Here is a 55928-nt window from a genome sequence, read left to right on the forward strand (position 1 = left end):
AAACTTGTTCGTCGTCTTGCTCATACTGGCTCCACCTTCTCAGGAGTTGGAGCCTCCGACAAACCCGGGGCGGTTCACTTCCAGCTCTTAGCTGAGCGGAGAGAGCGCAACGCCAGCGAGGCGGCATCTCAGCGCGACGAGATCGTTCGTGGCCACGCTGCAGGCTGGAACGGGCTCTCACAGTCAATCCTGATCGCCGGCGGCTTTCTGGTTTTGATGTTCTTCTTCCTCTTGGTCGCAATCGAGCGGCATCAGCGTCGCTCACGCTCGCCGGTAGCTTAAGCAACAGTTACAAGGTTAGCTCAGCTTCCTAGTGATCCTTGAGCGAGCGAGATGTCAGGCCTGCGGCATCATCAAAGTTAATGCCGCAGGCCTGCCCGTTGGCGGCGCTGTTTGCCCGCATCGAGCGGCGCGGGGGGCCGGGAGCCTAAGTTCGACTACCCCTGCCTCGGCCTTTAGACATCTTGGTGCGCTGCCTACCTCCTGAGCCCGCAGGCGGTTTGAGGCGAACGGCCCTCACTTCCCCGCGCCAGCAACCCACGGCAGCACCTTGTCCAGCGGCAGTTGCTCGGCGGTGCCGCGATGCCCCGTCACCGTCCGGGCGGCGAACAGCGAGTTGATCACCGCTTCCTCGGTCGCCTCCGCCGCCGCCTGGAACAAGGGCGACATCGCCTCGTTGCGCAGCTCGGCCGCCGTGGCACCGACCGCCCCCGTCTTCCCTTCCTCGCGGCGCACCGCCGCATGGGTGGAAAAGGCGATCGCATAATCGCCCGATCCGTTGGAGAAGGATGATCCGGTCCGTCCGATCCCGATGAACGCGCGCTTGGCGATCCGGCGCAGGTTGCGGTCGGAAAGCGGCGCGTCGGTCGCGATCACGATCACCACCGATCCATCCGCCGTGCCGCGCTCCACCCGCCCGGCGAACTCGTGCCGCCCCAGCCGCTGGCCCACCGGTACGCCGGCGATGTTGAGCACCCCGCCGTAATTGCTCTGCACCAGCACGCCCAGCGTCCAGCCGCCCATTGCGGCCGGCAAGCGGCGTGACGCCGTGCCGATCCCGCCCTTATATTCGAACGCGACCGTTCCCGTGCCCGCGCCCACCGCGCCCTCCGCCACTGGCCCCTCGCGCGCGGCCTCGATCGCGCGGCGCGCATCGGCGATGGTCACGCGCCGGCGGCGGATGTCGTTCAGGAAGCCGTCGTTGGTCTCCCCCACCACCGCGTTCACCGATCGCACCTTTTCGTTGCCCGGCTGCGCCAGCGTCCATTCGACCGCCGCCGCCATCGCCTCGGGCACGTTCAGCGTGTTGGTCAGCAGGATCGGCGTCTCGATCTCGCCCAGCTCCACGACCTGAGTCGACCCGGCGAACTTGCCAAAGGCGTTATAGGCGACGAACCCCGCCGGCACGCGCGATCGGAAGACGTTGCCGCCATGCGGCACGACGGCGGTGACGCCGGTATGCACGTCGCGCCCCTCCTCGATCGTGACATGCCCCACCCGCACGCCGGCGACATCGGTGATCGCGTTGCGCGGCCCTGCCGGCAGCACGCCGATCGTCACCCCCGCCTCGCGCGCGCGCGGCGCCTCAGCCTTGCCGCCCTGTCCCGCGATCGCCGCGGCGGAGGTGATCGCCAGCAATCCGGCCGCCGCGATTGTCTTGCCCAACGTCAAATCCTCTTCCCCCTCTGTCGCCGCACCGCGGGGCTCGGCATCATCCGCCCCCCGCTCCGCGCCTTGTCGTTCCTGTTCCATCACGCCCACCTATGAAAAGCATCGCCCGCCGGCGCCAATGCCAAAAGTGACAGGCCCTCCAATCTGGCGTCCTGCCCCCCGACGCGGCTAGGCTCCTCCGCGACAAGAACGATGGGAGAGAGAGACCATGGCCTATACACCCTTTGACCTTACCGGGCGCGTCGCGCTGATCACCGGCGGCAATGGCGGGATCGGCATCGGCATGGCGGATGCGCTGGCGCAGGCCGGGGCCGATGTGGTCATCTGGGGCAACAATCCGGCGAAGAACGAGGCGGCCGAGGCGCGCCTCGCGCAGCATGGAACGCGAATCATCGTCGACCGCGTCGATGTGGCGGATGAGGCGGCGGTCGACGCCGGCGTAGCGCGCGCGCTGGAGGCGCTCGGCCGGCTCGATTTCGTCGCCGCCAATGCCGGAGTCGGCGAAGGCGCCGACAGCTTCGATACGATGAGCACCGATCTGTGGCGCCGCGTGCTGGCGGTCAATCTCGACGGCGTGTTCTGGACGCTGCGCGCCGCCGCCCGCCACATGGTCGCCCGCGCAAAGGATGGCGATCCCGGCGGCTCGCTGCTCGCCACCTCCTCCACCTCCGCGGTGCACGGCGCGCCGCGCAACCAGGCCTATGCCGCGACGAAGGGCGCGCTGCTCCCGATGATGCGCGGCCTCGCGGTCGAATATGCCCGCCACGGCATCCGGGCCAACGCCATCCTCCCCGGCTGGATCGCCACCGACATGACCGCGCGGGCGCAGGGCAATGACCGCTTCAATGAAAAGGTCATCTCCCGCGTGCCGATGCGCCGCTGGGGCGAGCCGGAGGATTTCGGCGGCCTCGCCGTCTATCTCGCCTCCGACGCCTCACGCTTCCACACCGGCGACACGTTCACCATCGACGGCGGCTACACGATCTTTTGATCGCCGTTGGCGCGAAACCGGGCCTGTTCGCGCGATCTGGCCACGACAGGCCGCGAACAGGCCAATTGTCGCCAGCGCGGTTGCGGGCGAGGCCGCCGGCAGGCCGCGCGTGCGACGCCGGCGGCCGGCCGCTCGCGACAGGGTGGCGGCCGGTGGCGCGATCTCCTACATGGCCGCGCATGACCGAAATCACCGTCGCCGCGCTTCAGCTCGCCTTTTCCGCCGACATGGACGCCAACATCGCCAACGTTTCCCGCCTGGTACGAGAAGCGGCGTCGCGCGGTGCCCAGGTCATCCTCCCACCCGAATTGTTCGAGGGCGAATATTTCTGCCGGGTCGAGGATGAAGGGCTGTTCGCCAACGCCCGCCCCACGGCCGAGCACCCCGCCGTTCTTGCCATGCAGTCGCTGGCATCGGAGCTAAAGGTCACGATTCCCACCAGTTTCTTCGAAGCCGATGGCCCGCACCATTACAACAGCCTCGCGATGATCGGACCCGACGGCAAGGTGCAGGGCGTCTATCGCAAGAGCCACATTCCCGACGGCCCGGGCTATGAGGAGAAATTCTACTTCCGCCCCGGCAACACCGGATTCAAGGTCTGGGACGGCCCGGCCGAAAGCAAGGGCGCGAAGCTCGGCGTCGGCATCTGCTGGGACCAATGGTATCCAGAAACCGCCCGCGCCATGATGCTGATGGGCGCGGAAGTTTTGTTCTATCCCACGGCGATAGGCAGCGAACCTCATGACACGTCGCTGGATACCGCCCGCCTCTGGCGCCGTGCGATGGTCGGCCATGCCGTCTCCAACGTGGTCCCCGTGGTCGCCGCCAACCGCATCGGCGTCGAACACGATCAGACCTTCTACGGCACCAGCTTCATCTGCGACGAACGCGGCGACATTCTGGCGGAGCTTGGCCGCGAGGAAGAGGGCGTGATTACCGCCACGATCGACATTGATCGCGTGAAGCGCCACCGCGCCGCCTTCGGCTTCTTCCGCGATCGCCGGCCGGAACTGTACGGCCGGCTGACCGCGGACGTCTGATCGCAGCCGGTCAGCGCCGGCTCAGGCTGGCGGCCAGTTCCACATGGGTTGACCAGCGGAACTGGCCGACCGGCTGGATCCAGTCGATCTGCCAGCCGCCCTCCACCATCGTCTTCACATCGCGTGCGAAGCTGCTGGGATTGCACGAAACATAGGCAAGCTTCGGCGTTTTCGATCCGGCCAGTGCCTGCGCCTGCTCCTTGGCGCCGGCGCGGGGCGGATCGATCACGACGGCGCTGAACCGGTCAAGCTCCGCCGGGGTCAGCGGGCGCCGGTACAGGTCGCGATGCTCGGTGAACACCGTGCGATGCGATCGCGCCGCCGCCGCCTTCAACGCCATGATCGCCTCGCGTCCCGCCTCCGCGGCATAGACCCTACCGGGCAGTGCCAGCGCGAAGGTACCAAGGCCAGCGAACAGGTCGGCCACGACGCCCTCGCCGGTCACCACCTCACGTACCGCGGCAACCAGCGCGGCCTCGCCCTCGCGCGTTGCCTGCAGGAAAGACGCTGGCGGCAGCGGCACCGGAACGCCGCCAAGTGTAATGGTGACCGCTTCCGGCTCCCAGCGCACCTCTGGGCCGTAGCCCTCGTCGAAGGCCACGCGCGCCAGTCGATTACCCTCTGCAAAGGCGGTGATCGCCTCTGCCGCTGCCAGCCCCTCCGGCATCACGCCATTGATCAGCAGGTCGACGCCCTGATCGGCCAGCGTCAGATGCACGTCCAGCCGACGGCGCGGTCGCAGAACATGGATCAGCCGCCGCAGCGGCGCGACCAGCGCGAACAGTTCTGGCGCCAGCACATGGCATTCGGCAAGGTCAACGATCGCATGGCTCTTCTCCATCGAAAAGCCGATCCGGCCCGAGCTTTCCGCATGAAGCGTGGCACGCCGCCTGGTCCGCGGCGGCGACAGCGCCGGCGCCCGGATCGCCGCCTCCAGCCCCTGAGTGGCCAACGCGCTGCTGATCCGATCGAGGATGAACTGGCTCCAGCTGGCATCATCCAGATGCTGCAACTGGCAACCGCCACATTCGGGGAAGTGCCGGCACGGCGGCACCTGGTGATGTGGCCCCGCCTCAATGTCACCATCGGGCAGCACGCGATCGCCGGGCGCCGCAAAGGGCACATGGCGCCCATTCCCCGTCACCCCTTCGCCGCGGGCGGCAACCCGCACGATCTCATCAACATCACTCACAGCTATTACTCACAAATCATTGTTTTCACGGCAGGTCATGCCGTGAGTGTCAGGTGGCCCACCAGGTCGTCGGCGATGAAGGCTGCTCCCGCCCGTCGTGCCGCCTCGGCGTGAAGCCACACCCCTTGGACTGCCGCCTCCATCGGCTCAAGCCCTGCCGCCAATCGCGCGCCGATCACGCCGGCAAGCACGTCGCCGGTACCCGCCGTCGACAGCCAGCTACTGCTGCCCGAATGAACGATGACACGGCCGTCCGGGGCGGCGATCACTGCGTCGGGGCCCTTGTGCACGACAACCGCCCCGGTCCCTTCCGCCGCGGCGACGGTTCGGTCGATCTTGCTGCCCGAGCCCCTGCCGAACATCGCATCGAACTCGCCGGCATGCGGCGTGAGGATCGCGGCGCCGGCACATCGACGATCATCCATCAGACGCAAAGCGTCGCCATCGATCACCAGCGGTCGCCCGCTGGCGAGCGACCCAACCAGGCGCTCTTCGGCACGCTCGTCCCGCCCCAGCCCCGGCCCGATCACAACGGCGCCGATCCGATGATCCTCCAGCGTCTCCGCCGTGAACCGCCGCCTGACGATCGCATGCGGCAGCCGGTCGGTGGCGCTGCCGAGCAGCAGGACATAGCCGGCGCCAGCCCGCGCCGCCGCACTGGCCGCCAGCGCCCCCGCGCCCGGCATCGCGCCCGCAACCACGGCAACCATCCCGCGCGAATATTTATGCGCCGACGCCGCGGGCGGCTCGATCACGGGCGCTGCTGCCGCGCGCACCCGGCTCGGCGCCTCGAGCCCAATGTCGACGAAGCGCACCGTGCCGCACTGCGCCGCGGCAGGCTGGAGCAGATGGGCCGGCTTCACCGCCCCCATCGCCAGCGTCAGGTTCGCGGGGGGCAGATCGGAGAGGCAGACGCCATCGTCCGTCGACACCCCGCTCGGCACATCGACGGCAATCGTGAGCCGCGCCGCCGTCATCAATCTGCGCAGCGGGCCCGACACCCCCTCGTCCAGCGCACGCGACAATCCGATGCCGAAGATCGCATCGACCAGGATCGGCGCCGGGAGCGCCTCCGCCAGGGCCTCCACCTCCTCGCCCCAGCGTTCGCGCGCGGCACGCGCTTGCGGGGTCGTCGCCGGCGCAAAGGTAGCCACGCGGACCGGCAGCCCGGCGCGGCGCAACGCGGCGGCCGCGACATAGCCGTCGCCACCATTGTTGCCCGGCCCGCACAGAACCAGCACTTCCGCGCCTGCCGCCAGCCGGCGCACCTGCTCCGCCACGGCTGCGCCCGCTCGCGCCATCATTTCGTCGGCGCTGACCCCCGCCGCTATAGCGCGCGCCTCAGCCTTGCGGGTGTCCGCCGCCGTCAGCATCGCCTGCCCATCGATCGGGATCATTGCGCCTCTCCGCTGATCCTGGCGGGCAGCCGGTAACGGTCACCCGCCACGGACACTTCGATCACGTTCTTGCCCACCAAGGCGACCTGCGCCGGCTCCGCACCGTCGGCCGCCCGAACGCCGCGGCCATCCTCCGTCACCAGAAGCCGGCGAAACCCACCGTCCGGGTGTCGCAGCGTGAGGACGACGCCGGCATCACGCTCGGCGCGATCCACCGTGCACGAGGGGGTAAACGCCCCCGCGTTCGCCAGCGCGCAGGGCAGCCGCGCCGGTCCGGCCGCCGCGGCCTGTTCGCCGCCTCTCGCAACCGCGGTCGGCTCGCCGCCAACCGGTGCGTCCTGTCGCGCCTCGCCGCACGCGGCGAGCATGACCAGTAGCGCGCTAGATATCCGCGTAGACATGGCTTTCGGCGGCGGCTCCCGGGTGCGTGACAGCTCCCTTGTACGCCGGCCCTACGTTCTGCGCATAGCGCCACAACGCGCCCGACCCGTAATCAGTGGGACGCGGCTGCCAGGCCGCGCGGCGCGCCTCCAGCACGTTGGCCTCGACCAGCAGGTCGATGGTGCCCGCCTCAGCATCGATGCGGATCGTGTCGCCGTCCTCGACCAGCGCGATCGGGCCGCCCTCCGCGGCCTCGGGGCCGACATGCCCGATGCAGAAGCCACGCGTTGCGCCCGAGAAACGCCCATCGGTGATCAACGCCACCTTCTCGCCCATGCCCTGACCATAGAGCGCCGCGGTGGTGGACAGCATCTCGCGCATGCCGGGGCCGCCCTTCGGCCCTTCGTAGCGGATGATGATCACCTCACCTTCGCGGATCTCGCGATTCTCGACCGCCTGGAACGCATCCTCCTCGCAGTCGAAGCAGCGCGCTGGCCCTTCGAATTGCAGGCGGTGCATCCCTGCCACCTTCACGATCGCGCCATCCGGCGCCAGCGAGCCGCGCAGGCCAACAACACCGCCCGTGGGCGTGATCGGCGATTTGGCGTCATAGATGACCTTCTGGTCCGGGTTCCACGTCACCTGCTCGATATTCTCGCCCAGCGTCTTGCCGGTGACGGTCAGGCAGTCGCCGTGCAGCAGGCCTTCGGCGAGCAGCGACTTCATCAGCATATAGGCGCCGCCGGCCTCGTACATATCCTTCGCCACATACTGGCCGCCGGGCTTCAGATCGGCGCAATAAGGCGTCGACTTGAAGATCTCGGCCACGTCGAACAGGTCGAACTCGATGCCGGCCTCATGCGCCATCGCCGGCAGGTGAAGCGCGCCGTTGGTCGACCCGCCGGTCGCCGCAACGATGCGGGCAGCATTCTCGAACGCCTCGCGCGTGCAGATGTCGCGCGGGCGGATGTTTCGCGCCAGCAACTCCATCACCTGTGCACCGGCAGCAACCGCGATCTGCTCACGCGTCGTATAAGGTGCTGGCACCATGTTGCTGTTCGGCAGGGACAAACCGATCGCTTCGGCAACGCATGCCATGGTGTTGGCGGTATATTGGCCGCCGCAGGCACCATGCCCCGGGCACGCCACCTTCTCCAGCGCGTGCACTTCCTCGATCGGGCAGGCACCCGCCGCATGGCGCCCGACGACCTCGAACACGTCGACCACGGTCACGTCGCGGCCCTCGAACCGCCCTGGGAGGATCGAGCCGCCATAAACGAAGATCGACGGGATGTTCAGGCGCAGCATCGCCATCATCATTCCCGGCAGCGACTTGTCGCATCCCGCAAAGCCGACCATCGCGTCGTAGCAATGGCCCCGGACGGACAGTTCGACCGAATCGGCGATCACCTCGCGGCTGACGAGACTCGCCTTCATCCCCTGGTGGCCCATGGCGATGCCATCGGTCACGGTGATCGTGTTGAAACGACGCGGCATGCCGCCGCCCTGCTCCACCCCGCGACGCGCCGCGTCGGCCTGGGCGTCGAGCGTGGTGTTGCACGGCGCGCTGTCATTCCCGGCGCTGGCAAGCGCCACGAACGGCCGGGCAATCTCTTCCTCGGTCAGGCCCATCGCATAATAATAGCTGCGGTGAGGCGCCCGCTCGGGGCCGACGGACACATGCCGGCTGGGCAGCCGGGCCTTGTCGAAACGTTGGGTCATGGACCGCTCGCTATGCCGCAAGGCGCCGCCGAGCAAGCATTGAACGTTACTGCGGGCCGGAAAGACCGAAAATATCCGGCCGCTGCCTCAGAGTGCGTTGAGCGCCTTTTCCACCCCGTCCAGCGTGAACGGCTTCTGCAGGATCGGGCGGGCGCGAAATTCCTCCGCGATCATGTCGTCCGCACCGCCGGTGGCGAACACGAACGGCACGTTGCGTTCAGCCAGCGCGGCCGCGATCGGCCAGCTTTTCTCACCCCCGCGCAGGTTCACGTCGAGGATGGCGCAATCGAAGCCGCCCGCCTCCACAAGCGGCAACGCCGCCTCCACGCAGTCTGCCGTTCCGGCACACTGACGATCCAGTGCATCGAGAAAGTCCTCGAGCATCATGGCGATAAGCGGCTCATCCTCGACGAGCAGAACGCGGCTAGTCATGATCAGCCCTTAGAACGCGCAAGCTGTTCCCGCAATGTCCCCACACGTCGATCGTGTGACATTGCGTGTCAGCCCTGCTGGCCGAGCGCCTCGCGCGCTGCTTCGGCGAGCTGCTGGACCGAAAACGGCTTGGGAATGAAGGCGACATTCTCGATGTCGATCGACCGGCGCAGCTGCTCCTCGGCATAGCCGGACATGAACAGGATCGGCAGGTCAGGGTAACGCAGCCGGATACGCCGCGCCATCGTCGGGCCATCCATCGCCGGCATCACCACATCGCTGACCAGCAGATCGGGGCGCGGGTGCTGCTCGATCAACTCCAGCGCGATCTCGCCGTTTTCCGCTGCGATGACGGTATAGCCCTGCCGCGTCAGCGCACGCTCCGCCACCGCGCGCACCATGTCCTCGTCTTCCACCAGCAGCACGGTACCGGTGCCCCAGAGTTCGGCGGGCTTTGCCTTTGGCGCGGCCTTCCGCGGCGCCACCGGCTCACCGCTGGCGTGTACCGGCAGATAGATGGTGAAGGTCGCGCCCTGCCCCGGCTTGGAATCGGCGAAGATATAGCCGCCGGATTGTTTGACGATGCCATAGACCGTCGACAGGCCGAGCCCCGTTCCCTTGCCGACCTCCTTGGTGGTGAAGAACGGCTCGAAGATCTTGGGCAGTGCGTCCGGCGCTATGCCCGAGCCGGTGTCGGAGATCTCCAGCGCGGTATATTCCCCGACCGGCATGACGTCGGGACCGCGGCGCCGGATCTCGGCCGTTGTCGCCGACCGCGTCTGGATCATCAGCTTGCCGCCGCCATGCGGATATTTCGCTGCCATGGCGTCACGCGCATTCACCGCCAGATTGACGACCACTTGCTCCAGCTGTCCGGGATCGGCGCGCACCGGCCCCAGGTTACGCCCGTGCCGCACCTCCAGCGTGACCATCTCGCCCAACAGCCGCTTCAGCAGGTTCGACACTTCGGACACGACATCGGGCAGTTGCAGGATCTGCGGCCGCAGCGTCTGCTGGCGCGAAAAGGCGAGCAGCTGGCGCGTCAACGCCGCCGCCCGATTGGAGTTGTTCCGCACCTGCTGGATGTCGTCATAGTCGCTGTCGCCCGGCGAATGGCGCATCAGCATCAGGTCGCAGTGACCGATGATGGCGGTCAGGATGTTGTTGAAATCGTGCGCCACGCCACCGGCCAGCTGGCCGACCGCCTGCATCTTCGTCGCCTGTGCGACTTCGCGTTTCAGCCGCGATTCCTCGTTGTTTTCCTTGAGGCTCAGCACCACCGCCGCATCGCCCAGCCTCCGCGCGCCGGCGATCGACAGCACCACCGGTTCCTCCGGCAAATCGCGCAGACGGACCGCAATGTCGGTGACATGGGCGGCCCCGCCGCCGGCAAAGCGGCGCACTGCATCCGCCACCGCGGCCTTGTCCTCACGCACCACCAGGTCGCCCGGATACAGCGGCGGGGCGTCGCGATCGACGGCAGCAGCGCGGATGAAGGCGTCGTTCATCTCGATGAACCGGCCGTCCCGATCGACGAGCGCGATGCCCAGCGGCATGAGCTGCACGAGCGTACGGATATGCGCCGCCGCTCCGCTGCCCAGGCTGACCGGCGCCTCGTCCTCATCGAGCAGCGCGACCAGGATCGGCGCGCCGTCGATGTCGGAGAACGGCACCTGCACCAGCCGCAGCGGATTGCCGTCGCGGCCCTCGCGCTCGAACCGGATCAGGCCCCGCTCATCCGTGATCAGGAAGCGCGCGAAATCCGCACCCTCCACGGCGGCATCGGCATGCCCCATCGCACGCATCCGCAGCACGGGATCGGCGGCAATGACCCGGCCGTCCGGCGTGAGCAGCGCGGCCATGATGCCCGATTCCGCCAGCCGCCGGCCGAGCGAGCCCGTCAGCGCCTCCGCGAGCGCACGCCCGCTGTCAGACCCCATCAGCGATGCCGCGCGCCAGATCAGCAGATCCTGCCGCTGGCCCGCGCGCAGCACGTCGAAATAGATCGCCCGTCCCGCGACTTCGGCATGCTCGACCCGCGCGCGCCCGTCGCGCCAGGCGGCGCGACCAGCAGCCGCCAGCGCACCCACGCCCGCTTCGCCGACCGGCAGGCCGGGGGGCGCGGACAGGCCGCCGAACAGCTCCTCAAAACGATCGTTGGCGCAGACAAGGCGCCCGGCACGATCCGTCACCGCGATCGCATCATCGCTTTCCTGCGCCAGCGTGCGGACCAGCTGCCAATCAACCGCCGGGCCCGGTGCGGGCGGTTCGGGCGCCAGCGCGCGCCACGCCACCAGGGCACCGCCCAGCACGATGGCCGCGGCGAGGAAGCCGGTCGCAACCGCCGTGTCCCCGATCACCCACAGGATTAACGCCGCGGACAACACGCCAGCGCCCGCCGCGGTCGCCAGCGCAGCGCGCGGCGTCAGGCGGGGCATGGTATCGGGAAACAGCGTCGCCATCCCGGCAACCCTTCAATCCCCACCGCGGCCGCGTCAAGCAGCGCGCGGCGGGCATGGCGTCACCAGATCCGGATGCGCTGCTCGTTCGTCAGGTACAGCTTCTGGCCCGGGCGGACGCCGAACGTATCATACCAGGCATCGAGATTGCGGACGATGTTCGCGCGCTGCATCCCGGGCGCGTGCGGATCGGACAGCAGGATCTGGCGCAGGATCGGCTCGCGATACTTGGTCCGCCACACCTGGCCCCAGCCCAGATAGAAACGCTGATCGCCCGTCGTGCCGTCGATCACCGGCGCCTTCTTGCCGCCCAGCGACAGGCGGTAGGCGTCATGCGCGACGACCAGCCCGGCGAGGTCGGCAATGTTCTCGCCCAGGGTCAGGGCGCCCTGCACGTGCTGGCCGGGCAGCGGCTCATAGGCGTCATATTGCGCCACGAGGCGGTCGGTGAAGGTCTTGAACTGCGCGACGTCCTTCTCGGTCCACCAATCGGTCAGCTTGCCGTTCACATCATATTTGCGGCCCTGATCGTCGAAATGGTGGCTGATTTCATGGCCGATCACGGCGCCGATCCCGCCGTAATTGATTGCCGGGTCAGCCTTCGGATCGAAGAACGGCGGCTGCAGGATCGCCGCCGGGAAGACGATCTCGTTCATCGTCGGATTGGCATAGGCGTTGATCGTCATCGGGGTCATGAACCACTCGCCCCGATCGATGGGCTTGCCCAGCTTGTCGATGTTGCGCTGGAACTCGAACTCATTGGCGCGCGCGACATTGCCGACCAGATCGTCGCGGCGGATCTCCAGCGCGGTATAGTCGCGCCAGCTGTCGGGATAGCCGATCTTCGGCGTGAAGGCGGCGAGCTTCGCCAGCGCCTTCTGCTTCGTCTCGGGCGCCATCCATTCCAGCTTCTTCAGGCGCTCCCCCATCGACGCGATGACGTTGCGCACCAGCTCGTCGGCCGCGGCCTTCGATTCCGGCGGGAAGTATCGGGCGACATAAGCCTTGCCGAGATCCTCCCCCAGATGCTCGCTCGCTAGATCGACGCCGCGCTTCCACCGCGCCTGCTGTTCGGGCGCGCCGGTCAGCTCGGTGCCGTAAAAGGCGAAGCGGGTGTCGTCGAACTCCTTCGGCAGGAAACGCGCATAGCTGGACAATGTGCGCAGCAGCAGATGGTCCTTCAGCACCGGCAGCGGCGTTTCCGCCCACACCTTCGCCTCACCGGTAAAGGCGGACGGCTGCGACACCAGCATCGGCGCATCCGTGGGAATGCCCGCGCCTTCGAAATACTGCGCCCAGTCATAGCCCGGCGCACGGGCGTTCAGCTCCTCGAACGTCAGCTTGTTATAGACCTTGTCGGCGTCCCGGCTGTCGACGCGGGTCCAGTGCGCCGCGGCGATCGCCTTTTCCATGTCGACCACGGCCGCTGCGCGCGCCTCCGCGTTCGGCTCACCCGCCAGCGTCAGCATCTTCGTCAGATACGATTGGTAGGCGGTCCGGTTGGCCGCCAGCTTGGCATCATCGTTCAGGTAATAATCACGGTCCGGCAGGCCCAGGCCCGACTGGCTGAACACCACGGCATAGGTCTCGGGATCCTTGTCGTCCTGGTTGACGTACATGCCGAACAGGGTGCCGACGCCGCGGCGCTGCATCCGCCCGGCTTCTTCAGCCAGCGCCGCCTTGCTCGGCGCGTTCTTGATCGCGGTCAGCCACGGCTGGACGGGCGTGACGCCCTTGGCATTCACCGTCGCCTCGTCGAGGAAGCTCGCGTAGAAATCGCCCGACTTGCTGCCCGGCTGGCGACGCTGCTCCTCCAAGATCGTGCGGGTCTGTTCGCGCGACAGGTCCTGCAGCACGTGGAACATGCCATAGGTCGATCGGTCCGCCGGGATTTGCGTATTCTTCTCCCAGGTACCGCTGGCATATTGGTAGAAGTCGTCGCCCGGCGGCACGCTGGTGTCGCGTCCGGCCATGTCGAAGCCGAAGGTCCCGATCTTCGGCCCGTTCGCCTTCGCGGCTGCCGGCTGACCCTGCACCGGCTGTCCCTGCACCGTCTTGCTGGGGGCGGCGGCCGTTTTGGGCGTGTCCGCCGCGGTCTGGGCAATCGCCGCAGCCGCGGTGGTGGAAAGAATCGCAGCAACCAGGAGGGACGAGCGCATCAAAATCGCCTTCAAGGGAATGAAAGGCGGTGTTTTATCCGCTCAAGACGCCTCGTCAACGTGGTTACGAATGTGACGGGACCGCCACTTGCGCGCGATCCACAAACGCCATCCCAGCATCGACAGCCCATAGCCTGCCAGCGACAGCACCGCGGTGACGATCAACAGGCCGAGCGCCGTCGCTGGCGCCGCATCCGACATCAGCCACTGCATCCAGCCCGATTGCGCGGCGTTGACCGCGGCGTCCTGCATCGGATCGCCGGGCAGCGCCCGGTCGAGGTGCAGCGTCCATTTGCCGATATAATAAGCCGCCACCCACAGCGGCGGGGTAGTCACCGGATTGGTGATGAACGTCGTTAGCGCGGCGGAGGGGATGTTGGCGCGAAACGGCAGCGCCAGCATGGCCGAAAAAGGGATCTGGGCGACCGGGAAGAGGATCCCGGTCACCATGCCCAGCGCCACGCCGCGCGGCACCGACCGGCGGGTGAACCGCCAGAGCTGCGGCGCGAGCACACGGTGCGCGACGGGGCGAAGCAGGCGGCTTTCCTCCATCGATTCGCGGGTCGGCAAATTGCGATGGCACCAGCCGGTGAACCGCTGCCAGATGCCGGGGTTGCGCGTGGCCACTAGCCGCGCTCACGCATGAGGCGGCCGGCCTCGCGCTTCCAGTCGCGCTCCTTGATCGCGTCACGCTTGTCGTGCGCTTTCCTGCCCTTCGCCAACGCCAACTCCACCTTGGCCCGACCCTGACTGTTGAAATAGATCATCAGGGGCACGAGGGTCATACCCTCCCGCGCCACGGCGCCGTGAAGCTTTCTAACTTCGCGCTCGTGAAGCAGGAGTTTACGGGGACGCTTGGGCTCGTGGTTGAAACGATTGCCGTGGCTGAATTCCGGGATGTTCGAATTCACCAGCCAAACGCCGCCTTCACTGACCTCGGCGTAGCTTTCCGCGATCGATCCCTCGCCGAACCGCAGGCTCTTCACCTCTGTGCCGGTCAGGACGATCCCGGCCTCATAGGTGGTGTCGATCGAATAATCGAAGCGCGCGCGGCGGTTCTCGGCGACGATCTTCTTCTTGTCGAAGATGGCGGGTTTGGGACGTGGCATGGACGGGGCGATGTAGGGCGTTGCGTCGTCCGTGGGAAGGCGGCGTGATCAGCGTTTGACGGTGCCGATCGGAACGCGGAGGCGGATCATCGCGCGATTGATCGGCGCCCCCTGCGCATCCGCCGCCCGCTCTGCTTCCGCGGCAAGCGTCCCGACCCCGTTTATCGCGGTTTCTGCCTTGGGCAGGGCGCGTTCGGGCGCGTAGCGATCCGGCATCGGCTTCAACCGGAAGTCATCGCCTGACCGGCCGCAGACGATGATCTCTTTCCCGGGCTTGGCGACCGGGCATGGGCGTTCCACGGGCGCGCGGGCGACCGGGGCCGGCGGTCCGGCAACTGCCTGCACGGTCAGCATCAACCAAGCCGCCACCGCTTTCTCCCCTGTTCGTTCGGGAACGTGCGGGGAGAATGCGGCGGGATTAAGAGCGCTTAGCCGATGCGTCCACGATGGCGCGATCAGAGCAGGCCAGCGCGCTCCAGCCCAGTGTCGACCGCGGCGCGGCTCGCCTCGTTCGGCCACGTCATTGGCAGGCGAAGTCCCTGCGGGAAATCAGGGCGAACACGGCTCATGGCATATTTCACCGGCCCGGGAGAGGCATCGGTGAACAGCGCGGTATGAAGCGCGAACAAACGATCGTGCAGCGCCAGCGCCTCGACCCCCGTGCCCGCCGCCTGGAAATCGGCGCACAGCCGGGGCGCGACATTGGCGGTGACAGAAATGCACCCCACCCCGCCCATGGCGTTGAATGCCAGCGCCAGATCGTCATTGCCGGACAGTTGGCTGAACCCCTCGCCCAGCGCCGCGCGATGCTGCGACACACGCTGGAGCACGCCCGATGCATCCTTGACCCCAACGAACACCTTGGGAAACGCCTCCACGATACGGATCAGCGTTCCCGGCTGGATGTCAGTCACCGTGCGGCCCGGTACGTTGTAGAGCACGATCGGCAGCGGGGAACTGGGCGCCAGCGCGGCGAAATGCTGGAAGATCCCCTCTTGCGAGGGCCGGTTGTAATAAGGCGGCACCATCAACGCGGCATCGGCCCCCGCCTCCTTCGCCGCCGCGATATTCTCCGCGGCAACGCGCGTGTCGTTGGATCCGGCGCCGGCAATCACCGGCACTCGGCCGCGGACCTGATCGACGCAGACCTTCACGATCGCGAAATGCTCATCCTTGGCCAGCGTCGCGGCCTCGCCCGTGGTCCCGCAGGGGACAAGCGCGGTGGAGCCTTCACTGATCTGCCATTCGATCAGTTCTCGAAAGGCGCGCTCGACGAAGCGGCCGTCGGCGTCGAACGGCGTGACGAGCGCCGGAATCGATCCGGAAAACATGTGTTGCTCCTGAAACGGATTGTGGTGCGTTGGGTCGTTCAGGACAGATACGGGTGAGCCGGCTATTCTGTCCACAATGGTGACTGGTTTGAGGGCAGGGGCATTGATCGCACTGGGAATAGGGTTGGGCGCGGCGCTGGTCGTCGCTCAGGGGCAGGATGATGCTGCACGCACGCGGGCAGCCAACGCCCTGGCGCAGTCGCAGCCTGCCGCCATGGCGCAGGTAACGAACAACGCCGATCTCGCCGCCGCGCTCGCGCAATGGCGCGCGTTGCAGCAGACCGACGGGCTGCCGTTCGACAGCTACGCCAGCTTCGTGATGGCGCATCCCGGCTGGCCGAACGAGGCCGCCAATCGCCGCGCGGCGGAGCGGCAGGCCAGCAACGGCTATGCCGCGCCCGCGAATGTCGTCGCCTTTTTCCGCCGCTATCCCCCGCTGACCGCGGCGGGCGCCGTGGCGCAGGCGAAGGCGCTTCAGGCCACGGGAGCGACGGGTGAGGCCTATGAGGCCGCACGCAATGCATGGCGGCGCGGCGCGCTGACGCCGACCGATGAATCGACGATCCTCACCAGCTTTGCCGGCGCCCTCCGGCCGGAGGATCATGACGCGCGGATGGACGCGCTGTTGTGGCAGGGATCGACCAGCATCGCTGCTCGGCAGATCGCGCTGACCTCCCCTGCCCGTCGCCCGCTGTTCGAGGCGCGGCTGGCGTTCCGCACCAAGGCGGAGAACGCCTCCGCGCTCGCCGCCGCCAACGATGCCGCGGGCGCGTCGGATGCGGGCTATATCGCCGACAAGGCGGTGTGGCTGCGCAATAGCGGGGCGAGCGCCAGCGCGCGGTCGTGGCTCGCCCGCACCCGCCGGCCCGGAATCGCCCTGCCCGGCAATGTCGAGAAATTCTACGAGGTGCTGCTGACCAATGCGCGCGCCGCGGCCGCCGATGGGCAGTATCAGCTCGCCTATGACATCGCGCGGCAGGTCGACGACGCCTATCCCGCCGGCACTGACGTGTCGAAGAAGCCCTATGGCGAGCGGGACGATTACACGAGCCTCGTCTGGCTGGCTGGCCAGACGGCGCTGAAGCAATTGAACCGCCCGGCTGACGCGATGACGATGTTCGATCGCTATGGCCGGGGCAGCCAGTCGCCGCAGACCCGCGCCAAGGGCTTTTACTGGGCCGGCCGCGCCGCCGAGGCCGCCGGTCGCAGCGCCGATGCCAGCGCTTTCTTCAACCGCGCCGCTGGATATCGCGATCAATTCTACGGCCAGTTGGCGCTCGAGCACCTTCGCCGCCCGCTGACCGCCCCGCGCGACGTGGCCTCCCCCGCCATCGATCCGGCCGCCCGCCAGGCATTCTTCGGCCGCGAAACGGTGCGCGCCGCGCAGTTTCTGGGCACTATTGGCCAGTACCAGGATCAGACCGCTTTCGTCCGCACCATCGCCGCCGACGTCGAGACCGATGCCGAGCATTTCCTGGCGGAGGAACTCTCCCGCTCCATCCGTCGCCCCGACCTGGCGGTGATCGTCGGGCGAAAGGCGATGCAGAACGACCAGACCGAATATAGCGCGATCGCCTTCCCCACCGTGTCGGTGCCTTCGGGCTATGACAGCCAGTGGACGATGATCCACGCCATCGCGCGGCAGGAAAGCCAGTTCGATCGCGCCGCCATCTCGTCGGCCGGTGCGCGCGGGTTGATGCAGCTGATGCCGGGCACCGCGCGCGAACAGGCGGGGAAGATGGGGCTGCCCTATGACGCCGGCCGCCTGCTGACCGACACGGGCTACAACACGCAGCTCGGCTCCAGCTATTTCCAGCGCATCTTCGGCATCTACGGCAGCTATCCGCTGGCGATCGCGGCGTATAACGCCGGGCCGGGCAACGTGAACAAGTGGCTGCGCGCCAATGGCGATCCGCGCACCGGGGCGATCGACATGGTCGAATGGATCGAGGCGATCCCCTACGGCGAAACGCGCAACTATGTGCAGCGCGTACTGGAAAACGCCGTGGTGTATGACCTCATGAACCCGCCGCGCGCCAAGAGCCGTGGCCCCGCCAACCTCAGCTGGTATCTCGGCCGCAATCGCACCGGCTGACGCATCGCGACCTTCCCTCGCCACGCGACGGGAAGGTCGCGGATCCGCTGCGGCTTGGCTAAGACGCCGCGATGGATCGCCCGAACTACATCACCCCCGCCGGCTATGCGACGTTGCGCGCAGAATACGACCAGCTGTTCGCCAAGGAGCGGCCGGCGCTGGTCGAGACGATCGCCTGGGCCGCCGGCAATGGCGACCGCTCGGAAAACGGCGACTATATCTACGGCCGCAAGCGGCTGCGCGAGATTGATCGCCGGCTGGGCTTCCTGTCGCGCCGCATGAAGGCCGCCAAGGTGGTCGATCCTGCGCAGGCGCCTGATCGCACCCGCGTCTATTTCGGCGCCAGCATTACGATCGCCGACGAGGACGACAATCACCGCGAACTCACCATTGTCGGCGATGACGAGGCGGATGCCGGCAAGGGGCTGATCGGCTGGAACGCCCCGCTCGCCCGCGCGCTGCGCGGCGCAGCGGTCGGCGATCTGCGCCGCGTCACGCTGCCCGCGGGCGAGAAGGAATATGAAGTGATCGCCATCGCTTATCCGGACGCCTGACGAAACTCGGCACCCTGCCCACTCGTTCTTCCACGCAGTGAAGGAGAGTAACAATGGCAGAGAACCCCCGCACCACCAGCGCCCGCGATCATGACGACAAGGATGTGATCGAAGGCATGATCCCCGCGGGTGACGCACAGGCCGGCACCAGCGGCGGCGCGCTGGCCCGCGACCTCGGCTCGCGCGCTGACCTGAAGCAGGTGGATGATCCCGACGGTTCGACCCCGCTGACCAAACAGGCGGATATCAACGCCGATCAGGCGTTCCGCAGCTCGCGACCCGTGGGTGGCTGAACGCTGCGTCCATCAACGAACCGGGGGCGATTGACGCGGGCGGATGGAGCGCCGATGGCTTGACCCATGGCGACCGACGACACCCCCACCCGCAACATCGCCCTCCTGATCGACGCGGACAATGCCAGCTGGCACGCGATCGATCCGGTGCTGACCGTCCTTGCCGAACTGGGGACGGTCAACATCCGCCGCGTCTACGGCAATTGGTCGAAGCCGGCGCTGAGCGGCTGGCGCGAGATGACGATCAAGCACGGCATCGAACCGCAGCAGCAGTTCGATATCACCAAGGGCAAGAACGCCACCGACATGAAGATGACCATCGACGCGATGGACCTGCTGTTCCGCGGGCGCGTCGAGGGGTTCGGCATCATGTCGTCGGACAGCGATTTCATGCCGCTCGCCACCCGGCTGCGGCAGGACGGTCTGCCCGTCTATGGTTTCGGCCAGGACAAGACGCCCGAGGGCTTCAAGCGCGCCTGCACCCGCTTCATCGATGTCGACAAGCTGATGGCCGCCGAGGAGGAGAGCCCTGCGCCTGCGACCCGCCCCGCTCCGGCCAGGGAAGCGCCGGCGGCACCGGCAAACGGCAAGGAGCAGGCCGCGCCGGCCTCCGCCCCTGCCCCCACCGACACGGGCGCGGCTGAGACGACCCCGCTTGAGCCCGCCGCATCGCAGAGCCCGGCACCAATCGACGATGAATTGGTGAAGCTGCTGATCGACGCCTATTCCGCGGTGAAGCGCGACGAAAAGGGCTTCGTCAGCCTGTCCGCCATGGGACAGCTTGCCGCCAACCGGTCGAGCTTCGACGTGCGCAACTATGGCTACAAGCGCCTGTCGGACCTGATCGCCGCCGTTCCCAATTTCCAGACCGAGCGGCGCGAGGATGGCCGTGTATTCGTGCGAAGGTTGCGTTGATGAAGAACAAGACGATTGCCTGTCTCCTCCCGCTGATCGCCATTGCGGCCGCCGAACCACCAAAAACCGACCCCGCCAAGCTTTCCGAGATGACCAAGGTGCTCGCCTCCGATGAATTCGGTGGCCGGTCGCCGGGGACGGAGGGCGAGAAGAAGACGATCGACTGGTCGATTGCCCGCTTCAAGGCGCTGGGGCTTGAGCCCGGCGGGCCGGACGGCGCCTGGACGCAGAAGGTGCCGCTGATCCATACCCGGCTGGGCGATGGCCCGGTCAGCTTCGGCGCGATCAGCCTGAAGCAGGGCACCGACGTCGCCCTCACCACCGTTCGCCCCGACGCGGCCGTTGCGATCGAGAACGCGCCGCTTGTCTTCGTCGGCTATGGCGTCAGCGCGCCCGAGGCGAAGTGGGACGATTTTAAGGGCGTTGACCTGAAGGGCAAGGTCGCCGTCTTCCTGGTCAACGATCCCGATTTCGAGGCGGTCGCGGGCGAGGACGCCAAGGGCCGCTTCGGCGACAAGCGGATGACCTATTACGGCCGATGGACCTACAAGTACGAGGAAGCGGCACGGCGCGGCGCGATCGGCGCGCTGATCGTTCATGACACCGCGGGCGCCGGCTATCCCTGGTCCACCGCCAATGCCTCCAACGGCGAGAATTACGATATCGTCCGTGGCCCCGAGGATCAGCGCATCGCGCTGCAGGGCTGGCTGTCGGGCGAGGCGGCGAACCGCGTCTTCGCTGCCGAGGGTCTCGACCTCGCGGCGCTCCGCAAGCAGGCCCGCTCCGCCGCGTTCCGCCCGATCGCGATGAAGGCGCGCTTCACCGCGAAGCTGCCTGTCAGCGTTGAGCGGATTGAAAGCGCCAATGTCCTCGCCAAGATTCCGGGCAAGGTGAAGCCGGACGAGACCGTCCAGTTCGCCGCGCATTGGGACGCCTATGGCGAAGGCCCGCCCGATGCGCAGGGCCGTACCATCCGCCCCGGCGCCAACGACGATGCGCTCGGCGTTGCCGGCGTGATGGAGCTTGCCCGGTTGTTCAAGGCCGGCCCGGCGCCCGACCGCACGCTCGTCTTCGCGCTGTGGACCGCGGAGGAACGCGGCCTGCTCGGCTCCGAATGGTATGCCACCCGGCCGACCGCGCCGCTGGAAAAGACCGTCGCGAACCTGACACTCGACATCCTGCAGACCGCGGGCGAGGCGAAGGACGTGATCCTCGTCGGCGCCGGCCAATCCTCGCTCGAAGACCTGCTGACCGACGCGGCGCGTGCGCAGAACCGCGTCGTCACGCCGGAGGAGGCCAGCGAGCGCGGGCTGTTCTATCGCGCCGATCATTTCTCGGTCGTGCGCCGCGGCGTTCCCGCGCTTCAGCTGATGGCGCTTGGCGGCGCCAGCGACATGCGCGTCGGCGGTCGCGAGGCGGGGCAGAAGTGGCTCGACGGCTATATGGCCTGCTACCACAAGACTTGCGACGCCTGGGCGCCCGACTGGAACTTCACCGGCGCGGCGCAGGACGTCGACCTGTTCTACGCGATGGGCCAGCGGCTTTCGAAGGCGGGTGTCTGGCCCGAATGGCGGCCGTCATCGGAGTTCCGCGCGATCCGCGCCAAGAGCGCCGACCAGCGCCAATAAGGAAAATGGCCCGCCACGGCATCAACCGGGCGGGCCTTTCCCTTGATCCGCCGTCACCCCGGCGATGCGCCAGGGTGACGATCGCGTCGGATCAGCGCGTCAGCTTCTTGTAGGCAAGCCGCGTCGGACGATCCGCCGCATCGCCCATCCGGCGACGCTTGTCCTCCTCATAAGCCTCGAAGTTACCCTCGAACCATTCGACATGGCTGTTGCCTTCGAAGGCGAGGATGTGCGTGCACAGGCGATCGAGGAAGAAGCGATCGTGGCTGATCACCACCGCGCAGCCTGCGAAGCTTTCCAGCGCCTCTTCCAGCGCGCGAAGCGTTTCGACGTCGAGGTCGTTGGTCGGTTCGTCGAGCAGCAGGACGTTGCCACCCTCCTTCAGCATCTTGGCGATGTGAACGCGGTTGCGCTCACCGCCCGACAGCTGGCCGACCTTCTTCTGCTGGTCCTGCCCCTTGAAGTTGAACGCACCCACGTACGCGCGCGTCCCCAGTTCCTGCTTGCCGAAACGGAACACGTCGAGCCCGTCGGAAATCTCTTCCCAGACATTCTTGTTGGGGTCGAGCGCGTCGCGGCTCTGATCGACATAGCCCAGCTTCACCGTCTGGCCGACCTCGATCGTGCCGCCGTCGGGCTGCTCCTGACCGGTGATCAGCTTGAACAGCGTCGACTTGCCGGCACCGTTCGGGCCGATGACGCCGACGATGCCGCCCGGCGGCAGGTTGAAGTCGAGGTTTTCGAACAGCAATTTGTCGCCATAGGCCTTGGTCAGCCCCTTCGCCTCGATCACCTTGCCACCTAGACGCTCCGGGATCTGGATCAGGATTTGCGCCTTGCCGATCGCGCGATTCTCCTGCTTCTCGACCAACTCGTCGAACGCACGGATACGCGCCTTGCTCTTGGTCTGACGCGCCTTGGGGGTCTGGCGCATCCAGGCGAGCTCGTCGGCGATCGCCTTCTGGCGGCCGGCCTCTTCGCGCTCTTCCTGCTCCAGCCGCTTGGCCTTCTTCTCCAGATAGCCGGAGTAGTTCGACTCATAGGTGTAGTAGCGCCCGCGATCGAGCTCGAGCACCCAGTTCACGACATTGTCGAGGAAGTAGCGGTCGTGCGTCACCAGGATGACGTTGCCGGTATATTCCTTCAGGAAATTCTCGAGCCAGCTGACGCTCTCGGCGTCGAGGTGGTTGGTCGGTTCGTCGAGCAGCAGGATGTCGGGCTTCTCGAGCAGCAGGCGAACGAGCGCGACGCGGCGCTTCTCACCACCCGACAGGTTGGTGACCGGGCTGTCGGACGGCGGGCAGCGCATCGCCTCCATCGCCTGTTCCAGCTGCGAATCGAGGCTCCAGCCGTCGGCGGCGTCGATCTTCGCCTGAAGATCGCCCATCTCCTCCATCAGCGCGTCGAAGTCGGTATCATCCTTCGGATCGCCCATTTCGGCGGAAATGGCGTTGAACCGCTCGACCATCTGCACGACCGGTCCCGCGCCCATGCGGACGTTCTCGATCACCGTCTTGTCGGGGTCGAGCTGCGGCTCCTGCGGCAGGTAACCGACCTTGATCCCCTCGGCGGCCCAGGCCTCACCGGTGAAATCGGTGTCGATCCCGCCCATGATCTTCATGAGCGTGGACTTGCCCGAGCCGTTCGGGCCGATGATCGCGATCTTCGCGCCCGGCAGGAACTGCAGGTGGATGTTGTTGAGCACGGGCTTGTTGGCGCCCGGGAAGGTCTTGGTCAGACCCTTCATGACGTAGGTATACTGGACGGCCATGGGTCGCCTGTCGCTCCGTAGACTGGAATGGCTGGAAAATGTCGCCGCGCATGTAATGATGCGACGGGCCGTTGGCAAACTTGCTGCGCCGACCTACGCGGTGGGCATGACCAGTCGTTACGCCCTCGCCGCCCTTCTCCTCGCCACATCCGCTGCCGTGCCGGCCGTCGCGCAGCGCGCCGCACCGGCCGCGCCCGCCGGTGTCGACCCGCGCGTCGCCGCGCTGCGCGATGCCGCGCTGAAGGATGATGTCGCCTACGACATCGTCGAAGGCATGACGACCGAGGTCGGCCAGCGCCTGGCAGGGACCGAGGCGGAGGCCCGCGCCCGCACCTGGAGCGCGGCGAAGCTGAAGGCGCTGGGCTTCAAGAACGTTCGGATCGAAACCTACCAGATGCCGGTCTGGGTGCGCGGTGAGGAACGCGGCGAAGTGGTCGCCCCCGTGCCGCAGAAGCTGCACCTGACCGCGCTCGGCAATTCGGGCGCAACGCCCGCCAACGGCATCGAGGCGGAAGTGGTGATCTTCCCCACCTATGCCGATCTCGCCGCGGCGCCTGACGGCAGCCTTACCGGCAAGATCGCCTATGTCGGCAACACGATGATGAAGACGCAGGACGGATCGAGCTACGGCCAGGCCGGCGTCGCACGCTTCGCCGGCCCTGCGCTCGCCGCCAAGAAGGGCGCCGCCGCCATCGTGATCCGCTCGATCGGCACCGACACGCATCGCCTGCCGCATACCGGCACCACCTATTTCCGTGACGGCCCGGCGATCCCCGCCGCCGCGCTGTCGGTACCCGACGCCAAGCTGATCGAGGCGCTGGCGAAGCGCGGCAAGCCGATCCGCATGAAGCTGGTCCTCACCCCGCGCCAGGTGGGAGAGCAGGAATCGGGCAATGTCATCGCCGAGGTGCCCGGCACTGATCCCAATGCCGGCATTGTCCTCATCGGCGGCCACCTCGACAGCTGGGATCTCGCCACCGGCGCGATCGACGACGCCAGCGGCGTTGCGATCACTGCGGCTGCCGCCAAGCGAATCCTCGACAGCGGCAAGCGCCCGCGCCGCACGATCCGCGTCGTCTGGTTCGGCGCGGAGGAAGTCGGCGGCTTCGGCGGCCGCGATTATGCCGCGAAGCACGGCAAGGAACGCCACGCGCTCGCCGCCGAAAGCGATTTTGGCGCGGACAAGATCTGGCGGCTCGGCATGACGCTGCCGGAATCCGCCAAACCCGTGGGTGATCGCCTCGCCGCCGCGCTCGCCCCGCTCGGCATCGTGCGCGGCAATGGCCCGGGCGGCAGCGGCGCGGACATCGGCCCGACGGTGGCACTCGGCGTCGCCGGCGTTGACCTAAACCAGTCGGGCTCCGATTATTTCGACGTACATCACACGCCTGACGATACGCTGGATCGCGTGGACCCGGAGAACCTGCGTCAGAACGTCGCGGCATGGACGGCGATGCTGGCGATCGTGGCCGATGCGCCGGAGGAAATCGGGCCGGTTGAGCGTCCCGCGCGCTGAATCCGTTCGTCGCGAACCTTGCTGCCAGATGAATTTCATCATTGACCCATCAAATTGCTGCGGTATTTGCCGTGGCTCGCGACGGCAAACGGGTCGGCCGCGAAATGAATAAATGCTTGGGAGCATTCGAATGAAGAAGATCGTTCTGATCGCTGCCGCCGCCGGCCTGATGTCCGTGGCTGCTTGCTCGAAGTCGCCGGAGGCCGCCGCGGTCGAGAACAACGCGGACATGATGGCCGACAACATGGAAATGATGGCCGACAACCTTGAGGACCTGGCTGACAACTCGGCGAACGCCGTTGCTGCCGAGGGTCTCGAGAATGCAGCTGACAACCTTGAGGACGCAGCGGACAACGTCCGTGACGTCGCCGAGGAAAAGGCTGACAACATGCAGTAATGCGCTGCGGGCCAACAGGCTCGCCGCTTTGCTGAATGATGAAATGGGCGTTTCCGCTTTGCGGAGGCGCCCTTTTCTTTTGTCACTTTCCCAGGGGGCCGCGTACCATTTGAGGCATTGCCGCCCCCGCGACGCTCCGCCTATAGGCGGTCACTCACGCGGAGGGCCTGTAGCTCAACGGTTAGAGCTGGCCGCTCATAACGGCTAGGTTGCGGGTTCGAGTCCTGCCGGGCCCACCGCGTGATCGCTTGCACTCGGGCCGGTAACCGCCTAGGCGCTCGCACGCGTCGGGGAGTGGCGCAGTCTGGTAGCGCGCCTGCTTTGGGAGCAGGATGTCGCAGGTTCGAATCCTGTCTCCCCGACCATTCACGCCGACGCCGTTGCGATCGCGATCGAGGCGTATTCAGCCGCGCTGACTGATCCGCCCGCCGCGAAGCCTATTCCTTGCCCGACGTGCCGGCCTCCAGGATCGACACGATCGAAAACAGGGTAAAGCAGACGGCGCCAAGCCCCGCCAGAACGCGCGCCGGGACGAAGAAGCCCGGGTTCGCGGTGGCCGCTTCTGCAAGGAAGGCGGAAAAGAACAGGCAGGCGAGGCAGGTCAGGACCGGAAGCAGCGGAATCCGGTTCGCCAGTGCGCATTCGCGCCGCCAGGTCAGCGCCAGCAACCACACCTTTGACACGATGCTGAAGCACACCATGCCCAGCCCGAGCAGGACGCACCCGGGGGCGATCCGATCTACCCGGTCATCTCCGAACAGGACGATCACTCCCCAACCAAATGCCGCTGCTCCCATCAACAGGACCCACAGCGTCCACGCCCATCTTTCTCCCTCGCCAAATTCGTTGCGCACCTGCCGCACCACCGTCGACACCAACGAGATAAGGCTTGCGCAAATGGCCGTGATGCCGAGCAGGACGTGGCCGGCGACATAATCAGGCGTCTCGGCGGCACGCGCCAGCAACATCGCCGCCCACAACGCACCAGCGACTGTAGCTATGACAGGCACGGCAATCAGCGCCGCGCCGGTCGCGCGGCTGTACGCCTCGGCGGGCGGACCGTCCTGCGCGCGGCCATGCGCATTTCTGGGGATCAGCGTGAAGGCACTTGATGCCGTCGCGACGGTGCTGACACACGCAGCAATCAACCCCACGCCGGCTATCACATGGCCGGCAACGAAGCTGGGCACGCTCCCCTGTTGAATGATCGCGAAGCCCCAGATCACGGTCGCACCCGCGGCGGAATAGCCGATCACGGGGAGGATGACCTTCCATGCCGGACTGAACGTGTGCGTTAGTTGCCGGATGATCATCGCGGCGGTCGTGAACAGGGCGATGCAGATGGCGGTCAGCGACACCAGAATGTGTCCGGCGACGAAATCATTGGCATCCGTGCCGTCCCGCAACACATACAGGCCAAGGCCGAGGCACACTGCCCCCATCGCCAGGGGAATGATCCGGAATAGGATGCTGATCCAATAGTTCACGGGCATCCTCCTGCTCGGCGGGGCAAGGGGCTGTACGCTCCGTCCGCCCCTGCGAACACGCCACGCCATCACATGGCCGGCCGCTGGGGCAGGATCCAATAGGGAAAGATACGATCGCGCCGGGATGCCGCCGGCGCTGGTTCGGCGTGTTTACCCTGCCGCTCAGGCGGCGTAGCTTGCCCGCCCCGCCACCCGATCGTGCCAGGCGCAAACGTGGTCGCGCTCTGCCAGCGGCTCCATGCCGATCAGCTGGCCGAAATCGATGATCGTCACCGCCGCGATATCGGCCATCGAATAGTCATCTCCCGTGATGAACGCCCGCGCGTCCGACAGCTCGCGGTCGAACCAGCGCATGGCGCGATGCAGCAGGTCGCGGTTCGATGCGCCGTAATCCGTATACTGCGTCAGCAGCGCCGCCGTCGCCGGATGCGCATGGCGCCAGAACATCTTCACCGGCTCGCCGATCTGAAGCTCGACCCGGCGGATCCACATGTCGACCAGCGCCTGCTCGGTCGGCGTCTGCCCGAACAGCGACGGCGCGTCGGCCACGCTGTCGAGATAGCGGCAGATCGACACCGTCTCGGAAATCATCGTTCCGTCATCAAGCTCAAGCACCGGCACCTGGCCAAGCGGATTGCGTGCCAGATGGTCCGGCGCCTTGTGCTCTCCCCGCCGGAGATCGAGCATGACCTCCTCCAGCGTGATGTCCTTCTCGGCGGCGGCCATGCGGACGCGGCGGGGGTTCGGGGCCGGCGACGGCGCGCTGTACAATTTCATGCCGCCATCCTGACCCAGCCGCGCCCAAAACAAAAGCTGGCGCCGCAGCAGCACGGACCGCCCGACGCCAACGCGTAATTTGCCGCCTCCCCACGGAGATAAAGCCACGTTCGCGCATTTCCGGTAAGCCCATGACAGTGCCCCAGAGCCTCTCCATCGCAACGCTCCTGGGGATGATGGCGCTCTTCATCTGGGGGCGGTTCCGCTATGACGTCACCGCGATCATCGCGCTGCTCGCCGCGTTGCTGCTCGGCATCGTGAAGCCGGAGGACGCGTTTCGCGGCTTTTCCGACGATATCGTCGTGATCGTCGGCTCCGCGCTGGTGATCTCGGGGGCGGTGCAACGCTCGGGCGTGCTCGAACGCGCGCTGCGCAAGGTGAGCCGCCACGTCACCCGGGTCCGCTCGCAACTGCTGGTGCTCACCGGGACGGTCGGGGTCGCGAGTGCGCTGGTGAAGAACATCGGCGCGCTTGCCATGCTGATGCCGGCCTCGTTCCAGATGGCGAAGCGCAACGATACCAGCCCGTCGGTCTTCCTGATGCCGATGTCCTTTGCCGCATTGCTCGGTGGGCTGATGACGCTCGTCGGCACCTCGCCGAACATCATCGTCAGCCGCGTGCGCGAACAGATGACGGGGCACCCGTTCGGCATGTTCGACTACACACCGGTCGGCCTCGGGCTGTTCGTCATCGGCCTGGTCTATCTGCGGTTCGCCTATCGCCTCGTCCCGCGCGACCGCCGCGCCGCCGCGACGATGGGTGAGGCACTGGATATCACCGGCTATGTCACCGAAGTAGTGCTTCCCGCCGGGTCGCCGGCAGTCGGGGAGACGGTGCAGGCGTTCCTTGATCGGCACGAGGGCGAGATCGTCCTCACCCAGATGTTGCGCGCCGGGCTGCGCAGCGCGCCCGGCATGGCGATGACGCTGGAGGAAGGTGACACGCTGATCCTCAGCGGCGCGCCCGACGCGTTGGAGCGGGCGATCGCCACCGATCGGCTCGCTTATGAGGGCGAGGGGCGCGAAGCGGCGCAGGAACAGCGCGACAAGGACAAGGGCAGCAGCACCGGCGAGATCGGCGTGGTCGAGGCGGTGGTCAACATGGGCGGCATGCTGGAGGGGCAGACCGCCGGGCGCCTCAACCTCCAGCGGATGTTCGGCGTCAACCTGGTCGCGATCTCGCGCCGCGGCGAGCGGCTGTCCCGCCGTCTCGCCAACACGGTGCTGCGCGCCGGCGATGTCGTCGTGCTGCAAGGCCCGCTTGATACGATGCCCGAAAGATTGCGGCAGCTCGGCTGCCTGCCGCTGGCGGAACGCGACCTGCGGCTGGGCTCGCGCCGCACCACCTGGTTGCCGATCCTTGTCCTCGCGGGCGCCATGTTCCTGACCGCAATGGGCTGGGTGCCGGTGGCCGTCGCCTTCTTCGCCGCGGCGGGCCTTGTCATGGCGACGGGTGCGATCAGCCCGCGGGAGGCCTATGATCATGTCGAATGGCCGATCCTCATCATGCTCGGCGCGTTGATCCCGGTGTCGGATACGCTGCGAACGACGGGCGCGTCGGAGGTGATCGCGACCGGCCTTGCCCATGTCGCCACCACCCTGCCCGCCTGGGGCGCGGTCGCGCTGATCCTTGCCGCGGCAATGGCGGTGACGCCGTTCCTGAACAACGCCGCGACAGTGCTGGTGATGGCGCCGATCGCCGCGCAATTCGCCGGCGATCTCGGCTATCGGCCGGAGGCGTTCCTGATGGCGACGGCGGTCGGCGCGGGGTGTGATTTCCTCACCCCGATCGGGCATCAGTGCAATACCCTGGTGATGGGCCCGGGCGGATACCGTTTCGCGGATTATGCGCGGCTGGGCGCGCCGCTCTCACTGTTGGTGCTGCTGCTGGGCACCCCGCTCATCCTGTTCTTCTGGCCGCTCGCCTGACCGCGGCTACAGATTGGCCTGCTCCTCCTCTGGCAGGTCGGCATAGGGCCCATAATAAAGCTCGGCACATTCCGCCGCGAGGCAGCCGCCCTCGATCTCGATATCGTCGCGATACGCGTCGGCGATGAACGCCAGCGTGTCGACATGCTTCGCCTCGAAATACATCGGGTGAACGTCATCGCGCCCCGCGCCGAACACGACCCGCCCGACCTTCGACCAGATCGACGCCATGGTGCACATCCCGCACGGCTGCAGCGTGGAATAAAGCGTCGCGCCGCGCAGTTCGAGCTCACCGATCCCCTCGCACGCGCAGCGGATCGCCATCATCTCGGCATGGGCGGTGGCGTCGGGCAATTCGTGCGTCTGGTTGCGCTCCGCGGCAATAACCTTGCCGTCCAGGACGATCACGCACCCGAGCGGCGATGTCGAGGGATGCGACCCCTTCGACCGCGCCACCTCCAGCGCCAATCGCATCCACCGTTCATCATCGTCCTTGCGCATCAGCCAGCCCTTTCCCCGCCCCAACGCGTCAGGCACCAATTGGCCGCGCTGGTTCTGGGTCAGTCCGCGTTCCCCCGGCGCGCGGCGGCGACGGCCTCGCGCAGCGTCGGCAGCTCGACCGCGCCGGGCAGCAGGTAGCGCCCGATCACCAGCGCCGGCGTGCCGGCCAGGCCGATCGCACGGGCGTAGCGGTGAGTACGTGCCAACGCCGCGTCGATCGCCTCGTCATGCTTGACGAGATCAGCCTGCAGCCGCGCCCAATCCAAGCCGGCCCGGTCCGCGGCGATACGGATCGACTGGCTGGTGATCCTGCCCTGCGTCTGCATCAGCGCATTGTTGAACGCCGCGTGCCGCCCCTGGTAATTCGCCGCGATCGCCGTCCGCGCCGCCTCGCGAGAGACCGCGCCGAACACCGGCCAGTCGCGATACACCACGCGCAGCTTCGGGTCCTCGCGCCGCAATTGCTCCAGCGCCGGGTGGACCTTGCGGCAATAGGGGCATTGATAATCGGAAAACACCACCATCGTCACGTCCGCACCCGCCGGCGCGATTGTCGGGGCGACGCTGTCATTCTGGATCTGGCGATGCAGCGACGCGGCGTTGGAGGTAACGTTCTGCGCCGTCGCGGCCGGTGAAATGGTCAGGGCCACAGCAAGCGCGGCCAGCGCCTGCACCATAAGAAAACGGCCAGTCACCATCAGCTTCCTTCCAGTTCGTCGATCGCGGCCATCAGGCTGGCGCGCGAGATTTCGCCCGTGTGGCGGCGGGTGATCCGGCCCGCCGCGTCGACGAACACGGTGGTGGGATAGCCGCCCGCCCGCGTCGCCGCAGCGACATGGCCCGTGGGATCGAGCACCACGGCGTCCCCCGCCAGCCGCTCCGCCGCCAGGAAGCGCCGCACGGCGGCCTCGCTCTCGCGCTGGTTGATCAGCAGCACCGGCGTTTCGGACCCCCGCGCCACATCGATGATCATCGGCATTTCGCGCCGGCACGGCCCGCACCAGGTGGCCCACAGGTTCAGCACGAACGGCTTGCCGCGCAGCGCATCGATCGCGACGGGCTTCCCGTCCAGATCATGCAGCGTGAGTCCGCGTGGCAGTGGCTGGGGCGTCGGGGCGAGGACCGCACTCAGCGCCGCGTGGCCGAGTGACAGCACGGCCAGGACCACGATCATCCACGCCGTCGCCCGCCGCCGACCCAGCGCCAGCAGCAGGGTCAGCGCCGCCGCCACGACGCCGATCCTCGGGGCAAAACCGCCCTGCCAGATGGCGATGATCGACCATGGCTCGACGCGAAACGCGTCCAGATGCTGCACGACGAAGCCAAGCCGCGCCGCCACGATCCCGACGACCAGCGCCACGCCCGCGGCGCGCTCGGCCGCCGCGCCCGTGCGCCTCGCCACCATCATGCCGGCCGCGAGGAACAGCCACATCGCCGCGATCGCCAGCGCACGATCGGCCGCGATCATCACTGGCCCGATCGTCCATATGCCGTCCATCCGGTCGCCTCGTCGTCGTCAGGCGCGCCAGGGCACCGGTCATCGATGCGGCCGCGTGCCGCCCGCCGGTCACTATGGCGCGGGGCAGCACAGATCAACCAAGCCCGCATCCGCCCCCATGGTGTCGCACCCCCGCCGATCAAGCCACCTTTCAGCACCTTATTCTTTATTGTGCACTGCAACATCTTGGCTTGAGGCTGTGGCGCTTTCGCTGCATGGCAGCATTTCGTCACATGTGAGCTACAAAGCTTGGAACCAAAGCTTTGTTGGTTCGGTCCGCCGATAGATGCCCGCCACCGCCACCACGCCCTATGAATTCAAGCCGCACGAGCGGCCCTTCCTGCCCGGATCGCCGGCGACGCCCGACCATCCGATGGGGCGGCGGATCGCCTATGCCGCGATCGGCGTGCTGCTGGGCCTGACGGGTGGGCTCAGCAACGGCCTGCTGCTCGCCAATCTGCCGCAGATCCAAGGCTCGCTGGGGCTCAGCCCGGTGGAGGGCGGCTGGCTCAGCGCGATCTATTCGATGACCAGCGTGTGCATGAGCATGTTGCTCATCAAGTTTCGCCAGCAATTCGGGCTGCAGCGCTTCAATCGCGTGTTCCTGACCGGCTTCCTCGCGGTCACCGTCCTGCAGGTGTTCGTCCACAGCTATGGCGTCGAACTGCTGACGCGCGCGGCGGCGGGGATCGTCGGCAGCGGCCTCTCCACGCTATGCTTCTTTTACATCATGCAGGCGATGCCTGCCCCGGCGCGCCTATCGGGCATGATCATCGGCTTTGGCCTCGCACAACTTGGCCTGCCGCTCGCCCGGATCATCTCCCCCTTCCTGCTCGCTGATGGCGACATCCAGAACCTGTTCGTGTTCGAACTCGGCCTGACGTTGCTGTGCCTCGGCTCGGTCGCGCTGCTGCGATTGCCGCCAAGCGAGCGCTTCCAGGCGTTCGAGAAGCTCGACTTCCTCACTTTCGCGCTGTTCGCGCCGGGCATGGCGCTCCTGTGCGGGGTGCTGGTGCAGGGACGCATCGTCTGGTGGAGCACGGCCTGGCTCGGCTATGCGACCGCCGCCGCGATCATCCTGATCGGCGCGGCAATGCTGATCGAGCACAATCGCGCCAATCCGCTGCTCAACACGCGCTGGATGCGCACGCGCAACGTGCTGCGCTTCATCATCATCGTCGCCGCGATCCGGGTGCTCCTGTCCGAACAGACCTATGGCTCGACCGGGCTGCTGACCGCGCTGGGGATGGGCAATGACCAGCTCGTCACGCTGAACGTCATCATCCTCCTGGGGTCGATCGCCGGGATTGCCGCCGGGGTGCTGCTGCTGAATCCGAAGGACCTGCTGTGGCAGGTGGTCGCGTCGGCGATGATCATCGCCGTGGTGGCCTTCATGGATTCGGATGCGACCAACCTCACCCGCCCGGGCAATTTCTATCTCAGCCAGGGGCTGCTCGCCTTTGCCGCCCTGTTCTGGATGGGCCCCGTCACGATGGTCGGCATCCTGCGCGCCATTTCAAAGGGGCCAAGCCACATCGTCAGCTTCTCGGCCGTATTCGGCATTGCGCAGACGGTGGGCGGGCTCGCAGGCACGGCGTTCCTGGGCACCGTGCAGATCGTGCGAGAGCGGCTCCATTCGCAGGAGATCGTCCACGGCCTCGTCGCCGGCGACCCGCTCGTCACGCAGCGGCTTCAGCAGCTTGGCGGCGCCTACGCCCGCGTCGAGGGCGATCCGATGCTGCGTCAGGCGGAGGGCGCCGTCCTGTTCGGCCAGCAAGTCACGCGAGAGGCGAACATCCTCGCCTTCAACGACGTCTTCACCGGCGTCGGCATCCTCGCCGTGCTGGTGGTGCTGTGGCTTGGCGGGCGGTGGGTCTGGCTGAAGATGCACGGGATCAATCCGTTGGCGGAGGAACTGGCGGCGATGCAGAAGATGCGGGAGAATGCGGCACAATGAATGACGCGACATCGCGCCGGGACCAGGCGGTGGCCGAGGAGCGGCTGGAGGATCCGGTCGAAACCACCGCGCCCGAGCCTGATCGTGGCCGCGGCTGGGCGCCGCCGCGCGGCGGCCTGCTCTCGACATTGTTCTTCGTCGGGCTGCTGATCGCCGGCGCGCTGATCGCGCTGTGGGCGTGGGACCTGCCGCCGTTCCGCCGTAGCCTGCAGACGACTGACAATGCCTATGTCCGCGGGCAGACGACGATCATCGCGCCGCAAGTGAACGGCTATGTCACCAGCGTGGAGGTGCGCGATTTCGAGACGGTGAAGGCCGGGCAGGTGCTCGCCCGGATCGACGATCGCATCTACCGCCAACGGGTCGAACAGGCGCGCGCCGCACTGGATACGCAGCGCGCCAATCTCGCCAACTCGCAACAAAGCGAACGCTCGCGCCGTGCCGCCGTGGGTGGGCAGGACGCTGCGATCGCCAGCGCCCGCGCGCAACTTGCCCGCGCCCAGGCCGACATGCGCCGCGTCGACGATCTGGTGGCGCAGGGGTCGGTATCGCTGCGGGAGCAGGATCAGACCCGCGCCGCGCTGGCGCAGGCGCAGGCGGCGGTCCGCCAGGCGGAGGCGCAGCGCACCATCGGCGAGCAGGAGGTCCGCTCCGTCACCGTCGGGCGCGGCGGCCTGGAGGCAGCGGTGGCAAACGCGCGCGCCGCGCTGCGCCTTGCCGAGATCGACCTTGCCAACACCATCATCCGCGCGCCCCAGGCGGGGAAGCTCGGCGAAGTCACCGTCCGCCTTGGCCAATATGTCACCGCTGGCACGCAATTGATGTTCCTCGTCCCGCCGACCGTCTGGGTCTCGGCCAACTTCAAGGAAGCGCAGACCGCGCGCATCTTCCCGGGCCAGCCCGCGGTGCTGCACGTCGATGCGCTGGGCGGCGCCGAGATCCGCGGCCGGGTCGAGCGGCTGTCGCCGGCGGCGGGCAGCGAATTCTCCGTCATCCGCCCGGACAATGCGACCGGCAATTTCGTGAAGGTGCCGCAGCGGCTCACCGTGCGCATCGCGCTGGATCAGCGTAGCCCGCTGTATCCACGGCTCAGCCCCGGCATGTCGGTCGAGGCGGCGGTCGATACCAGCGGCGCGCCCGCCCCGGCGACCAGGTAGGCGCCAGACGATGAGGACACGCTCTTCGCTCGCGGTCCTGCTGGCGCTTGCCGGCTGCGCCGCGCCCAACCCGCCCCGGCCCGAGGCGGCCGGCGTCACTGCACCGCTGCAATGGCGCACCACCCTGCCCGCCGGCGCCGCGCTCGACGGCGACTGGTGGCGCCGCTTCGGTGATCCGGTGCTCGACACGCTGGTGGAACAAGCGCGCGCCAACAATCCCGATGTCGCGATCGCTGCGGCGCGTGTGCAGGAGGCGCGCGCCAACGAACGGCTCGCCCGCGCGCAGCTCTTCCCCTCACTCGACGCCGGGGTCGGCGTGACGGAGGCGCGCGCGCTCAACCCCTTGGGGGTCGCGGCCGAGAATACCGGTGTGCAGCCGCTGTTCCAGGCCGCCTATGAGGTCGATCTGTTCGGCCGCATCGGCAATCAGGTGGAGGCCGCGCGTCAGTCCACCGCCGCCACCGCCGCCGCGCGCGACGCGGCGCTCCTGTCGGTCACCGCCGCCACCGCCAGCGGCTACATCACGCTGCGCGCGCTCGACGCCCGCCGCGCGGTGGTCGAAGCGACGATCACCTCGCGCGCGGAGGCACTACGCTTTGCCAAGTCGCGCGCCGACGTCGGCTACACCTCGCAGCTCGAATTGCGCCAGGCGGAGGCGGAATATCGCGCCACGACGCAGATCCTGCCGCAGGTGCAGCTGGCGATCGCGCGGCAGGAGAACGCACTGAGCACCCTCACCGGCGTCACCCCGCGCGCGATCCCGCGCGGGCGGCCGCTGTCGGCGCTGGCCCCGCCCGGCGTGCCCGCCGGCCTGCCATCCGATCTGCTGCGTCGCCGACCCGATATCGCCCAGGCCGAATACAGCCTTGCCGCGACCGACGCCTCGCTCGCCGCCGCTCGCGCGCAATTCCTCCCCTCGCTTCGGCTGACCGGATCGGCTGGCCTCACCTTGTCGACCGCGCTTGCCGATCCGGTGTCGATCTGGTCGATCGGCGCCAGCATCCTTGCGCCCTTGTTTCAGGGCGGGCGGCTCACCGCCAATGTAGAGGGGGCGGCGGCACGGCGCGACCAGGCGGCCTTCACCTATCAGCGCACCGCCCTCACCGCCTTCCGCGAGGTGGAGGATAATCTGGCCGCGGTCGACCGCCTCGCCGCGCAGCGGCGGGAGCTTGAGGCGCAGCGCACCGCCACGGCGGAGGCCCTGCGCCACGCCACCAACCGCTATCGTGCGGGCTATGCGACCTATCTGGAACAGCTCGATGCGCAGCGCACCTTGCTCAACGTCGATCTGACGCTGGTTCAGCTGCGCGCCGACCAGATCAACAGCGTGATCGCGCTTTATCAGGCGATGGGCGGCGGCTGGTCGGCGGATCAACCCGCCGGCTGATCGTGCTGATCGCGCGCACCCGAAAACCCGCGGCCCGTCCCGCCCCCTGAGAGCCACCGTCGCTGCGCCGCAAGGGAGTACAACGCAGCCGGCAATACGGCCTCAGAGGGCGAGGGCCCAGGGAGGAGCGGCGCGTCCGGGGCGGGAGGTAGGCGCGCGCCGCTCAGGGAACTGGTCTCAGCTGGCGGACTGGGAGGCCGCCAGCTTGTCGAGATCGGCGATCAACGCGGCGCGATCCGCATCGGCCGCCTTGGCGAGGTAAGCGCGCGTGTCGCCGACCTTCTTTGCCACGTCCTGCTGGATCGCGCTGCGGCTGGCGTTGCACCAGCCCGGACGGCTGCCGTTCGCGACATTGTTCTCGACGAAGCTGCGCGAGGCCATCACGCCGCCAGCACCGGTCGCGGTGCGGTTCACCTCCATATTGGCGGTCCATACGCAGCGCAGCGAGGACGGGCGGCCCGGCGGGGCGACTGCCCCCACCTGCTTCTGCTGGATCTTGATGTCACCGCGATAATCGGCCTGCACGGCGCCGGACGCATGTTCGACGGACAGGCTGTGGGTCGCCGCAGGGGCACCGGTCGCCGCGGCGGCGGCAGCTGCAAAAATGGCAAGAAAGGTCATGATCGTTCCTGAAAGGTAAGGGCGAGCGGCCGCCGACCGGTCGGCGCGCGAACCGCATCGCGCGGCGTCGTCGCCGCCGCTCGTCAGTGGGAAAATTGGCGGATCAGGCCGCCTGTGGTTGCCGGGCCATGGCGTGAAGTCGGTCCTTCACCTGCAGCCGCAGCCACTTCAGACGCAGCAGGCGGAACGTGTCCGGTGCGCGTCGCGTCAATTCGGTGCGGATCTGCTCATCCAGCCGCGCATGCAACTGGGTCAATTTATAACGAAGGAAACTCAACGCCTCTCTCCAATCAAAGATTGAACGATCGGGTCAGCGATGATGTTAAGAGGCAGACTCAGGCCTACATCGAGCTAACCCGATGCGGTCCGACATCACGTTCGTCCTGAGACGAGCGCCAGAGGGGCCCGGTCCGCACGGTTGAAATTAATCCCCGGGGCCAAAATATCAAGCGCCGGTAACATTACATTTTGTTGCACAAACCTCAGGACTTTGGTGCATTTGCGCGCACTTCGGGCCCATCCGACGGCGCCGTCCCGGCGGCGCCCTGCCCCTCGCCCAGCGAGCGCAGATATTCCTCATGATCGGCCGCCGTCCCGACGAAGCGCTTCATCCGCGCCAGCCGCTCGGCCGGGACGGACAATTCCGCCTTGGCCAGCTCATCGGCGATATAGGTCGCGTTGAAATCGGGTACGCCGGCGCGCTTCAGGTTGCTGGCATTGCGCATCGAATCACCGCTGCACAGCAGCAGCTGCCAGCCATAGTCGCCCATTTCGAACAGCGCCCGGCCGCCAAAGTCACCCTGTGTCCAATCGGCCAGCGCATGGTTGCCGCTCACCACGATCGGCCCGACATCGATCGGCGCCAGCGGGCTGCCGAAATGCGCCTCGGTCGCCTCGCGCACCCGGCGCTCCTCGACCACGGGGTTGGTGATCCCGCAACCGGCGAGCAGCAGCGCCAGCGCCGGAAGCACCCACCTAAGCACGGATCAGCTTTCGCAGCCGGTCGAGCGCACGGTCCTCAGGCTCGGCGGCATCCATCGTCGTGGCGAACTCGCCGTTGCGATCGAACAGCAGGATGCGCGCGGTATGATCGATCGTGTAATCGCCGTTAGGCAGCGGCACGCGCTCGACATAGATCTTGTACGCTTCCTCCATCCGCTTCAGCTCGGCCGGCTCTCCGGTCAGGCCGATGACCGGCGCGTCGAACATCGACAGGAAGCCCGCGATATCCTCGCTCTTGTCATGCTCGGGATCGACCGAGACGAAGACGATGTTCATCTTGTCACCATCCGCGCCCAGTTTCTGGTGAAGCAACGCCATGCGGTTCATCGACGTCGGACAGATGTCAGGGCAGCGCGTGAAGCCGAAGAAGATCGCATAGGGTTTCCCCTTCAACGTCTGCTCGGTCACGGTCTTGCCGTTGGTATCCACCAGGCGAAAGGCGCCGCCCGGCGCGTTAGTCGCCGCCGCCTCGTCAGCCTTGACGGGCGCCGGCGACGAACAGGCTGCCGTCCCCAGCGCGAGCGCGGCGGCCAGCAACGCCGTGACATGCGTGGTGCGGATGCGAGGGCGGGTCATTGATGGCCTCCATGCGGATGCGCCGGCGCGGCGGCACCAGCGGCGCGGACGGTGAAGACCACCTTCACCTCTCCCGCCTTGGCAAAGCGCAGCGTCGCGGGCACGCGCTCACCCTGCTTCAGCGGCGCGGTCAGGCCCATGAACATGATGTGGTTACCGCCGGGCGCCAGCGCGATCGTCGCGCCGGGCGCCAGCGCAATGCCGCCGCTCAGCGGTCGCATCCGCATGATGCCATTCTCGGTCGTCATGCTGTGCAGTTCGACGCGCGCGGCCCGCGGCGTTGACACGCTGATCAGCCGGTCGGCCGTCTTTCCGCCATTGCGGATCTGGGCATAGCCTGCGCCGACGGTGGCGCGCGGCGCCGTGGCGCGCGACCATGGCTGGGAAATGGTGATGTCACCCTTGCGCACATCCTGCGCCGCCGCCGGCAGCGACAGGCTGGCGAAGGCCATGATCAGGGGCAGCGCAAATCGATGGGTCATTGCAACTCCTCGCGTCGGCGCGGCCGAGAGTGCCGGTGGCAGGGGTCCTGCCGTCCGCGGGCATGGCGTCGCCGATCCTTGTCACCCGGCTGCTAGCGACCCTGCCCGCCCCGGTCACTTGGACATTCTGTCCCAGACCGGCGATGCTGCCCGCGTGGTGCCGCATCGTCCGCCGCCGCGATCAGCTCGGTCAGGCTGACCGGCCGCACCTCCATCTGCTCCAGCAACGCGAGCATGTCGTCCCACCAGCCGTGGAAACGCGCCAGCCCTGCCGCGTCGCGCACATAGGGCGTGTTCCCCGGCACCAGGCTTGGCGAATGGAAGGAAAAGGTGAGCAGTCTTTCGCCGGCCGCCACCGCCTCGCGCACCGCGGCCGCTGCCTCGCCGAACGACACGCCCTCGGGCGACAGCGGCACGCGCGACAACAGCCCCGTTCGCGCCATCACGCCGCGGCCACGCGGTATTCTGCCTGCCAACCGGTGCAATGCTCCCCCGCCCCGGCGCAGCGCGCCGATATAGCGCGTCGTCAGCGGCACCTCGATCAACCCCTCGGGCGCCAGGCGAAAGGCAGCGCTGCCGATGGCGCTGAAATCCGGCCCGTCGGCGGCGCTATAGTCATGCAGCGCGCGCATCGATGTCTCGACGCGATAGCCGCGCGCCGCCAGCAGCGCGGGCATGCCGGGCCCCAGGCCGTAGCGCCCGGTGCGAAACGCCAGCGGCTGCGCCCCGAACGCGGCCGTTATCGCGGCGGTCAGTTGGTCGACCTTCGCCGCGACCAGCGCGGGATCGAGGTTGCCCGCAAAGGACGCCCAGCCGCTCGGCGCCTCGTCATGCGGCGGATTGACCCAGGGATGCAGCTGCGCGCCGATCGTGCTGCGCCCATCGGCGATCAGGCCGCGCAGCGTATCGATCGCCGCCGCGCTGGTCGCCACCGGATAATCGCACAGATAGCAGGGCGCGACCCCGTGGTCGGCAAGGCGGCGGTGCATGTCGGGCAACGCCGTGATCGCCTCGACCGCAATGGCGTCGCGCCTGAACGGCGCCGACCAGTCGAATTCCTCCTCGGTATCGACGAACACCATGAACCGGCGGCCGAATGACGGGGGCCATGCAATGTAATCGGCTGGCGGCGGCGGCGGTACGCGCCAGCCTTTCGCGCCGCCGCTGCTCACCCCTTGTGGGTCGCCGCCTGCCCCAGCGTGCCGGCCGCCGCTGCGGGCAGCGACACCACCATCCGGTCGGCCGTGATCATCATCTGCCCGCCCAGGCTCGCCGCCAGATTGCGCACCAGCCGCAGCGCAAAGCCGGTGCCCAGCAGCGGCGCGCCGGGCAGTTCCGCCTCACGCTCCGCATCCAGCGTCAGCAGTTCGTCCTCGGACAGGTCGGCCAGCGCGCGGGGCAGCGTCACCGACACCAGGGAGGTATGAAGCCCCGAGGCGCCTGCCGTCACGGTGATCGCCTCGTCCGGCTGCGCCGCCGACACGATGGTCCCGATTAAGCGGCCCAGCAGCCGCTCCGTGGCGCGATCGTCGCATGCCACGGCGATCGCGGCGTCCATCGGCGCGATCGTCAGCGTGCAGCCGCGCATCGTCGCCAGCGATTGCAGGTCTGCCGCAATCCGTTCCAGCACCGGGGCAAGCACCACCGCCGCCGGGCCCAGCTGCAACGCATCGCCCTCGATCCGCGCGGCGAGATCCAGGTCCTCGATCGCCGCGATCAGGTCCGCCGCGAGGCTGCGGATCGCCGCCGCCCGCTCACGATACACCGGCGCGACCGGCCCCAGCAGCTGCGACTCGATCAGCTCGGAGAAACCGGCAATGGCATTGGTCGGGGTGCGCAGTTCGTGCACCAGCCGGCGCAGCCCCTCGACATTGCCTTCACCCTTGGATGGCGGCGCGCGCTCATCCAGCCGCGGGCGACGCGCGCTGCCGCGATAGCCGGCAAAGCGCCCGGTGCCGTGATCGAACAGCGGCGTCGCCGACAGTCGCCACTCACCCGCCAGCGCCGCCGCGCCTTCGAGCGACAGCCGCGCATCGGTGAAGCTGGTGCGCGCCCGGATCGCGCCGCTCACCGCGCCGTCGACCTGCGCCGTGCCGCTGCCCGGCAGCATCAACGACAGGCCGACCAGCGCGCCGCGCGGCATCGCGTCGGTCCAGCTGATGACCCCGTCGGGCCCGGTTTCGAACCGGAACGTGTCCACCACGCGCAGCCGCGGCGCCGGCTTCACCGGCCCGCGCGCGCGCTGGAAACTGGCGATCCGGTCAACGAGCTCGGAAATCTCGAAACCGCCGGTGTCGCGCGGCTCGGGCGGAGGGGGCAGATCCAGCACGACCTCGTTCAGCTCGGCCACCTCAGCGGCCTCAGCCGGCAAGGCCGCAACCGCCTCGTCCGCCGTTATCGCCGCGCCATCATAACCAAGTAAAAAATCGGTCGATCCGAATGCCTCCAGCGCGCGGACCACGCTCGCCGGCAGATCGTCGCGCCGGCGCAGCGCCGCCCGGCCCACCGGCCCCAGCTGCGGGACCATCGCCAGCCAGCCGTCGGCCGGCAACTGCGCCGCGCGCAGCGCCGCCGATGCGATCTCGGGCGTGTCGTCGGCAAAGAAGGCGACCAGTTCGGCCGGTGGCCGGCCCAGCGCAAGGCTGCGGGCTGCGGCCGCGCGGACGGCGGCCGGAACCAGGCTGCGCAACGCCCGCAGGCGGCCGATCGTCTCCGCTTCCGGCTGCACCCTGCCCCGGGCGATCAGGTCGGCAAGCTGGCGGAACGTCGCCTGCGCGCCAAAGGCGGTGGAGGAATCCGCAGCCAACACAGTCTTGAGACTATCGTCGAACCGCACACACTTCCCCGTCTCGTCGCAGCGACCAACCGCCGCGTCACTTGCCTCCTACCCTACACGGTGATGATCGCAAGCAACAGAATCACACACTTGTCATACGGTGAGACAATTGCGTTCTCGCGCAACTAAACTATAGGACCGGGCATGTTCTTGATAGAAAAGCTGCGTGCGGAAAGCGCGCATGGTGCTTGACCGGATCGATCGGCGGATCCTCGCACTGCTCCAGGAAGATGGCCGGATGACCAACGTTGACCTGGCGGAGAAGGTCGGGCTGACCGCCCCGCCATGTCTGCGCCGGGTGCGATCGCTGGAACAGGCGGGGGTGATCCGCGGCTATCACGCCAATTGCGAACCCGCGATGCTCGGTTTCCCGATCACCGTCTTCGCGATGGTCAGTTTGCGCAGCCAGGCCGAACACGACCTGGCAGCCTTCGAACGGCATGTCGCCGGCATTCCCGAGGTGCGCGAATGCCACATGCTGAACGGGGAGATCGACTTCATCCTGAAGATCGTCGCCTCGGACCTGGAATCCTTCCAACGCATCCTGACGACGCATCTCACCGCGGCCCCCAACGTCGCCAGCGTGAAATCCTCGCTCACGATCCGCACGGCAAAGGCGCAGCCGGGCGTACCGATCGTGATCGAGGATGAGGTGGAGTAGCGCCCGACCCCGGCGGCCCCACGCTTTCACCGGACCACATACGCAACAAAAAAGGGGCGGCCTCGGCCGCCCCTTTCCATATGGTCAATCCGCGCGGATCAGGCCGTCGGCGGGTTGTCCAGGTACACCGACCACAGCGACGCAATGTCGGTGCGCGGCGCGGTCTTCACCTCGGCGAAGGCGGCCTTGGCGCCCGCCTTGTCGCCCGAGTTGGCGAGCGCGATGCCGATGTGGGTGTTCACCACGTCCGCGTCGACGCCACCCTTCTGCAGGGCGACGCGATACAGTTCGATCGCCTTGGCATAGTTGCCCATGCCCAGGTACGCGTCACCGGTGTTCAGCGCGATGCGGCCGTTGGCGCCCGCCTTGGCCTTTGCTTCGACCGGCGCGAGCGACCCTTCGCTGGCGATCGCCTGGTTGGCGACTCGCATCAGGTCGTTGGCCGACTGGCTGTTCGCCGGGATCTTGCCCGATGCCTTGCCTTCGTCGAGCACTGCCTTGGTCTCGTGCGGCAGGCCCAGGTCATAGGTCCACTGCGCATAGGTCTCATAGTCATACTGGTCGGCCAGCGCCTTGGCCGAACGCATCAGGCGATACAGGTCGACCTTCTGCCCCTTGTCCAGCGTGACCGCGCTCTGCTGCGTCATGCCATAGGTGACGATGCCGTCACGCCAGTTCTTGGCGCTCGGGTAAGCGACGACCCACTTCTTGATCCAGTTTGCCGTCTGCGGGCCCATGCGCTTCTTGTTGGTCTGCGCGATGGCATATTTGTACAGGTCCTCGCTCGGCTTCTGGCCGGCCGCGACCTGCGCGTCGATTGCCTTCTCCAGCTCCGCGGCGCCGCCGGCCACGTCGCCCGAATCCATCTTCAGCTTGACCATCTGCAGCGGCAGGTTGGGGTCATTGTAGCCAAGCTGCTGCGCGCGCTGGAAATAGTTGATCGCGCCGGCATTGTCCTTGGCGTTCGCCGCCATGATGCCGAGCTGGTAATTGTACTTCGCCACGTCGACCGCCGGGGTCTTCGGGTTGGCGATCAGCGCTTCGAGCGGCGCCTTCAGGCCGGCTTCGTTGACCTGCTGGTTGGCGGCGCGCGCGTCCTGGATCTTCACGGCCTCGCTCTGCAGCTGCAGCGCGGCGACGATATAGCGATCGTCGTCGCTCTTCGCGGCGGCCTGCGCGGTGCTCAGCGCAGTCGCAGCGGCGGCGAAGTCCTTTGCGCCGATCGCGGTCTGCGCGGCGGCGGCGGCATTCTGCACGTCCTTGCTGAGCTTCAGCGCCGGGCCGCCACCCTTCTGCTCATTCTTCTTCTGAGCGACGGCCGGGGTCGACACGGCAACGCCCGCTACACCGGCCATAAGCGCCGCCGCAAAGGCGACGCGGGAAATGCTCTTCATGAAAACTGCTCTCCTTTGAGGCGTGAACACTTGAATAGACGCTTAGTGCCCTCTCGTCGCTCCATCAAGAAAGCGCGCTGAACGGACATTGAACGTAATGATTTGCACGCCTAGCCGTTTCTTCATGAAAACGGCAATCATTGGCGCAAGCGGCGGCATCGGACGGGCGCTCGCAGACGCGCTGGAAGAAGAAGGCGCGGTCGTCCGCCGCTTTGCCCGGCCCGAGCTGGACCTGCTCGACGAGGCGACGGTCGCCGCTGCCGCCGCCGCGGCCGGCGCGCCAGAACTGGTGATCGTCGCCACCGGCATCCTGCACGATGGCGATGACGGCCCCGAGAAGTCCATCGCCGCACTCGATCCCGCGTGGCTTGCGCGCCAATATGCGATCAACACCATTGGCCCCGCGCTGGTCGCCAAGCACTTCCTGCCGGTCATGCCAAAACAGGGCCGTTCGGTGCTCGCCTTCCTCTCGGCGCGGGTCGGCAGCATCTCGGACAATCGGCTCGGCGGCTGGTACGGCTATCGCGCCAGCAAGGCCGCACTGAACCAGCTCATCCGCACGCTGTCGATCGAGGACAAGCGCCGGAACGAGCGCGGAATCGTCGTTGGCCTCCACCCCGGTACCGTCGACACGCGGCTGTCCAAACCGTTCCAGCAGGCCGGACGCGACCTGTTCAAGCCGGATCGCGCGGCGGTGCAGTTGCTCGACGTGATCGACGGGCTGAAGCCGCAGGACAGCGGCCGGCTGTTCGCCTGGGACGGCGCGGAGATCGCGCCCTGACCGCATCACGACGCGGCCTTTGCACCACCCCTGCGCGCCCGTACGCGCGCGTGACATTTCTGTTGCGCCGGCCTAGAGCGGGGGCACCAGAATTCCTAACCCGAAAGTAGCGTTTTGACCGACGAGACCGTCCTCGCCGACCCTTCGGATATCGCGCCGATCTCCATCGTCGAGGAAATGAAGACCAGCTATCTCGATTACGCGATGAGCGTGATCGTGGCACGCGCGCTCCCCGACGTTCGCGACGGGTTGAAGCCGGTGCACCGGCGCATCCTCTATTCGGCGAACGAAAGCGGCTTCACCTACAACCGGCCCTACCGCAAATCGGCCCGCATCGTCGGTGACGTGATCGGTAAATACCACCCGCACGGCGATACCGCGATCTATGACGCCTTGGCGCGCATGACGCAGGACTGGTCGATGCGCGCGCCGCTGATCGACGGCCAGGGCAACTTCGGCTCGATGGATCCCGATCCGCCCGCCGCAATGCGTTACACCGAGGCGCGCCTGTCGCGTGTCGCGGATTACCTGCTCGACGATCTCGACAAGGACACGGTCGATTTCCAGCCGAACTATGACGGCTCGGAAAGCGAACCCTCGGTCCTCCCGGCGCGCTTCCCCAACCTGCTCGTCAACGGCGCTGGCGGCATCGCGGTCGGCATGGCGACCAACATCCCGCCGCACAATCTGGGCGAAGTCGTCGACGCCTGCCTTGCCTATCTCGATCGCGCGATCAGCGGCGGAGAGCCGCTCACGACCGAGGAGCTGATGGAGATCGTGCCCGGGCCGGACTTCCCGACCGGCGCTGTCATCCTCGGCCGCGCCGGCGCGCGCAGCGCCTATGAGACGGGCCGTGGCTCGATCATCGTCCGCTCGCGCTACGTCATTGAGGAAGGGCGCGGCGAGCGTCGCTCGATCGTCCTCACCGAGATTCCCTACCAGCAGGGCAAGAACGCGCTGGTCGAAAAGATCGCCGAGGCCGCGAAGGACAAGCGGATCGAGGGGATTGGCGACGTTCGCGACGAATCGAACCGCGACGGCGTTCGCGTCGTCATCGAGCTGAAGCGCGATGCGACGCCGGAAGTGGTGCTGAACCAGCTGTGGCGCCACACGCCGGCGCAGGGCAGCTTCCCCGCCAATATGCTCGCGATCCGCGGCGGCCGGCCGGAAATGCTGCCGCTGCGCGAGATCATCGCTGCCTTCATCCAGTTCCGCGAGCAGGTCATCACCCGCCGCTCGAAGTTCGAACTGGCGAAGGCGCGCGATCGCGCGCACATCTTGCTCGGCCTCGTCATTGCCGTGACGAACCTCGACGAGGTCGTCCGGATGATCCGCGGCTCGTCTTCGCCGGCCGAGGCGCGCGCTGCCCTGATGGCTCGTGACTGGCCGATCGCGGAGATCGCCGGCTACATCAAGCTGGTCGAGGCGGTCGAGACCGAGATCACCGGCGACACCTATCGCCTGTCGGAAATCCAGGTCCGCGCGATCCTCGACCTGCGCCTCCACCGTCTGACCGCGCTGGGCCGTGACGAGATCGGCGACGAGCTCAAGACGCTCGCCGAATCGATCGCCGAGCTGCTCGCGATCCTCGCCGACCGCGTGAAGCTCTACGCGGTGATGCGCGAGGAGCTGACGGAGGTTCGCGCGCTCTTCGCGACCCCGCGCCGCACCGAGATCGCCGCTGCCGCCGACGGCATCGATGACGAGGATCTGATCGAGCGCGAGGACATGGTCGTCACCGTGACCATGCAGGGCTATATCAAGCGCACCCCGCTCGAGGCGTTCCGCGCCCAGGCGCGCGGCGGCAAGGGCCGCAGCGGCATGGCGACAAAGGACGAGGATGCCGTCACCAGCCTGTTCGTCACCTCGACGCACACGCCGGTCTTGTTCTTCTCCACGCTCGGCCGCGTCTATCGCATGAAGGTGTGGCGCCTGCCCGAGGGCAGCGCCAACACCCGCGGTCGCCCGATGATCAACCTCCTGCCGCTCCAGCCCGGCGAGACGATCTCGACCGTCCTGCCGCTGCCGGAGGACGAGGCGGAATGGGGCAAGCTCCACGTCATGTTCGCGACCGCGCGCGGCAGCGTCCGCCGCAATGCGATGGACGCCTTCACCAACGTGCCCTCCAACGGCAAGATCGCGATGAAGTTCGAAGGCGACGACATCGACGATCGCCTGATCGGCGTCGCGCTGCTGGAGGAGAATGACGACGTCCTCCTCGCCACCCGTCAGGGCAAGGCGATCCGCTTCCCGGGCAGCGACGTGCGCGAATTCCAGAGCCGCAACTCCACCGGCGTGCGTGGCATGCGCCTCGCGCCTGGCGACGAGGTGATCTCGCTCTCCATCCTGCACCGCACCGGCGCCACGCAGGAGGAGCGCGAGGAATATCTGCGCTTCGCTCCGTGGAAGGCGACGGAGCGTGAGGGCGAGCCGCAGATCCCGATGGACCGGTTCGAATTCCTGCGCGCACACGAACAGTTCATCCTGACCGTCTGCGCGAATGGCTATGGCAAGCTGTCCTCGGCGTTCGAATATCGCCGCACCGGTCGCGGTGGTCAGGGCATCACCAACATCGACAATATCGGTCGCAACGGCCCGGTCGTCGCCAGCTTCCCGGCGAGCAAGAACGACCAGCTGATGCTCGTCACCGATCAGGCCAAGCTGATCCGCATGCCACTCGCCAGCCTGCGCGTCATCGGCCGCAACTCGGCCGGCGTGCGCCTGTTCAACGTCAGCGACAACGAACATGTCGTCGGCTGCGCGCGGATCGATGAGGAGCCGGAGCCCGAAAACGCCGCCGAGGAAGCGGTCGCCGCGGAACTCTCGCCGCCTGAAATCGCTCCCGATACCGGCGCGACGGTCGGCGATGATGCCGCCGCCGGCCCGGAGGATGGCCAGTGACAGACCCGGCGGCAGCTCAGATCACGACCGCGTACAAGGTGCTGACTGCCGAGCAGATGGCGGCGCTGGAGCATGAGGGCTCCTTCGCCGGCGCGCCGGTGGACCTGGCGGATGGCTACATCCACCTCTCCACCGCCGCGCAGCTGACCGAGACGGTGGACAAGCACTTCGCCGGCCAGCACGATCTGCACATCGCCGCGGTCGATCTCGAGGCCCTTGGCGACAAGATCCGCTGGGAGGAGAGCCGCGGCGGGCAGCTCTTCCCCCACCTCTACGGCCCGATGACGCTCGACACGGTCGTCGCCTACAGCCCGATGGAGCGCGATCACGACGGCACGGTGCGCCTGCCTGTCACCGGCTGAGCGCCGCACCAGTCACCCTGCGCTCGCGCCGGTTCAGGCGTACAGGTCGACCACCTTCTCGCCCCCACCCTCTTCCTGCAACAGGAGGGTGCGGTGGCAGTGGCAGGGATCACGCTCGTAACATAGCAGCGCGCTCGGTTTTTCCGCCGCCAGCGCCCGCATCTGCGCTGCCGCCGCCTGCGCCTCGGGCAGCGCCAGCTGATCGTCATAGACCTCGCGCAGCGTCGCCACATCGCCCTTCTTGGCCGCGTCGCGCCCGCGCTTGGGCGTTCCCAGCGCCTTCAGATGGACATAGTCGATCCCGGCAGCCTGCAGCGATGCCGCCAGCGTCGACTTGGAAAAACCGGGCCGGCGCGACAGCGGCAGGGCACGCACGTCGATCACCCGCTCCACCCCTGCCCTATGCAGGGCGGCGATGAACTCATCCATCGTCACCCCTTCATAGCCGATGGTGAAGATGGTCATGCGCGCTCCTCTGATGCGCGAACGGCGCCGTTCAGGAACTGTGGTCGGCGATGATCCGCCAACCGTCCTTGCGCCGTTCGAACAACAAGGTGGTGAGGCCGGTCTGCGCCGTGCCGCTCGCCGGGGTCAGCGTCCATCGCGCCACCAGCAGCATGTGGACGTTACTGATCGTCCGCCACGCGGCGGGCTGAAACGACAGCCGCCCACGCGCATTGCCGCCCTCGGCAAAACCGCCCGCGTAGCGCTTGGCGATTGCGGCCTTGCCCCGCACCATGTCCTTGCCGGAGGAATAGACGGCATCATCGGCATAGACCGACATGAACCGATCGAGCGAGCCGCTGTTCCACCCAGCCGCGCTGGCGGCCAGCTCCGTCTCGATCGCTGCCTGCGGACTGGCGGTTGCCGCGGCGGCGGCAACAGCCTGCGCGATGGCGAATGCGACGATGGTCATATGCTCTCCCCTTCGATCAGCCGCGCAAGCGTCATTTCGTCGACCGGCCCCGCCCGCAGAAACCCCTGATAGAGGTCGCAGCCTTCGGAGGCGAGCAGGTCGCGTTCGGCGACGCTCTCCACCCCCTCGGCAATCGTGCGCAGCCCCAGCCCGGCGGCGATTGCGATCACCCCGCTGACCACCACCCGCGCGCGCGGCCCGCCCATGATGTCCTGCGTGATGCTGCGATCGATCTTCAGGTAATCGAGCGGCAGCGCCTTGAGGTACGCAAGGCTCGAATAGCCGGTACCGAAATCGTCGATCGCCACCTTCAGCCCCGCATCGCGAAGCTGCTGCAACCGCTCCGCCGCGAGCGGCAGGTCGGTCACCATGCCGCTTTCGGTCACCTCCACCGTCACGCGCTGCGGCGCAATCCCGGCCTGATCGACCATCGCCATGAAATGCGCGGCGAAATCGGCACGCGCGAGATCGGTTGCCGTGACGTTGACCGCCACGCGCAGTTCGGCCAGCGCCCCGCCCCACGCCCCCGCGCGGCGCAGCGCCAGCGACTGGATATGCTCGGACAGCGGCAGGCCCAGCCCGGCACGCGCCGCGGCGGCAAACAGCGTGCTCGCGCCCAATACGCCGTGCCGCGGATGCTCCCAGCGTGCCAGCGCCTCCACCCCGACGATCCGGTCACTGGCAATCTCCACCTGCGGCTGGAACAGGATGTCGATCTCGCCGCGGTCCATCGCACGATGCAGGTCGGCCGCGAGGTCGATCCCGTTGCCCGCCAGCGGCTGCCCGGCGATCCGCACGGCCGCGCCTTCGCCCGTCGACGCCAGCGCCAGCGCGTCGCGGGCACGACGGACGAGCGATGCCACCGATTCCCCCGGCCAGCGATGCGCCAGCCCGATCCGCACGCCGACGCTTGCTTCCTCCTCGCCCAGCGAAAACCGCCGGCCCAGCGCAATCTCCATCGCCGCGATACGCGCTGACGTCCCCGCGGCATCCTCACGCAGCGCGATGATGAACCCTGCGCCATTGTCGCGCTCGATCACCGCCGCCGCTGGCAGCGTCAGGGCGATGCGGGCGCCCGCCTGGCGGAGCAGGCTGTCACCGGCCGCGCGGCCATAAGCGACGTTGACCGTGTCGAACCGGGTGATGGAGATGACTGCGACGGCGACCGGCTCGTCCGCCGGCAGCGTCTCGACGAACCGCTCGACGCCGCCCTCGCCCGGCTCGCCCGCGCGGCGGAACTGCCCGGCACCCCGCAACCGGCGGGCATGCCGCGCCGCCAGCCGCAAGGTAACGCACAGCACGTCGAGGGCCGCACCCGTCAGGCAGACATGCGTCGCGCCCGCCTCATACGCCGCCGCCGCATCCTCTTCACGCGCCAGCAACACGACCAGCGCGGCCCGTGCGCGGGCTGCGGCCACCCCTTCTGCCGCCACTGCATCAGGCCCGGCTGCCGCACAGATCACGCGCACATCGGCGGTATCGCCGCCGGCCTGCCATCCCAGCGATCGAACAAGATCGGTCAGCGGCTCGCAACCGCTGCCCAGCGCCACTTCGGCCATATCGCCCGCTTTTGTGCCCACCCTTGCGGCCGTATGGGTCGCCGCGCGTTGCAGCAACCATGGACAAAGCCTTGTTCCCCCGCCCTGCACGCCTTAGCTGTTCCGATATGGGAGAAACGCCGGCCGACTCCGCATTGATCGACGGCTTCGGCCGATCGATCCGCTACCTGCGCATTTCGGTGACGGATCGCTGCGATCTCCGCTGCCGCTATTGCATGGCGGAGAAGATGACCTTCCTGCCGCGCAACCGGCTGCTGGCGCTACAGGAAATCGCCGTCATCGCCGAACGCTTCATTGCCTTTGGCGTGCGCAAGATCCGCCTCTCCGGCGGGGAGCCGCTGGTGCGCCGCGACGTGGTGGAACTGGCGCATCGGCTCGGCGGCCATGTCGGCCGCGGCCTCGACGAACTCACCATGACGACGAATGCGACACGGCTGGCCGAACATGCCGAGGCACTGGTCGCCGCCGGCATGCGCCGCGTGAATGTCAGCCTCGACAGCCGCGATCCGGCGCTGTTCCGGCATATCACGCGCCACGGAGACGTCGCGCAGGTGCTCGACGGGATTGCCGCCGGTCACCGCGCCGGGCTCGCGATCAAGATCAACATGGTCGCGCTGAAGGGGCTGAACGAGGATGAAATCGCCCCCATGCTCGAATGGTGCATGGCGCAGGGCCATGATCTGACGCTCATCGAAACCATGCCGCTCGGCGCGATTGATGAGGACCGCACCGACCGGTTCCTGCCGCTGACGGCCGTGTTCGATCGCTTGTCTAGCCGCTTCGCGCTGACCCGTGACACCAACGGCACCGGCGGGCCCGCCCGCTACTGGCGTGTCAACGGCACGGCGACCCGGCTGGGGCTGATCTCCCCGCTCACCGCCAATTTCTGTGACGGGTGCAACCGTGTGCGGTTGACGACGGAGGGCCGGCTCTATTCATGCCTGGGGCATGAGGATCAGGTGGATCTCAAACATGCCTTGCGCACCGGGGGCGTCGCCGCGCTTGACGATGCCATCCGGCTCGGGATCGCAGGCAAGCCCGCGCGGCACGATTTCCGCATCGAACGCGGGGCAGCGCCCGCGGTGGCGCGGCATATGAGCGTGACCGGCGGATGACGCTTTACCCCCGGCGGGCTTTGCTCGCCTCGCCTACCGCGTCAGCGCAGGCGGCGCGGGCCGCGCTCGCCGACGCGTGGGACTGGTGCCACATCGACGAAGCCGATCTGGTGATCGCGCTCGGCGGCGACGGCTTCATGCTGCAGGTACTCCACTCGCTGCTCGACGCGCGCCGCTCCAGCGTGCCGGTGTTCGGGATGAACCTCGGCACCGTCGGCTTCCTGATGAACGAATGGCGCCAGCACGATCTGGAAGAACGCCTCGCAAGCGCCCGCGCGGTGAAGGTGACGCCGCTCTTGATGACCGCGACCGGGGCGGACGGCCGCATCCACACCGTTCCCGCGATCAACGAAGTGTCGCTGCTGCGCGAAACCCGCCAGACGGCGAAGCTTGAGGTGTCGGTCAACGACCGCGTCGTGCTGGAGGAACTGGCCTGCGACGGTATCCTCGTCGCGACGCCGGCCGGCTCGACCGCCTACAACCTCTCCGCGCACGGTCCGATCCTGCCGCTCGGCTCCGCGCTGATCGCGCTCACCCCGATCAGCGCCTTTCGCCCGCGGCGCTGGCGCGGCGCGATCCTGCCTGACAAGACCCGAATCAAGTTGCGCGTGCTCGACCAGAACAAGCGCCCCGTGTCCGCCGTGGCCGACCAGCGCGAGATCCGCGAGGTCAGCGAGGTCGACATTGCGATCGATCGCGCACGCGAATTGACGCTGTTGTTCGACCCCGGCCACGCACTGGATGACCGGATTACGATGGAACAGTTCATCGTCTGAGAAAAATCCGGCGATCGGGGGGTTGCAAGCCGCCAGAATCCGGCTAAAGACGCGCCTCCCGCAGCGTTCCCTGATAGCTCAGCGGTAGAGCTCTCGACTGTTAATCGAGCGGCCGTAGGTTCGAATCCTACTCAGGGAGCCAGCGGGACCCGATCGCCCGCCGCGACACGCGCCAGCGATCCTTCCCACCATCATGTCGCTGCAGCCGGTCGCCGCCTTGTCCGGGCACGAACGTCGCAATTGCCTGGCCACGAGCGTCGTACGTGCGATCATGCACCCCGGCACCCGCCGCGAGCTTGCTCACCCTGCCGTGAAGCTTCGCTCACTTGGTCTTCAGATAATTGGCCACCGCCCGGAACGCCGGCATCGACACCGGATCATTATAGGCGTTGCTTGCCCACGGCATCGAGGCGAAGCGCGCGATCACCATTTGCGCTTCGAAGTCGACGTAGATCGCCTGCCCATGCACGCCGCGCGCGGCTACGACCTTGCCGTCCCAGGGATAGATCCACCACAACCCGGTGTAGCTGCCGCCTTTCAGCGCCGGATAGGCATCGCCGAACTTCCTCGGGTCTCCGCCCCGGCGCAGCGCCTGCACCGCAGCGGCCGGGAACAGGCGATTGCCGTTGATCACCCCCTCGTTCATGACCAGCAGCCCCAGCCGCGCGATATCGCGCAGCCCTGCGCTGAGGCCGCCGCCGGCAAAGGGCACGCCATTGCCGTCCACCGTCATGTAGGCGCTCTGCTCTGCCCCCATGGGCCGCCACAGCCGCTCGGACGCCAGGTCGGCGACCGAGCGGTTGCTCGCCCGCGTGACGATCCAGCCCACCATGTCCGCATTGGGCGTCTTGTAGTGGAACGCCTCGCCGTTGCGCCCCTCCGGCTTGATCTGCGCCAGATATTCCCAATAGCCGTTGGGGCCCTTGTAATCCGCCGGTTTGGGCAACGGGCTGGCCGCCTCGGCATATTTCCACACGCCCGCGTTCGGATCGGTGTAATCCTCCGAATAATCGAGGCCGGTGGTCATGTTCATGACGTCGCGCACCGTCGCGGTACCGAAGGCGCTGTTCTTCACTTCCGGCACATATTTGGTCACCGGTGCATTGGGATCGATCTTGCGCTCCGCTACCAGGATCTCGGCGAGCAGCCCGGTGAGCGACTTCGTCATCGACATCGCCGCATGGACGCCATCGGCGGTCAGGCACCCGTTATATTGCTCGTAAATCACTTGCCCGCGGTGCATGATCAGCATGCCATCGGTGTAATTGGCCGCCAGCGATTGCTCCCACGTCATCGGCGTGTTCGAATTGAGCGGGGTGAAGGTCAGCGCATTGATCTCGCTGGTGCGCCGCCGCACCATCGGCGCTTCGGCATAGGCCAGCGGCACCGGGTCGCCGATTCCGCGACTGATGCGCACCGTCGGCAGGAACTGGCGCAGGTGGCACACTGACCAGCGCAGCTTCGGGAAGCTGAAATAGTCGGACTGCGGCTGCCGGATGATCTTGTCCGGCGGCGGCGGGAATCCCTGCATCCATCCCAACACTCGCGGGTCGGAGGCCTGCGCCGACAGGGGCGGCGGCTGCGTGCTGCTGCTGCCGGCCTTGGTTCCCTCCTGCGCGCCCGCGCTGGAGATCGCCACCGCGGCGAGCGACGCCGAGCATACCGCCGCAAGCGCGGCGGCCTTAGTAATTGACCACGACATTGACGAACGCTCCTGACCAGATGGGGGGGCTTTTGTCGGGAAAGGCCGCCTTGATCCCGGCGCCGGGGAAGGACGCGCTCACACCCGCGGTGAGGAACACGTTCTGCGAAAAGACGTGGTTATATTCGAGGAAGATATCGTCCGAGAGGTGCGGCCTGGTCACCCCGGCGATCAGGTTGAACCCGCTGGGTGTCGACACCAGCCGGGTTGCCTGGCCGAACTGGATCGGGCTCGCGAGCTTGTCCACGTTGATATAGGCATAGCGCAGCGTCAGCGCGTCCTTCTTGGACGGCTGCACCGCCAGCGCCACTTCCAGCGCCCTCAGGTTGGAATTGATGAACACCATCGACGATTTGGAGCCAGTGGCCCAAGCACCCGGCGACCCCTCGTAATATAGCGGGTCGAACCGCTCCAGCTTGGGCGTGGTGGGATCGTCGCCGGAGAATATCTTGAACGTATAGCTGAGCGTCGGCGTCCAAGGCAGGTCGGCGAAATTATGGCCGATCTGCGCCCGCGCGGCCCAGGCGGACATGTTGATCCGGTTGTTCCACTCATAGGCCAGGTCGCCAGTGACGAACCAGTTGCGCACCGCCCCGCTGTGCCCGGTGGCGTTGAAATACAGGTTGATCGCATTCAGCTGGTCGCGCCCGTCGGGGATGATCGTCGGCTCCCCCAGCCCGCCCGCGGCAGCGCGGATGTAGGCGGAGTTGGATCGCAGGACGTTGACGTAGGTGAAGCCGATGAAGTCGCCCTCAGGCGTATCATAGCGCACGTCACTGCCCGCCAGCTGGTTGTTGCCATCGTTGGAGGGAAGCTCATTGGGTTCGATGAAATAGCCGGTGATCGTCTGCCGGCCGTTCTTGACCCGCGCGATCGCCGCCTGCTTCCACGCCTTGCGCGGCCCGAATTTCAGCGCGCCACGATCAAACCCGCTGGTGCCGCCATTGGCGATCAGCATGCCGCTGCCCAGCTGCAACTCGCGCGGCCCCAGCGACACGTCAAAGGTGGTCGGCTGGTTCGTCGTGCGAAAGCCGAGATATGCCTCTTCCAGCGTCACCGCGCCCTTGTTGCGCGCATCGAACGCGTCCGTGCCCCAAGTGCGCGATGCGACGCCGGACAGCTTGCCGTAAAAGACGTTGCCGTCGGCGAAGGTCTTGTCGAACCCGATGCCCGGTTTGACGTATCCCTCCAGCCACGTCTGGTCGGAATTGAACTTCGCGTCCGGCGCGTAGACCGACGCAAAGTCCCAGAACAGGTTCGTCTCGCTGACCAGGTTCAGCCCGCCTTGGAAGTACCAGCGCAGCTTCCACCCGTCCTTGTCGTAAAGCGACGTGACATCATGCGCGGGCGCGTACCTGCTGGGCAGCTGGTCGGATTGCAGCGCCGAGGGGCCGCCTTCCGGAAGGCTTGATTGCCCCGCGCGCCGGATTTCATCTTCGGCCTGCGCGTCGGCGGGGCGCTCGGCGCGGACAGCGCAATCGGGACGACCGCGGCAATCTTCCACCAGCTCGACGATGACGATCTGCGGCGCGCCCATGTCGGCGATCATCGCGCGCCCGTCCTCTCCGCCCGCGGGCGGCCCGTCGGCAGCGACGCGGAAGTATGATCGAGAGCAGCCGGCGCCGGATTCGATGAACTGATCCGATACGGTGAATGCCCGGCCCACATGACGGAAAAGGATATGCCTATGCCCGATGCCGGACATTGGATGTTCTACGTAAATCGGCGTGCTCGCCGGCGTCCCGACAAACAAGAAAAGCGGGCGGACCCGGTCAGGTCCACCCGCTTCCCTGCCCGATCAATGATCGGATAGCTGCTGGTCAGGCGGCGTCGAAACGACGGCCGACTTCTTCCCAGTTCACCACGTCCCACCACGCCTTCAGATAGCCGGGGCGGTCGTTCTTGTAGGTGAGGTAATAAGCGTGTTCCCACACGTCATTGCCCAGGATCGGCGTGCCCTTGTCCTTGGCATCGTCCATCAGCGGATTGTCCTGGTTCGGCGTCGACACGACCTTCAGCGCGCCCGACGAGTCCTTGATGACCCACGCCCAGCCCGAGCCGAACTGCGCCGCGCCTTTGCCGTTGAAGTCTTCCTTCAGCTTGTCGAGGCCGCCATAGGCATCGATCGCATCCTTCAGCGCCCCGGTCGGCTGGCCGCTCTTGGACGGGCTGGTCATGATCTTCCAGAAGAAGTCGTGGTTCCAATAGCCACCGCCATTGTTGCGCACGAGCGGCGGCAACGACGAGATCATGCCGAGGATTTCCTCGATCGACTTGCCTTCCAGCTTCGGATCAGCGGCGACGCCCTCGTTCAGCTTGGCGGTATAGGCTGCGTGATGCTTGTCGTGGTGGTAGGTCATCGTCTCCTTGGAGATGACCGGCTCCAGCGCGTCATAGTCGTACGGCAGCGGCGGCAGTTCGAATGCCATGAAATTCCTCCTTCTGGGGTTCGCGTTATCGAACGCGACGCCACCCAAATGGCTCCCGCATGCTCGTTAC

The 55928-nt window shown here is 67.3% G+C and carries 52 protein-coding genes and 3 tRNA genes; 23 read left to right on the forward strand and 32 right to left on the reverse strand.

The genetic code is table 11. The annotated features are described in order from the left end of the window. Positions 1–282, forward strand: a 282-nt coding sequence (locus ACH0BU_RS13985; RefSeq protein ID WP_500264203.1) for a hypothetical protein, incomplete at its 5' end; no start/stop codon positions are given. A 234-nt stretch (positions 283–516) separates the two neighbouring features. On the opposite strand, the gene ACH0BU_RS13990 is transcribed toward ACH0BU_RS13985, so the two are convergent. Beyond that, positions 517–1665: a DmpA family aminopeptidase gene (locus ACH0BU_RS13990; RefSeq protein ID WP_500264204.1), complete on the reverse strand. Its 1149-nt coding sequence runs from the start codon at positions 1663–1665 to the stop codon at positions 517–519. Positions 1666–1879: 214 nt separating this feature from the next. Here ACH0BU_RS13990 and ACH0BU_RS13995 point away from each other — a divergent pair, with 214 nt between their 5' ends. Both ACH0BU_RS13995 and aguB read left to right on the forward strand, forming a co-directional pair. After that, the gene (locus ACH0BU_RS13995; protein ID WP_296221284.1) at positions 1880–2662 is read left to right on the forward strand and encodes an SDR family NAD(P)-dependent oxidoreductase; all 783 of its coding nucleotides are present in this window, start codon (positions 1880–1882) and stop codon (positions 2660–2662) included. Between the two features lie 179 nt (positions 2663–2841). Next, positions 2842–3702, forward strand: coding sequence for an N-carbamoylputrescine amidase (aguB, locus tag ACH0BU_RS14000; RefSeq protein ID WP_046408890.1), 861 nt, complete (start codon positions 2842–2844; stop codon positions 3700–3702). Positions 3703–3712: 10 nt separating this feature from the next. Here the strand turns inward: aguB and ACH0BU_RS14005 are convergent, their stop codons facing one another. The 11 genes from ACH0BU_RS14005 to dapA all read right to left on the reverse strand — a co-directional run bounded on the left by ACH0BU_RS14005 (position 3713) and on the right by dapA (position 15884). Next, positions 3713–4894: a class I SAM-dependent RNA methyltransferase gene (locus ACH0BU_RS14005; protein ID WP_314472184.1), complete on the reverse strand. Its 1182-nt coding sequence runs from the start codon at positions 4892–4894 to the stop codon at positions 3713–3715. 35 nt (positions 4895–4929) lie between these two features. Then, a complete protein-coding gene (locus tag ACH0BU_RS14010) occupies positions 4930–6291 on the reverse strand; it encodes an NAD(P)H-hydrate dehydratase (RefSeq protein ID WP_500264205.1) in 1362 nt (453 codons plus the stop codon). After that, entirely contained in the window at positions 6288–6692 is a 405-nt protein-coding gene (locus tag ACH0BU_RS14015) for a hypothetical protein (protein WP_082102891.1), read from the reverse strand. The genes ACH0BU_RS14010 and ACH0BU_RS14015 overlap by 4 nt, the downstream gene beginning before the upstream one ends. Next, entirely contained in the window at positions 6673–8394 is a 1722-nt protein-coding gene (ilvD, locus tag ACH0BU_RS14020) for a dihydroxy-acid dehydratase (RefSeq protein WP_296222632.1), read from the reverse strand. The genes ACH0BU_RS14015 and ilvD overlap by 20 nt, the downstream gene beginning before the upstream one ends. An 87-nt stretch (positions 8395–8481) precedes the next feature. Then, positions 8482–8826, reverse strand: coding sequence for a response regulator (locus ACH0BU_RS14025; RefSeq protein ID WP_046408965.1), 345 nt, complete (start codon positions 8824–8826; stop codon positions 8482–8484). Between the two features lie 68 nt (positions 8827–8894). Continuing rightward, the gene (locus tag ACH0BU_RS14030; RefSeq protein WP_314472189.1) at positions 8895–11288 is read right to left on the reverse strand and encodes a response regulator; all 2394 of its coding nucleotides are present in this window, start codon (positions 11286–11288) and stop codon (positions 8895–8897) included. Positions 11289–11347: 59 nt separating this feature from the next. Next, positions 11348–13444, reverse strand: coding sequence for a M13 family metallopeptidase (locus ACH0BU_RS14035; RefSeq protein WP_296219834.1), 2097 nt, complete (start codon positions 13442–13444; stop codon positions 11348–11350). Positions 13445–13486: 42 nt separating this feature from the next. After that, positions 13487–14071: a DUF2062 domain-containing protein gene (locus ACH0BU_RS14040; RefSeq protein ID WP_417158923.1), complete on the reverse strand. Its 585-nt coding sequence runs from the start codon at positions 14069–14071 to the stop codon at positions 13487–13489. Then, a complete protein-coding gene (smpB, locus tag ACH0BU_RS14045; protein ID WP_046408884.1) occupies positions 14071–14553 on the reverse strand; it encodes an SsrA-binding protein SmpB in 483 nt (160 codons plus the stop codon). The genes ACH0BU_RS14040 and smpB overlap by 1 nt, the downstream gene beginning before the upstream one ends. Before the next feature lie 48 nt (positions 14554–14601). Continuing rightward, positions 14602–14922: a hypothetical protein gene (locus ACH0BU_RS14050; RefSeq protein ID WP_296219838.1), complete on the reverse strand. Its 321-nt coding sequence runs from the start codon at positions 14920–14922 to the stop codon at positions 14602–14604. A gap of 86 nt (positions 14923–15008) precedes the next feature. Then, on the reverse strand, positions 15009–15884 hold the full coding sequence (gene dapA / locus ACH0BU_RS14055; protein ID WP_296219841.1) for a 4-hydroxy-tetrahydrodipicolinate synthase: 876 nt from the start codon (positions 15882–15884) through the stop codon (positions 15009–15011). A 76-nt stretch (positions 15885–15960) separates the two neighbouring features. Here dapA and ACH0BU_RS14060 point away from each other — a divergent pair, with 76 nt between their 5' ends. From ACH0BU_RS14060 to ACH0BU_RS14080, 5 genes are all read left to right on the forward strand, one after another. Then, positions 15961–17979, forward strand: a complete 2019-nt coding sequence (locus tag ACH0BU_RS14060; RefSeq protein WP_296219843.1) for a lytic transglycosylase domain-containing protein — start codon at positions 15961–15963, stop codon at positions 17977–17979. Positions 17980–18050: 71 nt separating this feature from the next. Further along, positions 18051–18533 (forward strand): transcription elongation factor GreB, encoded by a 483-nt coding sequence (gene greB / locus ACH0BU_RS14065; RefSeq protein WP_046408880.1) that lies wholly within the window; start codon positions 18051–18053, stop codon positions 18531–18533. Between the two features lie 53 nt (positions 18534–18586). Next, positions 18587–18826 carry a hypothetical protein gene (locus tag ACH0BU_RS14070; RefSeq protein WP_145118574.1) on the forward strand — a complete coding sequence of 80 codons (240 nt, stop codon included), beginning with the start codon at positions 18587–18589 and terminating at the stop codon, positions 18824–18826. 66 nt (positions 18827–18892) lie between these two features. Then, a complete protein-coding gene (locus ACH0BU_RS14075) occupies positions 18893–19741 on the forward strand; it encodes an NYN domain-containing protein (protein WP_296219847.1) in 849 nt (282 codons plus the stop codon). After that, positions 19741–21369: a M28 family metallopeptidase gene (locus ACH0BU_RS14080; protein WP_296219849.1), complete on the forward strand. Its 1629-nt coding sequence runs from the start codon at positions 19741–19743 to the stop codon at positions 21367–21369. Before ACH0BU_RS14075 ends, ACH0BU_RS14080 begins: the two co-directional genes overlap by 1 nt. A gap of 91 nt (positions 21370–21460) precedes the next feature. On the opposite strand, the gene ettA is transcribed toward ACH0BU_RS14080, so the two are convergent. After that, on the reverse strand, positions 21461–23140 hold the full coding sequence (gene ettA, locus ACH0BU_RS14085; protein WP_145118568.1) for an energy-dependent translational throttle protein EttA: 1680 nt from the start codon (positions 23138–23140) through the stop codon (positions 21461–21463). 106 nt (positions 23141–23246) lie between these two features. Here ettA and ACH0BU_RS14090 point away from each other — a divergent pair, with 106 nt between their 5' ends. From ACH0BU_RS14090 to ACH0BU_RS14105, 4 genes are all read left to right on the forward strand, one after another. Next, on the forward strand, positions 23247–24656 hold the full coding sequence (locus ACH0BU_RS14090) for a M20/M25/M40 family metallo-hydrolase (RefSeq protein WP_296219853.1): 1410 nt from the start codon (positions 23247–23249) through the stop codon (positions 24654–24656). A gap of 130 nt (positions 24657–24786) precedes the next feature. Further along, a complete protein-coding gene (locus tag ACH0BU_RS14095; RefSeq protein ID WP_046408874.1) occupies positions 24787–25053 on the forward strand; it encodes a hypothetical protein in 267 nt (88 codons plus the stop codon). 163 nt (positions 25054–25216) lie between these two features. Next, positions 25217–25289: transfer RNA gene (locus ACH0BU_RS14100), tRNA-Ile, on the forward strand. 52 nt (positions 25290–25341) lie between these two features. Then, positions 25342–25418, forward strand: a tRNA-Pro gene (locus ACH0BU_RS14105). 72 nt (positions 25419–25490) lie between these two features. Here ACH0BU_RS14105 and ACH0BU_RS14110 read toward each other — a convergent pair. Further along, positions 25491–26540 (reverse strand): DUF2776 family protein, encoded by a 1050-nt coding sequence (locus ACH0BU_RS14110; RefSeq protein ID WP_136451867.1) that lies wholly within the window; start codon positions 26538–26540, stop codon positions 25491–25493. Positions 26541–26702: 162 nt separating this feature from the next. After that, the gene (locus ACH0BU_RS14115) at positions 26703–27317 is read right to left on the reverse strand and encodes a glutathione S-transferase family protein (protein WP_125946422.1); all 615 of its coding nucleotides are present in this window, start codon (positions 27315–27317) and stop codon (positions 26703–26705) included. A 131-nt stretch (positions 27318–27448) separates the two neighbouring features. Here ACH0BU_RS14115 and ACH0BU_RS14120 point away from each other — a divergent pair, with 131 nt between their 5' ends. Then, positions 27449–29245, forward strand: coding sequence for an SLC13 family permease (locus tag ACH0BU_RS14120; protein WP_125946423.1), 1797 nt, complete (start codon positions 27449–27451; stop codon positions 29243–29245). A 6-nt stretch (positions 29246–29251) separates the two neighbouring features. Here ACH0BU_RS14120 and ACH0BU_RS14125 read toward each other — a convergent pair whose 3' ends face one another. From ACH0BU_RS14125 to ACH0BU_RS14135, 3 genes are read right to left on the reverse strand one after another with little or no spacing between them, the layout of a single operon-like run. Continuing rightward, the gene (locus ACH0BU_RS14125; RefSeq protein WP_296219859.1) at positions 29252–29746 is read right to left on the reverse strand and encodes a nucleoside deaminase; all 495 of its coding nucleotides are present in this window, start codon (positions 29744–29746) and stop codon (positions 29252–29254) included. A 59-nt stretch (positions 29747–29805) separates the two neighbouring features. Beyond that, positions 29806–30441: a DsbA family protein gene (locus ACH0BU_RS14130; protein WP_241212721.1), complete on the reverse strand. Its 636-nt coding sequence runs from the start codon at positions 30439–30441 to the stop codon at positions 29806–29808. Positions 30442–30443: 2 nt separating this feature from the next. After that, the gene (locus tag ACH0BU_RS14135; RefSeq protein ID WP_296219667.1) at positions 30444–31244 is read right to left on the reverse strand and encodes a TlpA family protein disulfide reductase; all 801 of its coding nucleotides are present in this window, start codon (positions 31242–31244) and stop codon (positions 30444–30446) included. 286 nt (positions 31245–31530) lie between these two features. Here ACH0BU_RS14135 and ACH0BU_RS14140 point away from each other — a divergent pair, with 286 nt between their 5' ends. The 3 genes from ACH0BU_RS14140 to ACH0BU_RS14150 are packed head-to-tail and all read left to right on the forward strand — an operon-like array spanning position 31531 to position 35745. Next, positions 31531–33201 (forward strand): MFS transporter, encoded by a 1671-nt coding sequence (locus ACH0BU_RS14140; protein WP_136451818.1) that lies wholly within the window; start codon positions 31531–31533, stop codon positions 33199–33201. Further along, positions 33198–34358 carry an HlyD family secretion protein gene (locus tag ACH0BU_RS14145; protein ID WP_082102882.1) on the forward strand — a complete coding sequence of 387 codons (1161 nt, stop codon included), beginning with the start codon at positions 33198–33200 and terminating at the stop codon, positions 34356–34358. Before ACH0BU_RS14140 ends, ACH0BU_RS14145 begins: the two co-directional genes overlap by 4 nt. Before the next feature lie 10 nt (positions 34359–34368). Then, complete coding sequence (locus ACH0BU_RS14150; protein ID WP_296219662.1) at positions 34369–35745, forward strand: efflux transporter outer membrane subunit; 1377 nt, start codon at positions 34369–34371, stop codon at positions 35743–35745. A gap of 177 nt (positions 35746–35922) precedes the next feature. Here the strand turns inward: ACH0BU_RS14150 and ACH0BU_RS14155 are convergent, their stop codons facing one another. The 7 genes from ACH0BU_RS14155 to ACH0BU_RS14185 all read right to left on the reverse strand — a co-directional run bounded on the left by ACH0BU_RS14155 (position 35923) and on the right by ACH0BU_RS14185 (position 41232). After that, complete coding sequence (locus ACH0BU_RS14155) at positions 35923–36366, reverse strand: hypothetical protein (RefSeq protein WP_296219661.1); 444 nt, start codon at positions 36364–36366, stop codon at positions 35923–35925. Positions 36367–36469: 103 nt separating this feature from the next. Continuing rightward, complete coding sequence (locus tag ACH0BU_RS14160) at positions 36470–36643, reverse strand: DUF465 domain-containing protein (RefSeq protein ID WP_296219659.1); 174 nt, start codon at positions 36641–36643, stop codon at positions 36470–36472. Between the two features lie 205 nt (positions 36644–36848). After that, a complete protein-coding gene (locus ACH0BU_RS14165) occupies positions 36849–37349 on the reverse strand; it encodes a copper uptake system-associated protein (RefSeq protein ID WP_125946432.1) in 501 nt (166 codons plus the stop codon). Further along, positions 37342–37944 carry an SCO family protein gene (locus tag ACH0BU_RS14170; RefSeq protein ID WP_314470618.1) on the reverse strand — a complete coding sequence of 201 codons (603 nt, stop codon included), beginning with the start codon at positions 37942–37944 and terminating at the stop codon, positions 37342–37344. The genes ACH0BU_RS14165 and ACH0BU_RS14170 overlap by 8 nt, the downstream gene beginning before the upstream one ends. Next, on the reverse strand, positions 37941–38426 hold the full coding sequence (locus ACH0BU_RS14175) for a copper chaperone PCu(A)C (protein WP_046408847.1): 486 nt from the start codon (positions 38424–38426) through the stop codon (positions 37941–37943). Before ACH0BU_RS14175 ends, ACH0BU_RS14170 begins: the two co-directional genes overlap by 4 nt. 92 nt (positions 38427–38518) lie before the next feature. Beyond that, complete coding sequence (locus ACH0BU_RS14180; RefSeq protein ID WP_296219654.1) at positions 38519–39508, reverse strand: polysaccharide deacetylase family protein; 990 nt, start codon at positions 39506–39508, stop codon at positions 38519–38521. An 86-nt stretch (positions 39509–39594) separates the two neighbouring features. Continuing rightward, complete coding sequence (locus ACH0BU_RS14185; RefSeq protein ID WP_500264206.1) at positions 39595–41232, reverse strand: sensor histidine kinase; 1638 nt, start codon at positions 41230–41232, stop codon at positions 39595–39597. Between the two features lie 211 nt (positions 41233–41443). Here ACH0BU_RS14185 and ACH0BU_RS14190 point away from each other — a divergent pair, with 211 nt between their 5' ends. After that, a complete protein-coding gene (locus ACH0BU_RS14190; RefSeq protein WP_136451866.1) occupies positions 41444–41923 on the forward strand; it encodes an Lrp/AsnC family transcriptional regulator in 480 nt (159 codons plus the stop codon). A 98-nt stretch (positions 41924–42021) separates the two neighbouring features. Here ACH0BU_RS14190 and ACH0BU_RS14195 read toward each other — a convergent pair whose 3' ends face one another. Next, complete coding sequence (locus ACH0BU_RS14195; protein WP_500264207.1) at positions 42022–43317, reverse strand: tetratricopeptide repeat protein; 1296 nt, start codon at positions 43315–43317, stop codon at positions 42022–42024. Between the two features lie 124 nt (positions 43318–43441). On the opposite strand from ACH0BU_RS14195, the gene ACH0BU_RS14200 reads away from it, so the two are divergent. The 3 genes from ACH0BU_RS14200 (at position 43442) to ACH0BU_RS14210 (ending at position 47361) form a co-directional block, all read left to right on the forward strand. Beyond that, the gene (locus ACH0BU_RS14200) at positions 43442–44098 is read left to right on the forward strand and encodes an SDR family NAD(P)-dependent oxidoreductase (protein WP_500264208.1); all 657 of its coding nucleotides are present in this window, start codon (positions 43442–43444) and stop codon (positions 44096–44098) included. Between the two features lie 114 nt (positions 44099–44212). Then, entirely contained in the window at positions 44213–46999 is a 2787-nt protein-coding gene (gyrA, locus tag ACH0BU_RS14205; protein ID WP_046408841.1) for a DNA gyrase subunit A, read from the forward strand. Next, positions 46996–47361 (forward strand): DUF952 domain-containing protein, encoded by a 366-nt coding sequence (locus ACH0BU_RS14210; protein ID WP_500264209.1) that lies wholly within the window; start codon positions 46996–46998, stop codon positions 47359–47361. Before gyrA ends, ACH0BU_RS14210 begins: the two co-directional genes overlap by 4 nt. Positions 47362–47394: 33 nt before the next feature. Here ACH0BU_RS14210 and ACH0BU_RS14215 read toward each other — a convergent pair whose 3' ends face one another. Genes ACH0BU_RS14215 through ACH0BU_RS14225 form a run of 3 tightly spaced genes read right to left on the reverse strand, consistent with a single transcriptional unit; the run spans position 47395 to position 49836 of the window. Then, positions 47395–47826: a DUF488 domain-containing protein gene (locus ACH0BU_RS14215; protein ID WP_500264210.1), complete on the reverse strand. Its 432-nt coding sequence runs from the start codon at positions 47824–47826 to the stop codon at positions 47395–47397. Positions 47827–47857: 31 nt separating this feature from the next. After that, entirely contained in the window at positions 47858–48277 is a 420-nt protein-coding gene (locus tag ACH0BU_RS14220) for a YybH family protein (protein ID WP_500264211.1), read from the reverse strand. Continuing rightward, positions 48274–49836, reverse strand: coding sequence for an EAL domain-containing protein (locus tag ACH0BU_RS14225; protein WP_500264212.1), 1563 nt, complete (start codon positions 49834–49836; stop codon positions 48274–48276). The genes ACH0BU_RS14220 and ACH0BU_RS14225 overlap by 4 nt, the downstream gene beginning before the upstream one ends. 107 nt (positions 49837–49943) lie before the next feature. Between ACH0BU_RS14225 and moaA the strand changes: the two genes are divergently transcribed. The 3 genes from moaA to ACH0BU_RS14240 all read left to right on the forward strand — a co-directional run bounded on the left by moaA (position 49944) and on the right by ACH0BU_RS14240 (position 51869). Then, a complete protein-coding gene (moaA, locus tag ACH0BU_RS14230; protein ID WP_500264213.1) occupies positions 49944–50951 on the forward strand; it encodes a GTP 3',8-cyclase MoaA in 1008 nt (335 codons plus the stop codon). Further along, complete coding sequence (locus tag ACH0BU_RS14235; RefSeq protein WP_046408834.1) at positions 50948–51727, forward strand: NAD kinase; 780 nt, start codon at positions 50948–50950, stop codon at positions 51725–51727. Before moaA ends, ACH0BU_RS14235 begins: the two co-directional genes overlap by 4 nt. A 67-nt stretch (positions 51728–51794) precedes the next feature. Beyond that, positions 51795–51869 (forward strand) — tRNA-Asn (locus ACH0BU_RS14240). Between the two features lie 180 nt (positions 51870–52049). Here ACH0BU_RS14240 and ACH0BU_RS14245 read toward each other — a convergent pair. The 3 genes from ACH0BU_RS14245 to ACH0BU_RS14255 all read right to left on the reverse strand — a co-directional run bounded on the left by ACH0BU_RS14245 (position 52050) and on the right by ACH0BU_RS14255 (position 55858). Beyond that, positions 52050–53429 carry a serine hydrolase domain-containing protein gene (locus ACH0BU_RS14245; protein WP_500264214.1) on the reverse strand — a complete coding sequence of 460 codons (1380 nt, stop codon included), beginning with the start codon at positions 53427–53429 and terminating at the stop codon, positions 52050–52052. Then, entirely contained in the window at positions 53410–54978 is a 1569-nt protein-coding gene (locus ACH0BU_RS14250; protein WP_500264215.1) for an alginate export family protein, read from the reverse strand. The genes ACH0BU_RS14245 and ACH0BU_RS14250 overlap by 20 nt, the downstream gene beginning before the upstream one ends. Before the next feature lie 271 nt (positions 54979–55249). Further along, complete coding sequence (locus ACH0BU_RS14255; protein ID WP_046408833.1) at positions 55250–55858, reverse strand: superoxide dismutase; 609 nt, start codon at positions 55856–55858, stop codon at positions 55250–55252. Positions 55859–55928: the final 70 nt, after the last annotated feature.

Origin of the sequence: Sphingomonas olei (assembly GCF_045369765.1) — a bacterium.
GTDB lineage: Bacteria > Pseudomonadota > Alphaproteobacteria > Sphingomonadales > Sphingomonadaceae > Sphingomonas > Sphingomonas panaciterrae.

What these genes read in the sequence shown, in the direction of transcription:
- ACH0BU_RS13995 (WP_296221284.1), top strand. Translation starts at nt 1,880, where the DNA reads ATGGCCTATACACCCTTTGACCTTACCGGGCGCGTCGCGCTGATCACC.
- aguB (WP_046408890.1), top strand. Translation starts at nt 2,842, where the DNA reads ATGACCGAAATCACCGTCGCCGCGCTTCAGCTCGCCTTTTCCGCCGAC.
- ACH0BU_RS14010 (WP_500264205.1), bottom strand. Translation starts at nt 6,291, where the DNA reads ATGATCCCGATCGATGGGCAGGCGATGCTGACGGCGGCGGACACCCGC.
- ACH0BU_RS14015 (WP_082102891.1), bottom strand. Translation starts at nt 6,692, where the DNA reads ATGTCTACGCGGATATCTAGCGCGCTACTGGTCATGCTCGCCGCGTGC.
- ilvD (WP_296222632.1), bottom strand. Translation starts at nt 8,394, where the DNA reads ATGACCCAACGTTTCGACAAGGCCCGGCTGCCCAGCCGGCATGTGTCC.
- ACH0BU_RS14025 (WP_046408965.1), bottom strand. Translation starts at nt 8,826, where the DNA reads ATGACTAGCCGCGTTCTGCTCGTCGAGGATGAGCCGCTTATCGCCATG.
- ACH0BU_RS14030 (WP_314472189.1), bottom strand. Translation starts at nt 11,288, where the DNA reads ATGGCGACGCTGTTTCCCGATACCATGCCCCGCCTGACGCCGCGCGCT.
- ACH0BU_RS14035 (WP_296219834.1), bottom strand. Translation starts at nt 13,444, where the DNA reads ATGCGCTCGTCCCTCCTGGTTGCTGCGATTCTTTCCACCACCGCGGCT.
- smpB (WP_046408884.1), bottom strand. Translation starts at nt 14,553, where the DNA reads ATGCCACGTCCCAAACCCGCCATCTTCGACAAGAAGAAGATCGTCGCC.
- dapA (WP_296219841.1), bottom strand. Translation starts at nt 15,884, where the DNA reads ATGTTTTCCGGATCGATTCCGGCGCTCGTCACGCCGTTCGACGCCGAC.
- ACH0BU_RS14060 (WP_296219843.1), top strand. Translation starts at nt 15,961, where the DNA reads ATGGTGACTGGTTTGAGGGCAGGGGCATTGATCGCACTGGGAATAGGG.
- greB (WP_046408880.1), top strand. Translation starts at nt 18,051, where the DNA reads ATGGATCGCCCGAACTACATCACCCCCGCCGGCTATGCGACGTTGCGC.
- ACH0BU_RS14070 (WP_145118574.1), top strand. Translation starts at nt 18,587, where the DNA reads ATGGCAGAGAACCCCCGCACCACCAGCGCCCGCGATCATGACGACAAG.
- ACH0BU_RS14075 (WP_296219847.1), top strand. Translation starts at nt 18,893, where the DNA reads ATGGCGACCGACGACACCCCCACCCGCAACATCGCCCTCCTGATCGAC.
- ACH0BU_RS14080 (WP_296219849.1), top strand. Translation starts at nt 19,741, where the DNA reads ATGAAGAACAAGACGATTGCCTGTCTCCTCCCGCTGATCGCCATTGCG.
- ettA (WP_145118568.1), bottom strand. Translation starts at nt 23,140, where the DNA reads ATGGCCGTCCAGTATACCTACGTCATGAAGGGTCTGACCAAGACCTTC.
- ACH0BU_RS14090 (WP_296219853.1), top strand. Translation starts at nt 23,247, where the DNA reads ATGACCAGTCGTTACGCCCTCGCCGCCCTTCTCCTCGCCACATCCGCT.
- ACH0BU_RS14095 (WP_046408874.1), top strand. Translation starts at nt 24,787, where the DNA reads ATGAAGAAGATCGTTCTGATCGCTGCCGCCGCCGGCCTGATGTCCGTG.
- ACH0BU_RS14115 (WP_125946422.1), bottom strand. Translation starts at nt 27,317, where the DNA reads ATGAAATTGTACAGCGCGCCGTCGCCGGCCCCGAACCCCCGCCGCGTC.
- ACH0BU_RS14120 (WP_125946423.1), top strand. Translation starts at nt 27,449, where the DNA reads ATGACAGTGCCCCAGAGCCTCTCCATCGCAACGCTCCTGGGGATGATG.
- ACH0BU_RS14125 (WP_296219859.1), bottom strand. Translation starts at nt 29,746, where the DNA reads ATGCGCAAGGACGATGATGAACGGTGGATGCGATTGGCGCTGGAGGTG.
- ACH0BU_RS14135 (WP_296219667.1), bottom strand. Translation starts at nt 31,244, where the DNA reads ATGGACGGCATATGGACGATCGGGCCAGTGATGATCGCGGCCGATCGT.
- ACH0BU_RS14140 (WP_136451818.1), top strand. Translation starts at nt 31,531, where the DNA reads ATGCCCGCCACCGCCACCACGCCCTATGAATTCAAGCCGCACGAGCGG.
- ACH0BU_RS14145 (WP_082102882.1), top strand. Translation starts at nt 33,198, where the DNA reads ATGAATGACGCGACATCGCGCCGGGACCAGGCGGTGGCCGAGGAGCGG.
- ACH0BU_RS14150 (WP_296219662.1), top strand. Translation starts at nt 34,369, where the DNA reads ATGAGGACACGCTCTTCGCTCGCGGTCCTGCTGGCGCTTGCCGGCTGC.
- ACH0BU_RS14155 (WP_296219661.1), bottom strand. Translation starts at nt 36,366, where the DNA reads ATGACCTTTCTTGCCATTTTTGCAGCTGCCGCCGCCGCGGCGACCGGT.
- ACH0BU_RS14170 (WP_314470618.1), bottom strand. Translation starts at nt 37,944, where the DNA reads ATGACCCGCCCTCGCATCCGCACCACGCATGTCACGGCGTTGCTGGCC.
- ACH0BU_RS14175 (WP_046408847.1), bottom strand. Translation starts at nt 38,426, where the DNA reads ATGACCCATCGATTTGCGCTGCCCCTGATCATGGCCTTCGCCAGCCTG.
- ACH0BU_RS14180 (WP_296219654.1), bottom strand. Translation starts at nt 39,508, where the DNA reads ATGGTGTTCGTCGATACCGAGGAGGAATTCGACTGGTCGGCGCCGTTC.
- ACH0BU_RS14190 (WP_136451866.1), top strand. Translation starts at nt 41,444, where the DNA reads ATGGTGCTTGACCGGATCGATCGGCGGATCCTCGCACTGCTCCAGGAA.
- ACH0BU_RS14195 (WP_500264207.1), bottom strand. Translation starts at nt 43,317, where the DNA reads ATGAAGAGCATTTCCCGCGTCGCCTTTGCGGCGGCGCTTATGGCCGGT.
- ACH0BU_RS14200 (WP_500264208.1), top strand. Translation starts at nt 43,442, where the DNA reads ATGAAAACGGCAATCATTGGCGCAAGCGGCGGCATCGGACGGGCGCTC.
- ACH0BU_RS14215 (WP_500264210.1), bottom strand. Translation starts at nt 47,826, where the DNA reads ATGACCATCTTCACCATCGGCTATGAAGGGGTGACGATGGATGAGTTC.
- ACH0BU_RS14220 (WP_500264211.1), bottom strand. Translation starts at nt 48,277, where the DNA reads ATGACCATCGTCGCATTCGCCATCGCGCAGGCTGTTGCCGCCGCCGCG.
- ACH0BU_RS14225 (WP_500264212.1), bottom strand. Translation starts at nt 49,836, where the DNA reads ATGGCCGAAGTGGCGCTGGGCAGCGGTTGCGAGCCGCTGACCGATCTT.
- moaA (WP_500264213.1), top strand. Translation starts at nt 49,944, where the DNA reads ATGGGAGAAACGCCGGCCGACTCCGCATTGATCGACGGCTTCGGCCGA.
- ACH0BU_RS14235 (WP_046408834.1), top strand. Translation starts at nt 50,948, where the DNA reads ATGACGCTTTACCCCCGGCGGGCTTTGCTCGCCTCGCCTACCGCGTCA.
- ACH0BU_RS14245 (WP_500264214.1), bottom strand. Translation starts at nt 53,429, where the DNA reads ATGTCGTGGTCAATTACTAAGGCCGCCGCGCTTGCGGCGGTATGCTCG.
- ACH0BU_RS14250 (WP_500264215.1), bottom strand. Translation starts at nt 54,978, where the DNA reads ATGATCGCCGACATGGGCGCGCCGCAGATCGTCATCGTCGAGCTGGTG.
- ACH0BU_RS14255 (WP_046408833.1), bottom strand. Translation starts at nt 55,858, where the DNA reads ATGGCATTCGAACTGCCGCCGCTGCCGTACGACTATGACGCGCTGGAG.